We start from the raw sequence: 56,106 nt of genomic DNA on the forward strand, positions 1-56,106 counted from the left end.
CGTCATGCAGATCCCCGGTCTGACCAAGATCGTGGTCAACATGGGTGTGGGCGACGCCGCCCGCGACTCCAAGCTGATCGAGGGCGCCATCCGCGACCTCACCACGATCACCGGCCAGAAGCCGGCCGTGACCAAGGCCCGCAAGTCCATCGCGCAGTTCAAGCTGCGTGAGGGCCAGCCGATCGGTGCCCACGTCACCCTCCGCGGTGACCGCATGTGGGAGTTCCTGGACCGCCTGCTGTCGCTCGCGCTGCCGCGCATCCGCGACTTCCGTGGTCTGTCGCCGAAGCAGTTCGACGGCCGGGGCAACTACACCTTCGGTCTCACGGAGCAGGTCATGTTCCACGAGATCGACCAGGACAAGATCGACCGTACCCGGGGTATGGACATCACCGTGGTCACCACGGCGACCAACGACGACGAGGGCCGTGCCCTCCTCCGTCACCTCGGCTTCCCGTTCAAGGAGGCGTGAGCGAGATGGCGAAGAAGGCTCTCATCGCGAAGGCTGCTCGCAAGCCCAAGTTCGGCGTGCGCGCGTACACCCGCTGCCAGCGCTGCGGTCGTCCGCACTCCGTCTACCGCAAGTTCGGCCTGTGCCGCGTGTGCCTTCGTGAGATGGCTCACCGTGGCGAGCTGCCGGGCGTGACCAAGAGCTCCTGGTAAGTCCCCACTTGGGATTTACCGGAGGCTCTCGGTAAGCATTCGGATGGCGTGGTGCCCCACCCATATCACCTAGAGTGGAAGGGTTGGGCGCCTCGCCGCCCGAGACCGACCGCGGGCCACCGTGCCCGCTCAAAGTCGCTTACTACGCCGTAGGTCCCCGTGCCGCACCCGTCCCGCCCATGAGTGGGGAGAGGGATGGCGCATATAGGAAACCCCGGCGAGAGAGGCCGAAGGCCAATTCATGACCATGACTGACCCCATCGCAGACATGCTGACTCGTCTGCGTAACGCGAACTCGGCATACCACGACACCGTGTCGATGCCGCACAGCAAGATCAAGTCGCACATCGCGGAAATCCTCCAGCAGGAGGGTTACATCACCGGCTGGAAGGTCGAGGACGCCGAGGTCGGCAAGAACCTCGTCCTCGAGCTGAAGTTCGGCCCGAACCGCGAGCGCTCGATCGCCGGCATCAAGCGGATTTCGAAGCCGGGCCTGCGGGTCTACGCAAAGTCCACCAACCTGCCGAAGGTCCTCGGCGGCCTGGGCGTGGCGATCATCTCCACGTCCCACGGTCTCCTGACCGGTCAGCAGGCCAGCAAGAAGGGTGTAGGCGGAGAAGTTCTCGCCTACGTCTGGTAACCAGGGAACGGAGGAATAGCTAATGTCGCGTATTGGCAAGCTGCCCATCCAGGTTCCCGCTGGTGTGGACGTCACCATCGATGGCCGGACGGTCTCCGTGAAGGGCCCCAAGGGTTCCCTTCAGCACACGGTCGCCGCGCCCATCGAGGTCGCCAAGGGTGAGGACGGCGCCATTGCCGTCACCCGCCCGAACGACGAGCGTCAGAACAAGGCCCTGCACGGCCTGTCCCGCACGCTGGTGGCGAACATGATCACCGGCGTGACCCAGGGCTACAGCAAGGCGCTCGAGATCAGCGGTGTGGGTTACCGCGTCCAGGCGAAGGGCTCCAACCTGGAGTTCTCGCTGGGCTACAGCCACCCGATCCTGATCGAGGCGCCCGAGGGCATCTCGTTCAAGGTCGAGTCCCCGACCAAGCTCAGCGTCGAGGGCATCGACAAGCAGAAGGTCGGCGAGGTCGCCGCGAACATCCGCAAGCTGCGTAAGCCCGACCCGTACAAGGCCAAGGGCGTCAAGTACGCCGGCGAGGTCATCCGCCGCAAGGTCGGAAAGGCTGGTAAGTAAGCCATGGCATACGGTGTGAAGATCGCTAAGGGCGACGCCTACAAGCGCGCCGCTGCGAAGCGTCGCCACATCCGCATCCGTAAGCGGATTTCGGGTACTTCGGAGCGTCCTCGTCTGGTCGTGACGCGGTCCAACCGTGGCATCACCGCCCAGGTCATCGACGACATCAAGGGCCACACCCTGGCCTCTGCGTCGACGCTGGACGCGTCGATCCGCGGTGGCGAGGGCGACAAGAGCGCGCAGGCGAAGCAGGTCGGCGCCCTGGTCGCCGAGCGTGCCAAGGCTGCCGGTGTCGAGGCCGTCGTGTTCGACCGTGGTGGCAAGCAGTACGCCGGGCGGATTGCCGCTCTGGCCGACGCCGCCCGCGAAGCCGGGCTGAAGTTCTGAGCCCCGGTTCCGTAGCTAGCGGACGTAACAGAGAGAGGTAATTCCAATGGCTGGACCCCAGCGCCGCGGTGGCGGCGCCGGTGGCGGCGAGCGGCGGGACCGTAAGGACCGGCGGGACGGCGGCGCAGCTGCCGAAAAGACCGCCTACGTCGAGCGTGTTGTCGCCATCAACCGTGTCGCCAAGGTTGTGAAGGGTGGTCGTCGCTTCAGCTTCACCGCGCTGGTCGTGGTGGGCGACGGTGACGGCACCGTGGGTGTCGGTTACGGCAAGGCCAAGGAGGTGCCGGCCGCCATCGCCAAGGGTGTTGAGGAGGCCAAGAAGCACTTCTTCAAGGTCCCCCGTATCGCCGGCACCATCCCGCACCCCATCCAGGGCGAGAAGGCCGCGGGCGTCGTCCTGCTCAAGCCTGCTTCCCCCGGTACCGGTGTGATCGCCGGTGGCCCGGTGCGCGCCGTGCTCGAGTGCGCCGGCATCCACGACGTGCTGAGCAAGTCGCTCGGTTCGTCGAACCCGATCAACATCGTGCACGCCACGGTGACCGCGCTTCAGGGCCTTCAGCGCCCCGAGGAGATCGCGGCCCGTCGTGGCCTGCCGCTGGAGGACGTTGCTCCCGCCGCTCTGCTGCGGGCGCGTGCCGGGGTGAACGCGTGATGCGCATCAAGATCACCCAGACGAAGTCCTACATCGGTAGCAAGCAGAACCACCGTGACACGCTGCGTTCGCTCGGCCTCAAGCGCCTGAACGACAGCGTCGTCCGGGAGGCCCGTCCCGAGGTCGTCGGCATGGTGCACACCGTGCGTCACCTGGTGACGGTCGAGGAGGTCGACTGACATGGCGGAGAACAACCCGCTGAAGGTCCACAACCTCCGTCCTGCCCCGGGCGCCAAGACCGCCAAGACCCGTGTGGGTCGTGGTGAGGCGTCCAAGGGTAAGACCGCTGGTCGTGGTACCAAGGGCACGAAGGCCCGTTACCAGGTTCCGGAGCGCTTCGAGGGTGGCCAGATGCCCCTCCACATGCGTCTCCCGAAGCTGAAGGGCTTCAAGAACCCCGCCCACAAGCAGTTCCAGGTGGTGAACCTGGAGAAGCTGGCCGCGCTGTACCCCGAGGGTGGCGAGGTCACGGTGGCCGACCTGGTCGCCAAGGGCGCGGTGCGCAACAACGAGCTCGTCAAGGTCCTGGGCCAGGGCGAGATCTCCGTGGCGCTGACGGTGACGGTTGACGCCGTTTCCGGCTCCGCCAAGGAGAAGATCGCCGCCGCCGGCGGCAGCGTCACCGAGCTGCTCTGACACCTCTCTGACGCCGCTCCGACGCGAGTGAATCAACTGACCGGGGATGCCCACGAATTGGGGCATCCCCGGTTGGTCGTTCCAAGGGGGGCATGGTCGCCGGTAAGGTGGCGTGCACTATTGCTGTACTTTCGCCGGGGGCTGCCGCATCAGGTGACTGATGTGGCGGACCGCGGAGAATACGCCGCGTGGCCGGGGGCCACGCGGTTTTCGGCCGCTCAGTATTCGTAGATCCTCAAGACCGTCACCTCTCGCCCACGAGGCGGGGGGCGCAGGAGGCACCGTGCTCACCGCGTTCGCCCGAGCGTTCAAGACGCCCGACCTGCGCAAGAAGCTGCTGTTCACGCTGGGCATCGTGCTGGTCTATCGGCTCGGGGCGCACGTACCGGTTCCAGGAGTGAACTACTCCAACGTCGAAACCTGCATGAAGCAGGCCGGCTCCGGTAGTGGGCTTTTCGGCCTGGTGAACATGTTCAGCGGCGGTGCGCTGCTCAAGATCACACTCTTCGCGCTCGGGATCATGCCGTACATCACGGCGAGCATCATCCTTCAGCTGCTCACCGTGGTGATCCCACGGCTGGAGGCCCTGAAGAAGGAGGGGCAGTCCGGGCAGGCGAAGATCACGCAGTACACCCGGTACCTCACCGTGGCGCTCGCGATCCTGCAGGGCACCGGCCTGGTGGCCACGGCCCGCAGTGGTTCGCTGTTCAGCACCTGCACCCTGCGCAACGAAATCATTCCCGACCCGGCCATCTTCACGACCATCACGATGGTCATCTGCATGACCGCCGGCACCGGCGTCGTCATGTGGCTGGGTGAGCTCATCACGGACCGCGGCATCGGCAACGGCATGTCGATCCTGATGTTCATCTCGATCGCCTCCGGCTTCCCGGCCGCGCTGTGGCAGATCAAGGTCTCCGGCAAGCTCGCCGACGGCTGGATCGAATTCGGCTCCGTGATCGCCATCGGACTCGTGATGATCGCGCTGGTGGTCTTCGTCGAGCAGGCCCAGCGCCGTATCCCCGTGCAGTACGCCAAGCGGATGATCGGGCGTCGTTCGTACGGCGGAACGTCCACCTATATCCCGCTCAAGGTGAATCAGGCAGGTGTGATTCCTGTCATTTTCGCGTCGTCGCTGCTCTACATCCCTGCGCTCATCGCGCAGTTCAGCGGCTCGAAGGCAGGCTGGGCCACGTGGCTTCAGACACACTTCCAGCGTGGAGATGGGCCGGTTTACATCGTTACGTACTTCCTGCTGATCGTGTTCTTCGCCTTCTTCTACGTCGCCATCTCCTTCAACCCCGAAGAAGTTGCCGACAACATGAAGAAGTATGGTGGCTTCATCCCGGGTATCCGGGCTGGTCGCCCGACGGCCGAGTACCTCAGCTACGTGCTCAACCGGATCACGTGGCCGGGCTCGCTGTATCTGGGTCTCATCGCGCTGGTGCCGACGGTGGCGCTGGTGCTGTTCAACGCGGACCAGAACTTCCCGTTCGGCGGGACGAGCATCCTGATCATCGTGGGTGTGGGTCTGGAGACCGTTAAGCAGATCGAGAGCCAGCTTCAGCAGCGTAACTACGAAGGGTTCCTCCGCTGATGCGAATCGTCCTCGTCGGTCCTCCTGGGGCAGGCAAGGGTACGCAGGCTGCGTACCTCGCCGAGAACCTCGCCATCCCGCACATCTCCACGGGTGACCTGTTCCGCGCCAACATCAGCCAGGGCACCGAGCTCGGCAAGCAGGCCAAGGCGTACATGGACGCGGGCAACCTGGTGCCGGACGAGGTCACGATCGGCATGGCCAAGGACCGCATGGAGCAGCCCGACGCCGCGAACGGCTTCCTGCTGGACGGCTTCCCGCGCAACCTCGCGCAGGCCGAGGCGCTGGACGGCATCCTCCAGGACGCCGACCAGAAGCTGGACGCGGTGCTGGACCTGGAGGTCCCGGAGGAAGAGGTCGTCAAGCGCATCTCCGGCCGCCGGATGTGCCGCAAGGACGGCAAGCACATCTTCCACGTCGAGTACAGCCCCTCGAAGACGGACGGCGTCTGCGACATCTGCGGCGGCGAGCTGTACCAGCGCGAGGACGACCGTGAGGACACGGTGCGCAAGCGGCTGGAGGTCTACCACACGGAGACCGAGCCGATCATCGACTACTACAAGGCGCAGGACCTCGTGGTGACCATCCCGGCGCTCGGGAAGGTCGACGAGGTCACGCAGCGCGCGATGGCGGCCCTGGAGCGCGAGGCCGCGTAACAGCGGGAGCACTCTCCGATACGGCCGCGGCGCCCCTGACGGGCACCGCGGCCGTATTGCGTACGGGTACCGTGGTAGCGGCAACCATTAATTGATGAACCACGACGGCGATCGGCCACCTCCGCGAGAGCGGCGGCGGTTTAGCCGCAAAGGAAGGCCCCTGATGGTGGAGATCAAGACCCCGGAGCAGATCGCGAAGATGCGCGAAGCGGGGCTGGTCGTCGCCGCGATTCACGCCGCAACGCGCGAGGCGGCGGTGCCCGGGGCCACCACCAAGGACCTGGACGACGCCGCGCGCAAGGTGCTGGCCGAGCACGGCGCCAAGTCGAACTTCCTCGGGTACGGCGGTTTCCCCGCGACGATCTGCACGTCGGTGAACGACGTGGTCGTGCACGGCATCCCCTCCGCGGACACCGTCCTGCAGGACGGCGACATCATCTCCATCGACTGCGGCGCGATCGTGGACGGCTGGCACGGTGACGCCGCGTACACGGCCTTCGTGGGCTCCGGTCACTCCGCGGAGCTGATCGAGCTGAGCCGGGTGACCGAGGAGTCGATGTGGGCCGGCATCGCCGCGGTCCGCAAGGGCAACCGCCTGGTCGACATCTCCAAGGCCATCGAGGGCTACATCAAGCGCCAGCCGCGTCCGTCCTCCGGCAAGTACGGCATCGTCGAGGACTACGGCGGCCACGGCATCGGATCGCAGATGCACATGGATCCGCACCTGCTGAACTACGTCGACCGCAAGCGCGGCCGCGGCCCGAAGCTGGTCCCCGGCTTCTGCATCGCCATCGAGCCGATGGTCAACCTCGGTACGGCCAAGACCCACGTCCTCGAGGACGACTGGACCGTGAAGTCCAACGACGGCGGCTGGTCCTCGCACTGGGAGCACTCGGTCGCGCTGACCGAGCAGGGGCCCCTGGTCCTGACGGCCTCCGACGGCGGCAAGGCCAAGCTCGCCGAATACGGTATCGAGACTGCTCCCGATCCCCTGGCGTAACGATCTCCGTGGCTGGGCAATAATCGTGGATTCGTCTTTTCGTGTGCACTGACGTAGACTGACGCGTCGGATCTCGTGCATCCGTATGCCTGCGTCCCCGGACGCAAGGATCGGGTGAATTGTACGAGAGCTGATCAAGGTAGCCGATTCGAAGGGCGAAGCGTGGCCAAGAAGCAAGGTGCCATCGAGATCGAGGGCACCGTGATCGAGTCCCTCCCGAACGCGATGTTCAAGGTGGAGCTTCAGAACGGTCACCAGGTCCTCGCGCACATCAGTGGCAAGATGCGGATGCACTACATCCGCATCCTCCCGGATGACCGGGTCGTGGTGGAGCTCTCTCCGTACGACCTGACGCGTGGACGGATCGTCTACCGCTACAAGTAGATCTTGCCGCTGCCCCTCCCGTGGGGCGTACGGCACTGACCCGGAGAACCTCACCCCATGAAGGTCAAGCCGAGCGTCAAGAAGATCTGCGACAAGTGCAAGGTGATCCGCCGCCACGGCCGGGTCATGGTCATCTGCGACAACCTGCGCCACAAGCAGCGCCAGGGCTGACGCACGACCTGCACTTCCGCAGTTCTTCGCGCGACGCAAGCACATACGTACATACGCAGAGCCCGTCGGGCCGTAATGGCTGACGACACCTCCGGCGGGGGCCGGGGACCCAGGACGTACCACTGCTTCTCACACAAGAGCGGTCGGCGACTGGGAGCGGCTCTGTGGCAGACCCCCGAATCAACACAGGAGCCATTCGATGGCACGCGTTTCAGGTGTTGACATCCCGCGCGAAAAGCGCGTGGAGGTCGCCCTCACCTACGTCTTCGGCATCGGCCGCACGCTGGCGAAGCAGACCCTCGCCGCTGCCGGTGTCGACCCGAACACCCGCGTTCGTGACCTTCCCGAAGAGGACCTGGTCAAGATCCGCGAGTACGTGGACGCCAATCTCCAGACCGAGGGTGACCTCCGTCGCGAGATCCAGGCCGACATCCGCCGCAAGGTCGAGATCGGCTGCTACCAGGGCCTGCGCCACCGTCGTGGCCTGCCCGTCCACGGCCAGCGCACCAGCACGAACGCTCGTACCCGCAAGGGCCCGCGTCGCGCGATCGCCGGCAAGAAGAAGCCGGGCAAGAAGTAGTCCTCAGCGGACGCTTATCAGCGGTCTTCGCTGTAGGACCGACCACCTCCACGGGAGTAATGAATGCCTCCGAAGGGCCGTACGGCCGGCGCCAAGAAGGTGCGCCGCAAGGAGAAGAAGAACGTCGCCCACGGGCACGCTCACATCAAGAGCACGTTCAACAACACGATCGTTTCGATCACCGACCCCACCGGCAACGTGATTTCCTGGGCTTCGGCCGGTCACGTGGGCTTCAAGGGTTCGCGCAAGTCGACTCCGTTCGCCGCGCAGATGGCTGCCGAGTCGGCCGCCCGCCGCGCGCAGGAGCACGGCATGCGCAAGGTCGACGTCTTCGTCAAGGGTCCCGGCTCCGGCCGTGAGACCGCGATCCGCTCGCTCCAGGCCACCGGCCTCGAGGTCGGCTCGATCCAGGACGTCACCCCGACCCCGCACAACGGCTGCCGCCCGCCCAAGCGCCGCCGCGTCTGACCAGCTGAAGTAGGAGACACAAGAATATGGCGCGTTACACCGGGGCCGACTGCAAGCGTTGCCGTCGGGAGAAGCAGAAGCTCTTCCTCAAGGGGAGCAAGTGCGAGAGCGCGAAGTGCCCGATCGAGATCCGTCCTTACCCCCCGGGTGAGCACGGTCGCGGGCGCACCAAGGACAGCGAGTACCTGCTGCAGCTTCGTGAGAAGCAGAAGTGCAGCCGTATCTACGGTGTCCTTGAGAAGCAGTTCCTCGGGTACTACAAGGAAGCGAACCAGAAGTCCGGCAAGACCGGTGAGAACCTGCTTCGCATCCTCGAGTCCCGTCTGGACAACGTGGTCTACCGTGCGGGCTTCGCGAAGTCCCGCGACCACGCCCGTCAGCTGGTCCGTCACGGCCACATCAACGTGAACGGCCGCAAGACCGACATCCCGTCGGCCCGCGTGTCCGTGAACGACATCATCGAGGTCCGCGAGAAGTCTCGGAACATGACCCCCTTCCAGGTGGCTCAGGCCGAGGCCGGCGAGAAGACCGTTCCCGCGTGGCTCGAGGCCATCCCCTCGAAGCTGCGGGTCCTCGTGCACTCGCTGCCCGAGCGCCAGGTGATCGACACCCAGGTGCAGGAGCAGCTGATCGTCGAGCTCTACTCCAAGTAAGAGCTTGCGGTCGCGGGCGGTACGGCACTTTTGGGCCGTACCGCCCGTACCCTTGTAGTACAGCGGGCGTCAAATAGCGGGCGTCCTCGACTGAAGGATCAAAAACATGCTGATCGCTCAGCGTCCCTCGTTGACCGAAGAGGTCGTCGACGAGTACCGCTCCCGGTTCGTGATCGAGCCGCTGGAGCCGGGCTTCGGTTACACCCTCGGCAACTCCCTGCGTCGTACGCTCCTCTCCTCGATCCCGGGTGCGGCGGTCACGTCCATCCGCATCGACGGTGTCCTGCACGAGTTCACCACCGTGCCGGGCGTCAAGGAGGACGTCACCGACCTCATCCTGAACATCAAGCAGCTGGTCGTCTCCTCGGAGCACGACGAGCCGGTCGTGATGTACCTGCGCAAGCAGGGCCCGGGTCTGGTCACCGCTGCCGACATCGCGCCCCCGGCCGGTGTCGAGGTGCACAACCCCGACCTGGTCCTCGCCACGCTGAACGGCAAGGGCAAGCTGGAGATGGAGCTGACCGTCGAGCGCGGTCGCGGCTACGTCTCCGCGGTGCAGAACAAGCAGGTGGGCCAGGAGATCGGCCGTATCCCGGTCGACTCGATCTACAGCCCCGTGCTCAAGGTCACCTACAAGGTCGAGGCGACCCGAGTCGAGCAGCGCACCGACTTCGACAAGCTGATCGTCGACGTCGAGACCAAGCAGGCCATGCGCCCGCGTGACGCCATGGCGTCCGCCGGTAAGACCCTGGTCGAGCTGTTCGGTCTGGCGCGCGAGCTCAACATCGACGCCGAGGGCATCGACATGGGCCCGTCCCCCACGGACGCCGCCCTGGCCGCCGACCTGGCGCTGCCGATCGAGGAGCTGGAGCTCACCGTTCGGTCGTACAACTGCCTCAAGCGCGAGGGCATCCACTCCGTTGGTGAGCTCGTCGCCCGCTCCGAGGCCGACCTGCTCGACATCCGCAACTTCGGTGCGAAGTCGATCGACGAGGTCAAGGCGAAGCTGGCCGGCATGGGCCTGGCGCTCAAGGACAGCCCGCCCGGATTCGACCCGACCGCCGCCGCGGACGCCTTTGGCGCCGACGACGACGCGGACGCGGGCTTCGTCGAGACCGAGCAGTACTAAGAGCTCGGGCCTAACGGCCTGATTTTGACTGCCGGCCCGCTGTGGCTGGTCGCGCAGTTCCCCGCGCCCCTTCGGGGGCGCGGGTCTCCGACGGGCGACCGCCCGCTCGGATACTGACCCCGGTACCTGATACGGCTGGGGCAGACACAGAGGAGAAACACCATGCCGCGTCCCGCCAAGGGTGCCCGTCTGGGCGGCAGCGCCGCGCACGAGCGTCTGCTGCTCGCGAACCTCGCGAAGTCGCTGTTCGAGCACGGCCGCATCACCACGACCGAGGCCAAGGCCCGCCGCCTGCGCCCCGTCGCGGAGAAGCTGATCACCAAGGCGAAGAAGGGCGACATCCACAACCGTCGTCTGGTGCTGGCCACGATCACGGACAAGAGCATCGTGCACACGCTGTTCACCGAGATCGCCCCGCGCTACGCCGAGCGTCCGGGTGGCTACACCCGTATCACCAAGATCGGCAACCGCCGTGGCGACAACGCCCCGATGGCCGTCATCGAGCTGGTCGAGGGCGAGATCGCCAAGAAGGCCACCGTCGACGAGGCCGAGGCCGCGACGAAGCGCGCGGTGAAGGAGGCCGACGAGGCCGCCGCCGCCGAGTCGGCCGAGGAGTCCAAGGACGCCTGAGCCTGATCGAGGCTGTTGAACGGGCCCGTTCCCCTCTGGGGGAGCGGGCCCGTTCCGCTTGAGAGGATGGTCCCGTGAGCGAGGACAACGACGGGCCGGCGCCCGGGCATGTACGGGTGCGGCTGGATCTTTCCTATGACGGGAAGGACTTCTCGGGGTGGGCCAAGCAGCGGGAGCGGCGGACGGTCCAGCAGGAGATCGAGGACGCGCTGCGGACCGTGACGCGGTCGCAGCGGACGTACGAGCTGACCGTGGCGGGGCGCACGGACGCGGGCGTGCACGCGCGCGGCCAGGTGGCCCATGTCGACCTGCCGCAGGAGCTGTGGGCCGAGCACGGTGACAAGCTGCGGCGGCGGCTCGCCGGGCGGCTGCCGAAGGACGTACGGATCTGGCGGGTGGCCGAGGCCCCGGCCGGGTTCAACGCGCGGTTCTCGGCGATCTGGCGCCGGTACGCGTACCGGGTCACCGACCACCCCGGCGGCGTCGACCCGCTGCTGCGCGGGCACGTGCTGTGGCACGACTGGGACCTGGACGTCGCGGCGATGAACGAGGCGTCGCAGCCGCTGCTGGGCGAGCACGACTTCGCGGCGTACTGCAAGCGGCGCGAGGGCGCGACGACCATTCGTACGCTCCAGGAGCTGAGCTGGGAGCGGGACACGGACGGGATCATCACGGCGACCGTGCGGGCGGACGCGTTCTGCCACAACATGGTGCGGTCGCTGGTGGGCGCGCTGCTGTTCGTCGGCGACGGGCACCGGCCCGTGGAGTGGCCGGGCAAGGTGCTCGCGGCGGGCGTGCGGGACTCGGCGGTGCACGTCGTACGGCCGCACGGGCTGACCCTGGAGGAGGTCGGCTACCCGGCCGACGAGCTGCTCGCGGCCCGCAACAAGGAAGCGCGGAACAAGCGGACCCTGCCGGGCGCGGGCTGCTGCTGAGCGCGGCGCGGGGCGCGGGCGGGGTGCGCGTGGGGTGCGCGCCCCGCCCGCGGCGGCTCAGTTCTTCTGCTGCTGCTGTTGCTTCTTCGCCACCGCGTCGGCCTGGTCGCGGCCGTGCTGCATGATCCGGTTCCAGGCGTACGCGGCGCCGTCCCGGCTCGCCTGCAGGGCCTGGGTCTCGCTGGTGGTGACGGCCTTGCCGTTGAGGTAGCCGGCGATCGTGAAGTACGCGTACCGGCCGGCCGCGTTCGCCGAGGTACGGCAGGCGGTGGCCTGGCAGAACGGGGCGACCTTGCCGCCGGCGAGCGCGGCGAGGTTGGGCTTGTACTCGTTCTTGACCGCGGTGGCCGCCGCCTTCGTGTCGAAGCGGGCGATGCCGACCGTGACCGCGATGCCGTCGCGGGAGAAGGTGGCGCGCAGCAGCTTCTCGCAGCCGTGCTTGTTCAGGACCGCGCCGAGGCCGCCCTGCGCGACGCTCGCGCAGCTTCCGGTGGCGCTGGTGGTGGCCTTCGGGTAGGCGCGGCCGCCGGCCGTCAACTGCTTCTCGGGGAAGAGCGAGGCGGTGGTGAGCGGCGCGGTGTCCTTCTTGGCGTCGGTGATGTAGTCCACCGGGTCCGGCGGCGGGGGGACATTGACGTCGGAGAAGGTCGGCTTGGGCTCGGCCTTCTCGCCGGGGAGCTTCTCGGGCGAGGGCAGCGCCGAGGGTTTGTTGCTGCCGCCATTGCTGCTGATCACGGCGGTGGCGACGATGCCGGCCACCGCGAGGGTGGCCAGGACGCCGCCGCCGATCATCAGCAGCCGCTTGCGCTTTCCGCTCGCCTCGCTCTGCTCCGCCAGCGCGTTCCAGTCCGGTGTGGACGGAGCGGACGGACCCGATCCCCCGGGGCCGTACGGCCCCCCTTGCCCAAAGCTCATGGCGCGCATCCTAGTGCTCACCCGTGACATGGCGGGGGCCGGTGCCGGGCGGCCCGGTAAACCCGTTTGGCCCATGAGCGGTACGGGCCCGACAATTCCCCGCATGGGACATGTGGAAGCCGGACACCTGGAGTACTACCTGCCCGATGGGCGGGTCCTGCTGGGGGACGTGTCCTTCCGCGTGGGGGAAGGCGCCACCGTCGCGCTGGTCGGGGCGAACGGCGCGGGCAAGACGACGCTGCTGAAGCTGATCGCGGGGGAGCTGCAGCCGCACGGCGGCGCGGTGACGGTCAGCGGCGGGCTCGGGGTGATGCCGCAGTTCGTGGGCTCGGTGCGGGACGACCGGACGGTGCGGGACCTGCTGGTGTCGGTGTCCCAGCCGCGGCTGCGGGCGGCGGCGAAGGCCGTGGACGAGGCCGAGCACGCAGTCATGACGGTCGACGACGAGGCCGCGCAGATGGCGTACGCGCAGGCGCTGAGCGACTGGGCCGAGGCGCGCGGCTACGAGGCCGAGACGGTCTGGGACATGTGCACGATGGCCGCGCTGGGCGTCCCGTACGAGAAGGCGCAGTGGCGGCAGGTGCGCACGCTCTCCGGCGGCGAGCAGAAGCGGCTGGTCCTGGAGTCGCTGCTGCGCGGCACGGACGAGGTGCTGCTGCTGGACGAGCCGGACAACTATCTGGACGTGCCGGGGAAGCGGTGGCTGGAGGAGCGGCTGCGCGAGACCAAGAAGACGGTCCTGTTCGTCAGCCACGACCGGGAGCTGCTGGCCCGCTCCGCGGAGAAGATCGTCAGCGTCGAGCCGGGCCCGGCGGGCAGCGACGTGTGGGTGCACGGCGGCGGCTTCGGCACGTACCACGAGGCGCGCAAGGAGCGGTTCGCGCGCTTCGAGGAGCTGCGACGGCGCTGGGACGAGAAGCACGAGCAGCTCAAGAAGCTGGTCCGCAATCTCCGGCAGGCCGCGGAGAACAGCCACGAGATGGCCTCGCGCTATCACGCGGCCCAGACGCGGCTGAAGAAGTTCGAGGAGGCCGGGCCGCCGCCGGAGCCGCCGCGCGAGCAGGACATCACGATGCGGCTGCACGGCGGCCGGACCGGTGTCCGGGCGGTGACCTGCGAGAACCTTGAGCTGACGGGCCTGATGAAGCCCTTCTCGCTGGAGATCTTCTACGGCGAGCGGGTCGCGGTCCTCGGCTCGAACGGCTCCGGCAAGTCGCACTTCTTGCGGCTGCTGGCCGGCGAGGACGTCTCGCATACGGGTGCCTGGAAGCTCGGCGCCCGCGTCGTTCCCGGGCACTTCGCCCAGACCCACGCCCACCCGGAGCTGGAGGGCCGCACCCTCCTCGACATCCTGTGGGAGGAGCACGCCAGGGACCGCGGCAAGGCGATGAGCGCCCTGCGCCGGTACGAACTGAGCCGCCAGGCCGAGCAGCGCTTCGACCGCCTCTCCGGCGGCCAGCAGGCCCGCTTCCAGATTCTTCTTTTGGAGCTGGGAGGCACCACCGCCCTCCTCCTGGACGAGCCGACCGACAACCTCGACCTGGAGTCGGCGGAGGCGTTGCAGGAGGGGTTGGAGGCGTACGAGGGGACGGTGCTGGCCGTGACGCACGACCGGTGGTTCGCGCGGTCCTTCGACCGGTACCTGGTCTTCGGGTCGGACGGGCGGGTGCGGGAGACGTCCGAGCCGGTGTGGGACGAGATGGGGGTCCCCCCTGCTCCTTAAGAGCTTGGGGGAGTGTCGAGCGGGAGCGGTAGCGCGGCGGGCTTCTAGCCTGGCCGCATGGTGGCGGACGTAGCGGATGTAACGGGTGAAGCGGGGCGATCGCCGCATGCGGCGTGGCTGCTGCGGCCCGCTTCCTGGCCGCTGCGGGCCGTGGCCGCCGGGCTGATGGCCGTCGTGGTCTGGGCGACCGTACGGCGCGGTGGCCACCTCGGGATGGACAACGCCTTCGCCGTGCGCGCGGCGCGTGCCCTGCTGGACGGCGGGGCGCCCTACGCCGACAAGCGGTTCCTGTATCTGCCGGGGGCGGTCCTCGCGGCCGTCCCCGAGGCGCTGCTGCCGCAGGGCTGGATGGCCTGGCTCGTACCGGCCGCCGGCGTCGGACTCGTCCTGCTGGGCTGGTGGCTGAGTCTGCGGATCTTCGGGGTCGCGGCGGGCAGCAGGCTCGCCGTGCTGGCGGTGGCCGCGCTGCCGTTCTTCCAGCCGTTCCGCAATCTCGTCACGCTCGGGAACTGGACGCTGGCCTCCGTGGTGGCGCTGCCCCTCGTGTTGCTGCTGGCCCGCCGGGAGCGGTGGACGGCGGCCGGCGCGGTCCTCGGCCTGGCGCTGGCGGTCAAGCCGATGCTCGTGCCCGTCCTGCTGCTCTTCGTCTTCGCACGGCGGTGGCGGGCGCTGGCCGTGGCGATCGGCGTGCCGCTCCTGGTGTCCCTGCTCGCCGCGCTCGTGATGCCGCGGCCCGGGATGTTCCTCACCCGCACGCTGCCCTTCCTGCTGCGCGGGCAGGACGTCTTCGCGCGGCCGTACGACGCCTCGCTCGGCGCGGTCCTGGCCCGGCTCGGCCTGCCGGACCCGGTGGCCTTCGGGGTGGCCGTGCTCGCGGCCGCTGCCGGGGTGGCCTGTGCGTATCTGCGCTGGCGGCGCGGGGACGCGGGGCCGCTGCGGCTCGTCGAGACGGCCGCGATGCTGCTGCTCGCCGCCTTCCTCGTCTCCCGCCCGTCCTTCGACCACTACCTGCTGGTCGTGCTCGGTCCGCTGCTGGCGTCCGCCGCCGTACCGGGCGCCGCGCCCCGTACCGTGTGGTTCTGGATCGCCCTCGTACCGCAGGTCGCCGGCCTCGACTGGCCGTACCTGGAGGACATCAGGCGGCGGGCCTTCAAGGACGCGGCGATGCTGTGGACGCTGACCGCCGTGCTGGCGTGCGTTTGCCTGGGCCGCGGGGGCGGCCGGCCGGACCGCCGGGGGAGCGATGGCGGGGATCGCACCCCCGTACGGGGCGCGTTTTGACCCGCCTGGGGGAGGCCCGGTATTCTGCCAGTTCGTTATGCGTATTGGCTTGCTCTATCTCACGTGAGGGGCCCTTACGCCGGTCCACCGGGCCGATGGCCGACGGCAGGCAATGGGTTGCGTCACCCGGAGCCGCCCGTGTCGGCGTATCGACCGAGGTGACCCTGTACAGGTCCCATCACTTAGAAGCGAAGGCTAAAACGTGCGTACGTTCAGCCCCAAGCCCGGCGATGTCCAGCGCCAGTGGCACATCATTGACGCGCAGGACGTTGTCCTGGGCCGTCTGGCGACTCAGGCTGCTTCCCTCCTGCGGGGCAAGCACAAGCCGGTCTACGCCCCTCACGTCGACACCGGTGACTTCGTCATCATCATCAACGCCGACAAGGTGCACCTGTCCGGCAACAAGCGGTCGCAGAAGATGGCGTACCGCCACTCCGGCTTCCCGGGTGGTCTGCGCTCCGTCCGCTACGACGAGCTGCTCGACAAGAACCCCGAGAAGGCTGTCGAGAAGGCCATCAAGGGCATGCTCCCGAAGAACACCCTGGGCCGCCAGATGCTCTCGAAGCTGAAGGTCTACGCGGGCGCCGAGCACCCGCACGCTGCTCAGCAGCCGGTCCCGTTCGAGATCACCCAGGTCGCGCAGTAAGTCCGGCCACACCCCCTAAGACGAAGAGAATCTGAGGAGCATCGTGGCTGAGACCACCGCCGAGACCCCGCTCGAGGTCGAGGAGTACACCACCGAGACCGAGGCGCCGCTGGAGGGTGAGTACACCTCCGAGTCCCTCGCCTCCCGCTTCGGTGACCCGCAGCCGGCCGCCGGCCTGGGCCGCCGCAAGAACGCCATCGCCCGCGTCCGGATCATCCCGGGCACCGGCCAGTGGAAGATCAACGGCCGCACCCTCGAGGGCTACTTCCCGAACAAGGTGCACCAGCAGGAAGTCAACGAGCCCTTCAAGGTGCTCGAGCTCGACAACCGCTACGACGTGGTCGCCCGCATCTCCGGTGGCGGCATCTCCGGCCAGGCCGGCGCGCTGCGCCTGGGCGTGGCCCGTGCGCTGAACGAGGCGGACGTCGAGAACAACCGCGGCCCGCTGAAGAAGGCCGGCTTCCTGAAGCGCGACGACCGTGCGGTCGAGCGCAAGAAGTCCGGTCTGAAGAAGGCCCGTAAGGCGCCGCAGTACAGCAAGCGCTAATCACGCTCGCTGCCTCGTGTGCAGCTTTCGCGCTTCGTGCGCAGCTTGGCGAACGCCCCGGGGGCACTTTCCGTGCCGCCGGGGCGTTCGGCTATCCGGGACCAGATAGGCGTATACCTGGACATAAGTATCTGGTCCAAGCTCATGAACTCGGAGGACACCAGTGGGACGACTCTTCGGCACGGACGGGGTGCGCGGCGTCGCCAATGCGGATCTGACGGCAGAGCTCGCGCTCGGGCTGTCGGTCGCGGCGGCGCATGTGCTGATGGAGGAGCCGGGGCGAAGCCCCGTCCAGCTGGGGCGGCGGTCGGGTGGCGGGCGGGACGGCACCTTTGAAGACCACCGGCCGGTGGCCGTGGTCGGGCGCGATCCGCGGGCCTCGGGGGAGTTCCTGGAGTCCGCCGTGGTGGCGGGGCTGGCCAGCGCGGGCGTGGACGTGCTGCGGGTGGGCGTGCTGCCGACCCCGGCGGTGGCGTACCTCACCGGCGCGCTCGGCGCGGACCTGGGCGTGATGCTCTCCGCGAGCCACAACCCGATGCCCGACAACGGCATCAAGTTCTTCGCGCGCGGCGGGCACAAGCTCGCCGACGAGCTGGAGGACCGGATCGAGAGCATGTACCGCGGGCACGCCGCCGGTGAGCCGTGGGAGCGGCCGACCGGCTCGGGCGTGGGCCGGGTCAAGGACTACGCCGAGGGCTTCGACAACTACGTCGCGCATCTGGTCGGCGTGCTGCCGAACCGCCTGGACGGCCTCAAGGTCGTCATCGACGGCGCGCACGGCGCGGCCGCGCGGGTCTCCCCGGAGGCGTTCGCGCGGGCCGGCGCCGAGGTCGTCACGATCGGCACCGACCCCGACGGCCTGAACATCAACGACGGCTGCGGCTCCACGCACCTGGAGAAGCTGCGCGCCGCGGTCGTCGAGCACGGCGCCGATCTGGGTGTCGCGCACGACGGCGACGCGGACCGCTGCCTGGCCGTGGACGCGGCGGGCAACGAGGTCGACGGCGACCAGATCCTCGCCGTCCTCGCGCTGGGCATGCGCGACGCGGGCACGCTGCGGCAGAACACCGTCGTCGCCACGGTCATGTCCAACCTGGGCTTCAAGCTGGCGCTGGAGCGCGAGGGCATCGAGCTGGTGCGCACCGCGGTCGGCGACCGGTACGTCCTGGAGGAGATGAAGGCCCAGGGCTTCGCGCTGGGCGGCGAGCAGTCCGGGCACGTCATCGTGCTGGACCACGCCACGACCGGCGACGGCACGCTGACCGGCCTGATGCTGGCGGCGCGGGTCGCCGCGACGGGCCGCTCGCTGGCCGAGCTGGCGGGCGTCATGGAGCGGCTGCCGCAGGTCCTCATCAACGTCCCCGACGTGGACAAGTCCCGCGTGGCCACCTCCGCCGAGCTGTCGGCCGCGGTGACCGACGCGGAGCGCGAGCTCGGCGCGACCGGCCGGGTACTGCTGCGCTCCTCCGGTACGGAGCCGCTGGTCCGCGTCATGGTGGAGGCGGCCGACCTGGAGCAGGCGAAGGCCGTGGCCGGCCGGCTGGCCGATGTGGTGAAGTCCGCGCTGGGCTGAGGTCAGCCCTCGCGTACGGCGGCACGCTCGCGCCCGCGCTGGCGCGCCCAGAGGGACTTCTGGGCGACCAGCGTGAGCGTGCCCGCCAGGACGATCCCCGCAAGGTTGACCAGGAGCTGGCTGCTGGAGCCCCACGTCTGGTCGTAGTCGCCGTAGATGAAGGCGACCGCCGCGTTGGACGCGGCGGGGACCGTCGTCACCGAGATCGCGACGCCGACCAGCGCGCCGGACTTGGACGAGGTCAGCGAGAGCGTGCCGGCGATGCCGGCGAGGAACGCGACCACGAAGGACATCAGGTCCGGCTGCCAGATGAAGGACGTGTTCGGGCGCGCGCCCTCCGCCTGCTTCGAGGTGAACAGGCCCACCGCGTCCATGAAGTACGAGAAGCCGACGGTCAGCACCATCGCGACCGCGAACCCGCCGATCAGCGCCACCAGTGAGCGCCAGGCGAGCCGCGGCGCGCGCTGGACCACCGCCGTGCAGATCCCGGCCAGCGGCCCGAACTCCGGGCCGACCGCCATCGCGCCCACGATGAGGATCGCGTTGTCCAGTACGACACCGCACGCCGCGATCATCGTCGCCAGCGTCAGGAACGCGATGTAGGTGATGGTGAGCGTCGACTCCTCGTGCGTGGCGTCGCTGAGCTGCTCCCACAGGACCGCGTCCGCGCCCTCGCCCGGCGCGTCCTCCTCGGCCTTCACCGCGCGCTTGGACAGCGAGAGGTCGATGTGCTCGACGGCGATCGACCCGCAGTCATCGATGCCGCGCTCGCGCAGTTCGCGCAGCACCCCGTCGCCGGCCTCGCGCGCCACATCGCAGGTGATCACGTCCCCGGCGGGGCTGCGGGCCGCGCCGGCCAGTACCACCAGATGGGCGGTGCCGACCGTCTTCTCCAGCAGCGCCACCACCTCGTCCGTACGGTCCGCCGGGACGATGAGTCGCAGATGCAGCACAGCAGAGTCCTCGAAGTTCTCGTTCAGAGTTTGCGCAGCGACAGGCGCTGCACCTTGTGGTCGGGTCCCTTGCGGAGCACGAGGTTCGCGCGGCCGCGGGTGGGGGCCACATTCTGCTGCAGATTGGGCTTGTTGATGGTGCGCCAGTTCATGCGTGCGTACTCCAGCGCCTCTTCCTCCGAGACCTGCGCGTACTTGCGGAAGTACGAGAACGGGTTCTGGAACGCGGTCTCGCGCAGCTTGCGGAACCGGCCGAGGTACCACTGCTCGATGTCCTCGGTGCGGGCGTCCACGTACACCGAGAAGTCGAAGAAGTCGGCGAGGCCGAGCCGGGTGCGGCCGTCCTTGCCGGGCAGCGCGGGCTGCAGCACGTTCAGGCCCTCGACGATGAGGATGTCGGGGCGGTGCACGGTCAGCCGCTCGCCGGGCACGATGTCGTAGATCAGGTGGGAGTAGACCGGCGCGCTGACCTCGGCCTTGCCCGACTTCACGTCCGCGACGAAGCGGGTCAGGGCGCGCCGGTCGTAGGACTCGGGGAAGCCCTTGCGGGACATCAGGCCGCGCCGGTGCAGCTCGGCGTTGGGCAGCAGGAAGCCGTCGGTGGTCACCAGCTCGACGCGCGGGTGGTCGGGCCAGCGGGCCAGCAGTGCCTGCAGGAGGCGGGCCGTGGTGGACTTGCCGACCGCGACGCTGCCCGCCACGCCGATCACGAACGGCGTGCCCTCCTGGGCGCCGTGCCCCTTCTGGTCGCCCAGGAAGGTGTTCAGCGCGCCGCGGAGGTTGCTGGTGGCACCGAAGTAGAGGTTCAGGAGCCGGGAGAGCGGCAGGTAGACGTCGCGTACCTCGTCCAGGTCGATGACGTCGCCCAGGCCGCGCAGCCGCTCGACCTCTTCGGCGCTCAGCGGGAGCGGGGTCTTCTCGCGCAGGGCGCTCCACTCCGCGCGGGTCATGTCGACGTACGGCGTGGCGTCGGCGCGGCGTCGTTGCTGCGGCTGCTCTGTCGTCATGGGCACGTCGCCCATTGTCCGCAGCCGGCCGCCGCCGCTCATCCCGGGGTGGCGTTGCGGGGCAACCCGAACGGCCTCGAAGACATCCTCTTGGGTGGCGGAATACCGCATGTCTATACCAATCAGGTTTTCCTCGGTAGCGTCCGGCGGTGGGGGAGCGCGTCAATTTCTGCGTCGCGAGAAATGGGGGGTGGGCACGGTGACACGCCTGCTCGATTACGTACGGCAGCGGCAGAAGAGAGCCGGTGCGGGGGAGACCAGAGTTCCGGAACAGGGCGGGCACGCCGGCCTCGTCCAGAGCGAACTGGCCGCCGAACTGCCCGACGAGGACCTGGGGGAGGAGCTGGACGACTGTCTGGTCCTCTATGAGATGGGCAGCAAGCCTCGCTGTGAGGAGGTGGAATTCCTCGAACTGGTCCAGGAGGCCATCGACCGGATCGAGGGCGGGCATTGACCCGTATGGGACCCGGGTATTGATCTCCGCGCGCCGTAGGCTGCCTTCATGTGCGGAATCGTGGGATACGTGGGCGGGCAGTCGGCCCTTGACGTCGTACTGGCCGGACTGAAGCGGCTGGAGTACCGCGGCTACGACTCGGCGGGGGTCGCGGTGCTGGCCGACGGCGGTCTGGCGGCGGCGAAGAAGGCCGGCAAGCTCGCCAACCTGGACAAGGAACTGGCGGCGCGCCCGCTCCCGGCCGGCAGCACGGGCATCGGGCACACCCGGTGGGCCACCCACGGCGGACCCACCGACGCCAACGCCCATCCCCACCTGGACAACGCCGGGCGGGTCTCGGTCGTGCACAACGGCATCATCGAGAACTTCGCCGCGCTGCGCGCCGAACTGACCGACCGCGGCCACGAGCTGGCCTCCGAGACGGACACCGAGGTGGTCGCGCACCTCCTGGCCGAGTCCTTCTCCTCCTGTGGCGACCTCGCCGAATCGATGCGGCAGGTCTGCCGCCGGCTGGAGGGCGCCTTCACCCTCGTCGCGGTGCACGCCGACGCGCCGGACGTGGTGGTCGGCGCGCGCCGGAACTCCCCGCTGGTCGTCGGCCTCGGCGACGACGAGGCGTTCCTCGCCTCCGACGTGGCCGCCTTCATCGCGCACACCCGGGAGGCCGTCGAGCTGGGCCAGGACCAGGTCGTCGAGGTGCGCCGGAACGGCGTCCAGGTCACCGACTTCGAGGGCCGCCCGGCCGAGGTGCGCCCGTACCACGTCGACTGGGACGCCTCGGCCGCCGAGAAGGGCGGTTACGACTACTTCATGCTCAAGGAGATCGCCGAGCAGCCGAAGGCGGTCGCGGACACCCTGCTGGGCCGGATCGGCACGGACGGGCGGCTGTCGCTGGACGAGGTGCGCATCCCGGACGCGGTGCTGCGGGAGGCGCAGAAGGTCGTCATCGTGGCGTGCGGTACGGCGTTCCACGCCGGGCTGATCGCCAAGTACGCCATCGAGCACTGGACGCGCATCCCGTGCGAGGTGGAGCTGGCGAGCGAGTTCCGCTACCGCGACCCGATCCTGGACCACCGCACGCTGGTCATCGCCATCTCCCAGTCCGGCGAGACCATGGACACCCTGATGGCGCTGCGGCACGCCCGCGAGCAGGGCGCGAAGGTGCTCGCCATCTGCAACACCAACGGCTCGACGATTCCGCGCGAGTCCGACGCGGTGCTCTACACGCACGCCGGGCCCGAGGTCGCCGTCGCCTCCACGAAGGCGTTCCTCACCCAGCTCGTCGCCTGCTACCTGGTCGCGCTGTACCTGGGGCAGGTGCGCGGTACGAAGTGGGGCGACGAGATCCAGGCCGTGGTGAAGGAGCTGGCCGAGATCGGCACCCAGGTGGAGGAAGTACTGGGCACGATGGAGCCGGTACGGGAGCTGGCCCGCGGCCTCGCCGGCAAGAACACCGTGCTCTTCCTCGGGCGCCATGTGGGCCACCCGGTGGCCCTGGAGGGCGCGCTGAAGCTCAAGGAGCTGGCGTACATGCACGCCGAGGGCTTCGCGGCGGGCGAGCTGAAGCACGGGCCGATCGCGCTGATCGAGGAGGATCTGCCGGTGGTGGTGATCGTGCCGTCGCCGCGCGGGCGCTCCGTCCTGCACGACAAGATCGTCTCCAACATCCAGGAGATCCGGGCCCGCGGCGCCCGCACCATCGTCATCGCCGAGGAGGGCGACGAGACGGTCGTGCCGTACGCCGACCACCTCGTGCGCATTCCGGTGACGCCGACGCTGCTGCAGCCGCTGGTGGCCACCGTGCCGCTGCAGGTCTTCGCCTGCGAGCTGGCCACGGCCCGCGGCAACGAGGTCGACCAGCCGCGCAACCTCGCCAAGTCGGTGACCGTCGAATGATCATCGGAGTCGGCATTGACGTCGCCGAGATCGACCGGTTCGCCGCGGCGCTGGAGCGCACGCCCCAGATGCTGGACCGGCTCTTCGTCGACAGCGAGCGGTATCTGCCCGGCGGCGAGCCGCGCGGCGTCGCCTCCCTCGCGGCCCGGTTCGCCGCGAAGGAGGCGCTGGCCAAGGCGCTGGGCGCGCCGCGCGGCCTGCACTGGACGGACGCCGAGGTGTACGTCGAGGAGAGCGGGCAGCCCCGGCTGCGGGTGTGGGGCACGGTGGCCGCGGCCGCGCAGGAGCGGGGCGTCCGCTCCTGGCACGTCTCGCTCAGCCATGACGCGGGGGTGGCTTCGGCGGTGGTGATCGCGGAAGGGTAGCCGAAAAATCAAGCCCGTCCGGCGATTGAGGACACGCCCGGAGGGCGTCTGGGGGCAGCCCTCCGGTAGCTCAGTCCGCCAGCGAGTGCCACGTTCCAGGCAACGCCGCCGCCACGTCGCAGGCGGTCAGCGGGACGGCTTTTTCCGCGGCTCGCCGGGCCGCCAGGCCATGCAGATACGCGCCCGCCGACGCCGCGTCCAGCGGCGCGAGCCCGGTGGCCAGCAGTGAACCGGCCAGGCCCGAGAGCACGTCGCCGCTGCCGGCCGTGGCCAGCCAGCCGGTGCCGGTGGGATTGACGCGGACGGCGGCCCCCTCGGGATCGGCGATCAGCGTCGAGGAGCCCTTGAGCAGCACCGTCGCGCCGTACCGGGAGGCAAGTTCCCGTACGGCGTGCAGCCGGGCCGACTCCACCTCCTCGCGTGCCGCGCCCAGCAGGGCCGCGGCCTCGCCGGCGTGCGGGGTGAGCAGCGTCGGCGCCGTACGGGCCCGCAGCCGCGCCGGGTCCAGGTAGCGCAGCCCGTCGGCGTCCACGAGTACCGGCACGTCGGAGGCCAGCACGTCCGCCATCGCCGCCTCGTTGTCGCCCAGCCCGGGGCCGATCACCCACGCCTGTACGCGGCCCGCCTTCGAGGGCGGCCCGGCGTGCACCAGCGTCTCCGGGTGCGCGGCGATCACCGCGTCGCCGCCGGGACCCACGTACCGGACCGCGCCCGCGCCACCGCGCAGCGCGCCCGACACCGAGAGCACCGCGGCTCCGGGATAGCGCGCCGAGCCCGCCACCACGCCGACCACACCGCGCCGGTACTTGTCGCTGTCCGCCGCCGGGACGGGCAGCAGCGCCGCCACGTCGGCGTGCTGCAGTGCCGTCACGTCCGCCTCGTCCGGCAGGTCCAGGCCGATGTCCACCAGCCGCAGCGCGCCCACGTACTCGCGCGCCGGATCGATGAGCAGCCCCGGCTTGTACGCGCCGAACGTCACCGTCGCGTCCGCCCGTACGGCCGTCCCGTCCACCTCACCGGTGTCCGCGTTCACCCCGCTCGGGAGGTCCACCGCCAGGACGGTGCGGGCGCGCGCCGCCTCGGCCAGCTCCGCCGCCTCCGGGCGCAGGCCGCCCTTGCCGCCGATGCCCACGATGCCGTCCACGACGAGGTCCGCGCGGCCGATGTCGGCCCGCGGGTCCGCCGACACCCGGCCGCCCGCCGCCCGGAGGGCCGCCAGACCGCCCTGGTGCGCCCGCTCCGGGGTCAGCAGCACCGCGCGCACCCCGGCGCCCCGGCGGGCCAGCCGGGCGCCCGCGTACAGCGCGTCACCGCCGTTGTCGCCGCTGCCCACCAGCAGCACCACCCGCGACCCGTACACCCGCCCCAGAAGGTCCGCGCAGGCCACCGCGAGGCCCGCGGCGGCCCGCTGCATCAGGGCGCCGTCCGGCAGCCGCGCCATCAGGTCCCGCTCCGCCGCCCGCACTTTCTCCACGCTGTAAGCAGTCCTCATGCCCCCAGTCTCACCCGGTGGGGCGCGGCGCCGCCCGCCCGGTGCGGCGCGCCCCGCAGGCGGCCGTGCGCACCCCGGCGCCGTGCGCACGGCCCGCACCTCCGCCCGGCCGAAAATCCCGCCCGCCAGGGCGAACCTGCCCGCCGGCGCGGGGCGTACGGCCCCGGCCACGGCACACGTACTTCATGAACCGTTACTTCTCCGCCCTGCTGGCCACGGCCACCGGCACCGTCACCCTGCTGGGCGTCGCGGTTGCCCCCGGGACCGCCGCCGATGACCCCGGGCCGCAGCAGTCGCACGTCTACACCGTGTCCGAGCTCGTCCCCGGCATGCCCAATGACGGGCAGCCGAAGGACACGCCCGACCAGACGTACGAGTCGAAGCCGCCGGTCACCGGCGCCGCGGGCAGGCCGGCGCCCGCGCCGCCCGGCATTCCGGAGGCCGACGACCCCCGCGCCGACACCGGTGACGCGGCCGTGGAGTACGTGCCGCCCGCCGAGGTCACGCGCGCCCCGGAGAGCGCCCAGGCCAAGCCGGCGGCCCCGGCCTGCACCACCTCCACCGGCCCCTTCCAGAAGCAGGTGGAGCGGTACCTGAAGCGGCCGGTGGACGGCAAGCAGTCGCCCGCTGACTGCAAGGCCGTCGCCGCCTTCCAGAAGAAGGAGAACATCAGCCCGGCCAACGGCTTCACCGGCCCGGCCACCTGGGGCACCATCCGGCTCCTGGACGCCAAGGCCGACCCGAACAAGGAGGGCCGCTGCCCGGTGCCCCGCATGCGCAAGCAGGGCGAGCACTGGGCGCCCCGGGTGGCCTGCGTCGACCTGCCGCGCCAGATCATGTGGGTACAGAACCACGACGAGGTGATCTTCGGCCCCGTGGCGATCCGCAGCGGCCGGGCCGGCTACCCGACCCGCACCGGCACGCACAAGGTCTACTGGCGGAACCGCCACCACCACTCCACGATCTACAACTCCCCGATGCCGTACTCCCAGTTCTTCGACGGCGGCCAGGCGTTCCACGGGATCTCCGGCAACATCTACAGCCCGCCCGGATCGTACGGCTGCGTGAACATGCGGCAGCCGCACGCCGCGAAGCTGTGGAACACCCTCAGAAACGGCGACAGCGTCTTCGTCTGGGGCCGCAAACCGGCCGAGTGAGCTGTCTCCAGGCGGCCGCGAAACCCCTCGGTGCGGCGGTCGGAGGGGCCCCGCCCGCCGCACCTGAGACACTGATGACGATGAACGAGAGAGCACTGCGCGCCCGCGCCACCATCGACCTCGACGCACTGAGGTCGAACGTGCGTGCCCTGAAGGCGCACGCTCCCGGTGCCCGGCTGATGGCCGTGGTGAAGTCCGACGGCTACGGCCACGGCGCGCTGCAGTGCGCCGCAGCGGCCCGCGAGGCCGGCGCCGAGTGGCTGGGCACCGCGCTCCCCGAGGAGGCGTTCCAGCTCCGCGAGGCGGGCGACACCGGCCGCCTCATGGCGTGGCTGTGGACGCCGGGCGGCCCGTGGCGGAAGGCCGTCATGCTGGACATCGACGTGTCCGTGAGCGGCATGTGGGCGCTGCACGAGGTCTCCCACGCCGCGCACGCCACCGGCCGCACCGCCCGGGTCCAGCTCAAGATCGACACGGGTCTGGGGCGCAACGGCTGCCAGCCGGCCGAATGGGCCGAGCTCACCGCGGCCGCCCGGGACGCCGAGCGGGACGGCCTGATCAAGGTCACCGGCGTCTGGTCGCACTTCGCGTGCGCCGACGAGCCCGGCCACCCCTCGATCGCCGCCCAGCTCGCCGTCTTCCGCGACGCGCTCGCGACGGCGGAGGCGGCGGGGCTGACGCCCGAGGTCCGGCACATCTGCAACACCCCGGGCCTGCTCACCCTCCCCGACGCACACTTCGACCTGGTACGCGCCGGTATCGGCAGCTACGGCATCTCGCCCAGCCCCGAGGTCGGCACGCCCGCCGACTTCGGGCTGCGGCCGGTCATGACGCTCTCCGCCTCGCTGGCCTCGGTCAAGCACGTACCGGGCGGCCACGGCGTCTCGTACGGACACCACTACACGACGCCCGGCGACACCACCCTCGCGCTGGTCCCGCTGGGCTACGCCGACGGCGTCCCGCGGCACGCCTCCGGCGTCGGCCCGGTGCTGGTCGCCGGCAAATGGCGGACGATCGCCGGCCGGGTCGCGATGGACCAGTTCGTGGTGGACCTGGGCGGGGAATCAGCCACAGTGGGAGACGAGGCGGTGCTCTTCGGGCCGGGCGACCGGGGCGAGCCGACGGCCGAGGACTGGGCGCAGGCCACGGGAACCATCGCGTACGAGATCGTCACGCGGATCGGGAGCCGGGTACCACGCGTCTATGTCTCCGAGCACGGAAATGTCCCTGAGCACGACAGAACGGGGGACGGGACATGAGTGAGGGAACACAGGGGGTACCGGACGTGGCCGTGGCCGCGGCCGGAGCGGCGGAGACCGTGAGCAGCTGGGCCCGCGCGGGCCGGCACGCGAGCATCGCGGGCGCCGCGATCGGCGTGGTCGCCGCGGGCGCGGCCGCCGGGGTGGCGCTGGAGCGGCTGACGGTCGGCCGGAGCGTGCGCCGCAGGGCGCGGATGGCGCTGGACTCGTCCGGTCCGTACGGGTCGCTGCGCGGCACACCGGGCACGGCGTACGCGGCGGACGGCACCGCGCTGTACTACGAGGTCGACGAGGTCGACGACCGGCCGGACGGCGAGCCCCAGGGGGCCCGCCGCAAGCGCCTGCTGGGGGCCCTGGGGCGACGCTCCGCGGCCCCCACGGTCGTCTTCTGCCACGGATACTGCCTGACCCAGGACGCCTGGCACTTCCAGCGGGCCGCGCTGCGCGGCAGAGTCCGTACGGTCCACTGGGACCAGCGCAGCCACGGCCGCTCGGCCCGCGGCCACGCACAGATCGAGGGCACCGATCCGGTCACCATCGACATGCTCGGCCGGGACCTGAAGGCGGTACTGGACGCCGCGGTCCCGGAGGGGCCGATCGTGCTGGTCGGGCACTCCATGGGCGGCATGACGGTGATGGCGCTCGCGGACCAGTTCCCGGAGTACGTCGCCGAGCGCGTGGTGGGCGTCGGCCTGATCGGCACGTCGGCCGGCCGGCTGAGCGAGGTCGCCTTCGGGCTGCCGTCGCTGGGCGTGAAGGCGTTCCACCGCTTCGCGCCCGGCGTGCTGAAGGCACTGGGCGCGCAGAGCGAGCTGGTCGAGAAGGGCCGCCGGGCCACCGCCGACCTCTTCGCGGGCCTGGTGAAGCGGTACTCCTTCGGTGCGCCGAAGGACGTCGACCCCGGCGTCGCCCGCTTCGCCGAACGCCTCATCGAAGCGACGCCCATCGACGTCGTCGCGGAGTTCTTCCCGGCGTTCGCGGTGCACGACAAGACGGGGGCGCTGGCGGCGTACAACGGCGTACCGGCGCTCGTCCTGGCCGGCGACTGCGACCTGATCACGCCGCCCGAGCACAGCCGCACGATCGGCGAACTGCTCCCGGCCGCGGAGTTGATCTGCGTGCCGGACGGTGGCCACCTGGTCATGCTGGAATACCCGGAACTGGTCAACGACCACCTGACATCCCTGGTGGAACGCGCAGCAACAGAGGCGCGTAGCTGGCGACCGGCCCGGGCCTGAGGGCCGAGCCGCACGGCTGACGCTGCGCTTACGGGGGCGGCCCGCGCGGCGCTTACGGGGGCGGCGGGGGCGGCCCGCGCGGCGCTTATGGGAACGGCGGGGGCGGCCCGCGCTGCGCTTCCCGGAGGCGGCCCACGCTGCGCTTACTGGTGCAGCCCCGTATCCCCCCACCTCGGGGGTTACCCAAGGGTGGGGGCGCGTGCACGCGGCCGTGGGGCGGTGCACCCGAAAGAGGGCCCCGGCCACCGTGGCGCGTGTGGGGGGCGGGGGCTCGTACCATCGGCGGCATGAGCACCGTCGATGCCCTTACACAGGTAACCGTCAAGACTCCGGACCGGATGCAGGAGCTGGGCCGCCGGCTCGCGGGTCTCTTGCGCCCGGGTGACCTGGTGCTGCTGAGCGGTGAGCTCGGCGCGGGCAAGACGACGCTGACCCGGGGCCTGGGCGAGGGCCTGGGCGTGCGGGGCGCCGTCACCTCGCCGACCTTCGTCATCGCCCGGGTGCACCCCTCCCTGCATGTCGGCCCGCCGCTGGTGCACGTCGACGCGTACCGGCTCGGCGGCGGCCTGGACGAGATGGAGGACCTCGACCTCGACGTTTCGCTGCCGGAGTCGGTGGTGGTCGTGGAGTGGGGCGAGGGCAAGGTCGAGGAGCTGTCCGAGGACCGGCTGCACGTGGTCATCGCGCGCACCGTGGGCGCGGATGCGGCCGCGAGCGACGCCGAGGACGACGTCCGCGAGGTCACCGTCACCGGCGTGGGCGAGCGCTGGGCGGGCTGCGACCTGAGCCTGCTGCAGGAGGTCTGACAGGAGAGCGGGGCAGGAGGTCGGACAGGAGCTCCGGGAGGCGCCGGGGCGCGGCCGGGCGGGTCCTGCCCGGTCCGCGGCGTCCGTAGTTTCCGACAAGCCGTCGGGAAGATGTTGCGCCGGCGGTGCCGGGCGTGGTCACATGGAAGGAGAGAGCCGGTTAGGTCTACCTAACCATGCCCGCTCGCCCCAGGATTCCCGGGAGGCATCCATGTCGGCCCACCAGTCCCTCGCCGCGGCGGCCCGTCGCGACGACAGCGAACCGTCTCCGTTCCGGCGCGAGGACGGCCCCGGGCCGACCATGAACGAGCTCCTGGCGTCCTGTGCCGCCGCCACCGCGGTCTCCACGCCGCCGGACGCCCCGGAGGCACCGGCCACCGCCGAGGACCGCACCGAGCCCGCGACCGAGGACACCCACCTGCCGAGCAGCGGCCGCGACGCCGCGTAGGACGGCACAGGGGGCACCCCGGTCACCGCACAGGGACTCCCCGGTCGCCGCGCAGGGGCACACCGGTCACACAACGGCACCCCAGAGGCCCGCGTCCACGCGCGCTCCAGGAGCCGTCCACCGGCGGCCACGACGACCCGTAGTCCGTACGAGTGATTCGTCAGCCCGCGTCCGTCCGCTGCGCCGTACGGGTGCGGGCGATCCGCGTGCGCGCTACGGAACGACGACGACCTTCTTGCCGATCGTCGCGAACTTCCACATCGCCGCGCCGTCGGCCCGCTTCTCGCGGATGCCGCCCGTCTTCTGCTTCTGCTGCTTCTGCTGCGTGCCCGGCTGCGGCATCGAGCCGTCGACGGCCGCGCTGAAGCCGACCACGACGTTGTCGACCGTCGCGAACCGCACGACATTCTCGATCGGAATGCCGTCGGAACCGGTCACGCTCGCGGAGCGCGTGGTCACCGTGTACGCCCCCGGCGCCGGGCTGACCGTGCTCGGCACGACCTCGTACGTCCGCAGGACCTGGTCCTTCGGGCCGACCAGCCACACCCGCCGGGCGTCCAGCGCGTACACCACCCGCTGGCCCGAGCCGGAGTGCGCCGGTACCGCGGTCTCCCGCCGCTGCTTCTCCTTCGCCGACTCCTTGGGCGCGGGGTGCCCCGACGGCGCGGGCGAGACCGCCGCGCCGCCCTTGGCCGCGCGGACCGGCTCCAGCGGGCCGGTGGCGTCCGCCGACGCCTGGAAGGCCAGGAAGCCGACCGCGGCCAGCGCGGCCACAGTGAGAGCCGTCACGATCGAGCTGCTCCTAGCGGCCACCGCCGTGCCACCTTTCCGTACGGTCCGTACGCGTCAGAAGTCCGAAGTCCCCGCACGCAGCGTACCGGCGAGCGCGGTACCCGGCAGGGCGGTGTCCGCCGCGCCGTAGTCTTGAGGGCGTGCTGCTGCTTGCCCTTGACACCGCGACCCCCGCCGTTTCCGCCGCCCTGCTGAGCTGCGACCCCGCCCCGGAGGGCGGCGCGGCCGCTCCCCGCGTGCTCGCCGAGGCGCGCGAGGTGGACGCGCGCCGCCACGGCGAACTGCTGCTGCCCGCCGTCGACCGGGTGCTCGGCGAGGCCGGCGTGAAGCTCGACGCGGTCACCGACATCGTCGTCGGCGTCGGCCCCGGCCCGTACACGGGCCTGCGCGTCGGCCTGGTCACCGCCGCCACCTTCGGCGCCGCCCTGGACGTGCCCGTGCACGGCCTGTGCACGCTGGACGGCATCGCGTACGCCTCCGGGATCGAGGAGCCGTTCGTGGTCGCCACGGACGCGCGCCGCAAGGAGGTCTACTGGGCCCGGTACGGGGACTTCCGTACCCGGCTGACCGACCCGGCCGTCGACCGCCCGGCCGACATCGCCGAGCAGGTCGCCGGGGTACCGGCCGTGGGCGCGGGCGCGATCCTGTACGCCGACACGTTCGACGGCGTACGGACGGACGGGCCCGAGTACCAGTCGGCGGCCGCCCTCGGCACCCTCGCCGCCGAGAAGCTGGCCCGCGGCGAGGAGCTGCTGCCGCCGCGGCCGCTGTACCTGCGCCGCCCCGACGCCCAGGTGCCCGCCAACTACAAGGTGGTCACCCCCAAGTGACCGCCCACGCCGACCAGTCCGCCGACCGGTCCGGAGCCGCGCCCCCGGGCGCGCCGGCCGCCACACTGCGCGAGATGCGCTGGTGGGACATCGAGCCGGTGCTGGCGCTGGAGGAGGAACTGTTCCCCGAGGACGCCTGGTCCCGGGGCATGTTCTGGTCCGAGCTGGCACATGCGCGCGGGCCCGGCGCCAACCGGCACTACACCGTCGCCGAACGGGACGGCCGGCTCGTCGGCTACGGCGGCCTCGCCGCCGTGGACGGCACCGGCGACGTCCAGACCATCGCCACCGCGCGCGACCAGTGGGGCTCCGGGCTCGGCGGCCGGCTGCTGACCGACCTGCTCACCGCCGCCCACACCTTCGAGTGCCACGAAGTGCTCCTCGAAGTACGCGTCGACAACCACCGGGCCCAGCGGCTGTACGAACGCTTCGGCTTCGAGCCGATCGGCTTCCGCCGCGGCTACTACCAGCCGGGCAACGTCGACGCCCTGGTCATGCGCTACACCACCGAATCCCTCGTACAAGGAACACCGATCAATGGCTGACGAACCGCTCGTCCTCGGCATCGAGACCTCCTGCGACGAAACCGGTGTCGGCATCGTCCGCGGCCACACCCTCCTGGCCGACTCGATCGCCTCCAGCGTCGACGAACACGCCCGCTTCGGCGGCGTCGTCCCCGAGGTCGCCTCCCGCGCCCACCTGGAGGCCATGGTCCCCACGATCCAGCGCGCCCTGAAGGAGGCCGGCGTCGCCGCCTCCGACCTGGACGGCATCGCGGTCACGGCCGGTCCCGGCCTCGCCGGCGCCCTCCTCGTCGGCACCTCGGCGGCCAAGGCGTACGCGTACGCCCTCGGCAAGCCGCTCTACGGCGTGAACCACCTCGCCTCGCACATCTGCGTCGACCAGCTCGAACACGGCGCGCTGCCCGAGCCGACGATGGCGCTGCTGGTCTCCGGCGGCCACTCCTCGCTGCTCCTCGCGCCGGACATCACCTCCGACGTGCGGCCGCTGGGCTCGACGATCGACGACGCGGCGGGCGAGGCGTTCGACAAGGTCGCCCGGGTGCTGAACCTCGGCTTCCCCGGCGGCCCGGTCATCGACCGCATGGCCCGCGAGGGCGACCCGGAGGCCATCGCGTTCCCGCGCGGCCTGACCGGCTCCCGCGACCCGAAGTACGACTTCTCCTTCTCCGGCCTGAAGACCGCCGTGGCCCGCTGGATCGAGGCCAAGCGCGCGGCCGGCGAGGAGGTGCCGGTCGCCGACGTCTCCGCGTCCTTCCAGGAGGCCGTCGTGGACGTGCTGACGCGGAAGGCCGTCCGGGCCTGCAAGGACCACGGCGTGGACCACCTGATGATCGGCGGCGGCGTCGCGGCCAACTCGCGGCTGCGCGCGATGGCCGAGCGGCGCTGCGAGGACGCGGGCATCACGCTGCGCGTGCCGCGCCCGAAGCTGTGCACGGACAACGGCGCGATGGTCGCGGCCCTGGGCGCCGAGATGGTCGCCCGGAACCGCCCGCACTCCGCCTGGGAGCTGTCCGCCGACTCCTCCCTCCCGGTCACCGAGCCGCACGTCCCGGCCCCGGGCCACGAGCACCGCCACGGCGTCCCGCACTCCCACCAGCACGGCCACGATCACGTGCACGAGGTCAGCAAGGACAACCTGTACTCGTGATCAGCCGTCGGCAGGCTTCGCGGGCCGCCCGATGAGCATCGTCGGGGCGCCCGCGACGCGGGTGAGGAGGACCGTGGCCGCGTTCGGGCCGCGGAGCTTCACCTTGCGGCGGATCTCCTCCGGTTCGACGGCGGAACCGCGCTTCTTGACCGTCAACACGCCGATCTCGCGTTCCCGAAGGAGTGCCTTGAGCTTCTTCAGGTTGAAGGGCAGCTCGTCGGTGATCTCGTAGGCGGCGGCGTACGGGGTGGGGCGCAGCTCGTCGGCGGTGACGTACGCGATGGTCTCGTCGATCAGCCCGCCGTCCAGCTCGGCCGCGACCTCAGCGACCAGGTGGGCGCGGATGACGGCGCCGTCCGGCTCGTAGAGGTAGCGGCCCACGGGGCGCACGGGCGGGTCGGGAAGCGGCGCCGTGGTGCTGAGCGAGGCACCGGAAGGCAGCAGGGTCGCCCGCATCGCGCCGGGTTCCGTGCCGAACCAGAGCACGGCCTCCTTCACGTCGCCGCCGTCCGAGATCCACTCCGCGGCGGCGTCCTCGGGGATCGCCTCGTGCGGGATGCCGGGGGCGATCTTGAGCGCGGCGTGCGGGGCCTTGCGGGCCGCCTCGATCGCCCAGGAGAGGGGCGGGGAGTATGCCTCGGGGTCAAAAATGCGGCCGCGGCCCCCTCTGCGGGCCGGGTCCACGAACACCGCGTCGTACGAGGTCGTGTCGGTCTCCGTGACGTCCTCGCAGCGCACCTCGATGAGGTCCGCGAGCCCCAGCGCCTCGGCGTTGGCGCGGGCCACCTCCGCGGTCAGCGGGTCGCGGTCCACCGCCAGGACGCGGATGCCCGCCCGGGCGTACGCGATGGCGTCGCCGCCGATGCCGCAGCACAGGTCGGCGACGCTGCGTACGCCCAGCTCCGCGAGGCGGGCGGCGCGGTGGACGGCGACGGTGCGGCGGGTGGACTGCTCGACGCCGTTCGGGGTGAAGAACATCCGGTACGCGTCCTCGGCACCGAACTTCGCGACCGCCCGCTGCCGCAGCCGGGCCTGCCCGAGGGCCGCGGAGACCAGCTCGGCCGGGTGCTCGCGGCGCAGCCGGGTGGCGGTGGCGAGTTCCTGGGCGGGGTCGTGGTCGCGGAGGCCGGCCAGCAGCGCCCGGCCCTCGTCGGTGAGCAGCGCGGAGAAGGAGTCGAGAGGGTTCACCCGGCCCATTCTGGGGCAGGTCACGGAACCGCTGAGCGGACAGGTCGTGGATCTCTTTCGAAGCCACGTTGGCACTCCGCTTGACCGAGTGCTAACCGCGTCATAGTCTCGCTGCTGGCACTCCCCGTTGGAGAGTGCCAACACAGCGACGGGCAGGTCCGGCACCCGCGACGACGGATCGACCTGGTCGCCACCTCAGACAGTTAACCCCGTGAGATCTCCGAAGGGGGAGGTCGGATCGTGACGACCGCCAGCTCCAAGGTTGCCATCAAGCCGCTCGAGGACCGCATTGTGGTCCAGCCGCTCGACGCCGAGCAGACCACGGCTTCGGGCCTGGTCATTCCGGACACCGCCAAGGAGAAGCCCCAGGAGGGCGTCGTCCTGGCCGTGGGCCCGGGCCGCTTCGAGGACGGTAACCGTCTTCCGCTCGACGTTTCCGTCGGCGACGTCGTGCTCTACAGCAAGTACGGCGGCACCGAGGTGAAGTACAACGGCGAGGAGTACCTCGTCCTCTCGGCCCGCGACGTTCTCGCGATCGTCGAGAAGTAAGCCGGGACCTGGGATTTCCCAGGCCGCTTCACCCCAGCTGTTCTGATCTGCGCCCCTGGTTCCCGCGTCTCACCACCCGGGGCAGGGGCGCATTTCGTTGAGAGTACGACTAAGGACACGTAACTCATGGCGAAGATTCTGAAGTTCGACGAGGACGCCCGTCGCGCCCTCGAGCGCGGCGTCAACAAGCTTGCCGACACGGTCAAGGTGACGATCGGCCCCAAGGGCCGCAACGTCGTCATCGACAAGAAGTTCGGCGCCCCGACCATCACCAACGACGGTGTCACCATCGCCCGCGAGGTCGAGGTCGACGACCCGTACGAGAACCTCGGTGCCCAGCTGGTGAAGGAGGTGGCGACCAAGACCAACGACATCGCGGGTGACGGCACCACCACCGCCACCGTCCTGGCCCAGGCGCTGGTCCGCGAGGGCCTGCGCAACGTCGCCGCGGGTGCCTCCCCGGCCGCCCTGAAGAAGGGCATCGACGCCGCCGTCAAGGCCGTGTCCGACGACCTCCTCGCGAGCGCCAGCCCGATCGACTCCAAGGAGGACATCGCCGCCGTGGCCGGCCTGTCCGCCCAGGACAAGCAGGTCGGCGAGCTCATCGCCGAGGCGATGGACAAGGTCGGCAAGGACGGTGTCATCACCGTCGAGGAGTCCAACACCTTCGGCCTGGAGCTCGACTTCACCGAGGGCATGGCCTTCGACAAGGGCTACCTCTCCCCGTACATGGTCACCGACCAGGAGCGGATGGAGGCCGTCCTCGAGGACCCGTACATCCTGATCCACCAGGGCAAGATCGGCTCGATCCAGGACCTGCTCCCGCTGCTGGAGAAGGTCATCCAGGCCGGTGGCTCCAAGCCGCTGCTGATCATCGCCGAGGACGTCGAGGGCGAGGCCCTGTCGACCCTGGTCGTGAACAAGATCCGCGGCACCTTCAACGCCGTCGCCGTGAAGGCCCCCGGCTTCGGCGACCGCCGCAAGGCGATGCTCGGCGACATGGCCACCCTCACCGGTGCGACCGTCATCGCCGAGGAGGTCGGCCTCAAGCTCGACCAGGCCGGTCTGGACGTGCTGGGCACCGCCCGCCGCGTGACCGTCACCAAGGACGACACCACCATCGTCGACGGTGGCGGTAACTCCGAGGACGTGCAGGGCCGCGTCAACCAGATCAAGGCCGAGATCGAGTCCACCGACTCGGACTGGGACCGCGAGAAGCTCCAGGAGCGCCTCGCCAAGCTCGCCGGTGGCGTCTGCGTCATCCGCGTGGGTGCGGCCACCGAGGTCGAGCTCAAGGAGAAGAAGCACCGTCTGGAGGACGCCATCTCCGCGACCCGCGCCGCGGTCGAGGAGGGCATCGTCTCCGGTGGTGGCTCCGCTCTGGTCCACGCCGTCAAGGTGCTCGAGGGCAACCTCGGCAAGGAGGGCGACGAGGCCACCGGTGTCGCCGTCGTCCGCCGCGCCGCCGTCGAGCCGCTGCGCTGGATCGCCGAGAACGCGGGCCTCGAGGGCTACGTCATCACCTCGAAGGTCGCCGAGCTGGAGAAGGGCAACGGCTTCAACGCCGCCACCGGCGAGTACGGCGACCTGGTGAAGGCCGGCGTCATCGACCCGGTCAAGGTCACCCGCTCCGCCCTGGAGAACGCCGCCTCCATCGCCTCCCTGCTCCTCACGACCGAGACCCTGGTCGTCGAGAAGCCGGCCGAGGAGGACGAGGCCGCCGGCGGTCACAGCCACGGCCACGCGCACTGAGTGAGCTGAACCAGCACCGAGGCCCGGCACCCCGATGGGGGGCCGGGCCTCGGGCTTTTCCCGTACGTACGGGCTACTGCGGCCCGTACTTCCGCCCCGTGCGGGACGTGACGCCGCCCAGGAGGTTGCGCGGGGCGAGCTTCACGACGCCCATCAGGGCCTTGTAGCGCGGGTCGGGGATGGAGAGGGAACGGCCGCGGGCCAGGTCCTTCATCGCGGCGTCCACCAGATTGTCCGCGTCCAGCCACATCCAGCCGGGGATGTTGTCCGTGCCCATGCCCGCGCGCTCGTGGAATTCGGTACGGACGAAGCCCGGGCACAGGGCCATCAGGCGGACCCCGCTGCCGGCCAGGTCGCGCGCCGCGCCCTGGGTGAACTGCACGACCCACGCCTTGCTCGCGCCGTACGTGCCGCGCGGCACGAAGGCCGCGACCGAGGCGACGTTGACCACGCCGCCGCGCCGCCGCTCGCGCATCCCCTTCACCGCCGCCGAGGTCAGCCGCAGCACCGCCTCGCAGTGCACCTTCAGCATCGTCAGCTCGTCGGCCATCGGCACTTCGAGGAACTCGCCCTTGTTGCCGAAGCCCGCATTGTTGACCAGCAGGTCCACCGGGTGCCGGCGGTCCGAGAGCCGTTCCTCGACGGCCGCGATGCCCTCCTCCGTCGCCAGATCGGCGACCAGCACACCGGCCTCGATGCCGTGCCGGTCGTGCAGCTCGGCCGCGTGCTCGCGCAGCTTCTTCTCGTTACGGGCCACCAGCACCAGGTTGTGTCCATCGGACGCCAGCCGGCGCGCGAACGCCGCCCCGATGCCCGCCGTCGCTCCCGTGACCAATGCAGTCGTCATAAGAGAACGCTATCGGCACGGTGCTTCGCCGCCCGCCCGGGCACCCGCCGTACGGGCGACCGACCCGCCGTCAGCTTCCCGGCCGCGTCCGGTACTTCAGCGCTCGCACATCGCGCGTTTCCGGCCCACTGGCGGTGGGATTCGCGCCGAATGCTCCGGCGGTTTCCGCTGCCGTGCGGCCGTACGGCGCGGCGCGGTTCCCGCTGTCGTGCGGCGGACAGCGCAGCAAAGCGGTGAGTGAATTATCCGAGCTCGCCCCAAGTGGTGCTTATGCTGAAGACATGATCGAGGCCCGTCATCTCCGCGTGCTGCGCGCCGTCGCCCGGACCGGTTCCTTCTCCGCCGCCGCGCGTGAGCTCGGCTGCACCCAGCCCGCCGTATCCCAGCAGATGAAGGCGCTCGAACAGTCGGCGGGCACGCCGCTGATCATCCGTGCCGGCCGCGAGATGCGGCTCACCGAAGCGGGCCAGGCCCTCGTGCGGCACGCCGCCGGCATCCTCGCCGGGCTCACCGCCGCCGAGGAGGAGGTCGCGGCGATCGCCGGGCTGCGCGCCGGACGGGTGCGGCTGGTGTCCTTCCCCTCGGGCAGCTCCACGCTGGTGCCGACCGCGCTGGCCGCGATGCGCGCCGCGCACCCCGGTACGGCGGTCTCGCTGGACGAGGCGGAGCCGCCGCGCTCCATCGAGATGCTGCGCGGCGGGGACTGCGAGATCGCGCTGGCCTTCCGGTACCCGGAGGTGCCGGGCGCCGACCCGGCGGCCGAGTCCGAATGGGACGACCTGGTCGTACGCCCGGTACTGAGCGACCGGCTGGTGGGGCTGGTGCCCGAGGAGCACCGGCTCGCCGACGAAGAGCGCGCGGGCTTCGCCGAGCTGGCGAAGGAGCCGTGGATCGCGGGCTGCCCGCGCTGCCGCCGCCACCTGGTCACGGTGTGCGAGCGCGCCGGTTTCACGCCGCGCATCGACTTCGCCACCGACGACTATCCGGCGGTGATCGGGCTGGTGGGCGCGGGTCTGGGCGTCGCCGCGCTCCCGGAGCTGGCGCTCGCCTCGGTACGGCCCAAGGGGGCGCGCACGATCCAACTGGAGCCGGTCGTGCAGCGCGAGATCGTGGCGCTCACGCTGCCGGACCTGGCACAGGTCCCGGCGGTGGCGGCCATGCTCGACCAGCTTGCGGCCGCGGGCCGCCGCTGACACTTCACCGGTACCGCTCTCCCGGGGCGGTACCGGCCGTCGTACCGACGGGCGCGGCAGCGGCGCTGTAGCGGCGAAGAAACGTTACGCCTATTCGGGTGTACGGCATCAGCCTCTGGACAGCGTCGCCGGATTCGAGCCGCCGGCCGGTACCAGGCGGTGCCGGGCCCGGCCCATCAGCTCTTCGCGCTCGTCCTCGGTCAGTCCGCCCCACACGCCGTAGGGCTCGCGGACGGCCAGGGCGTGGGCTGCGCATTCGGCGCGTACGGGACAGCGCATGCAGACCTCTTTTGCGGACGTCTCACGCGCGCTGCGAGCCGCGCCGCGTTCGCCCTCGGGGTGGAAAAAGAGCGAACTGTCCACGCCGCGGCAGGCGGCGAGCAGCTGCCAGTCCCAGAGGTCCGCGTTCGGGCCCGGAAGGCGGGAGAAATCTGCCATTGCTAGTCCCCTCGAAGCGTGGCGGTACGGGCTCCTGTTCAAGACCGTACATCTACCGTCTAAGCAGATGTAAATATGACTCATCTCGAATCTTGCCCCAGATAACTAGCAAACGGAAGAAAAGCCACCAAACAGGGCATAGTGCCCTCGCGAGAGGAAGTGGAGCGGCAGGGGGCGCGGGTCCTGCTGCTGCGTGTCCGGCCCCTCACATAGAGTGTCGAAAACGGCTCCTCAGCCCGTAACTCTTTCGGGTGACCGTCGTTGAGAGTGCGGAAGCGGTTGACAGAGGGACCCTCCGGGCAGGTGTCCGAGGCCGTCAATCGCACAGGTGACGATACGTACCAGCCTGGAGGCACAACGTGACGCGCATCAGCTGCGGAGGACGGCCATGACTTCCGTCCTCGTCTGCGACGACTCCCCGCTTGCCCGAGAGGCGCTCCGTCGGGCGGTTGCGACCGTCCCCGGTGTCGAGCGCGTGACGACCGCGGCCAACGGCGAGGAAGTCCTCCGCCGCTGGGGTGCCGATCGCTCGGACCTGATTCTGATGGACGTACGGATGCCCGGCCTCGGCGGCGTCGAGACCGTGCGCCGGCTGCTGTCCGCCGACCCGGGCGCCCGGATCATCATGCTCACCGTCGCCGAGGACCTCGACGGCGTGGCGCTGGCCGTCGCCGCCGGCGCCCGCGGCTATCTGCACAAGGACGCCTCGCGCGCCGAGCTGCGCGCGACGGTGACCCAGGCGCTCGCCGACCCGACCTGGCGCCTCGCCCCGCGCCGGCTGCGGTCCGCCGAGATGGGTGCCGCGCCGACGCTCACCGCGCGTGAGATCCAGGTGCTGGAAGGCATGAGCCACGGCCGGTCGAACGCCGAAATCGGGCGCGAGCTCTTCCTCTCCGAGGACACGGTCAAGACGCACGCCCGGCGTCTCTTCAAGAAGCTCGGCGCCTCCGACCGCGCACACGCGGTGGCACTCGGCTTCCGCTGGGGCCTGGTGCGCTGAGCGGTTGGCCGCGAGGGCACAGCGGGGCCGCGGCGTGCGTCCTCCCGTCGGGGTGGCGCGTGCCACGGCCCCGTTGTGCAGCCGTCCGGCGCCGAAACCTCACGCGATGCCGCATGCTTGAGGTGTGACTCCTCCCCGGCTCCAGGGCCGGGGCTTCTCACTCGGCCAGAAGAGACCTCATGACGGACATGCCCTGCCCGGTGCCCCACGGCGCCGAAGAACTCCATGGGCGACGTCTCGGGTCCGGCATGGGCAACACCCGAAAGGGGGAGGCGTGGGACGTGAGTGCTGGCACACCGACGCATAACACTTCGGTGCACAACTACGGGGGCGATGCCGCGAACCGCGCGGCACCAAGGCACCATGGACCGATGCGCGAGGACGGGACCCAGGAGATCGGCGGGCTCGTCGCACGTGCCGTCGAGGGGGACCGGCAGGCCACGCACGACCTCCTCGCGCACGTGCACCCGCTCGCACTGCGCTACTGCCGTACGCGGCTCTCCAGGCTGCCGGGTGACGCTCGCCACTTCGTCGAGGACCTCGCGCAGGAGGTCTGCGTGGCGGTGCTCTGCGCGCTGCCGCGTTACCGGGACACCGGCAAGCCGTTCGAGGCGTTCGTCTTCGCGATCGCCGGCCACAAGGTCGCCGACCTGCAGCGGGCCGCCATGCGCGGCCCCGGCAGTACGGCCGTGCCCTCGGACGAGATGCCGGAGCAGCCGGACGATTCGCTCGGGCCCGAGGAGCGTGCGCTGCTCAGCAGTGATGCGGAGTGGGCCAAGAAGCTGCTGGCCAGCCTGCCGGAGAACCAACGGGAGCTGGTGCTGCTGCGGGTCGCGGTCGGGCTGACGGCGGAGGAGACCGGGCAGATGCTGGGGATGTCGCCGGGGGCCGTGCGGGTCGCGCAGCACCGCGCGCTCAGCCGGCTGCGGGCGCTCGCCGAGCAGTAGGCGCCGCCTCCTCCTGCAGCGGAGGGGGCGGGCTGGCCGTACGGGGCGGCGCCGTCCGTGTGAACGTCCGTGTGAACGCACAAAGAATGCGGGTGATCTTGCTCGTGGAATGAGCCACCGGCCATTCCCGTTAGCATGGACATCCGCACTGATCAAGGCCATTGGGAAGGTGTCATGACCAACGTCGACGGAGTGCCCGGAAAATTCGCGACACTCGGGCTGACCTACGACGATGTGCTGCTGCTGCCGGGCGCCTCGGACATGGCGCCCGACCAGATCGACACCTCCTCGTACATCTCGAAGAACGTCCGGGTGAACGTGCCGCTGCTGTCCGCGGCGATGGACAAGGTCACCGAGGCCCGGATGGCCATCGCCATGGCCCGTCAGGGCGGCGTCGGCGTGCTGCACCGCAACCTCTCCATCGAGGACCAGGCCAACCAGGTCGACCTCGTCAAGCGCTCCGAGTCCGGCATGGTCACGGACCCGATCACGGTGCACCCGGACGCGACCCTGGCCGAGGCCGACGACCTGTGCGCGCGCTTCCGTATCAGCGGCGTGCCGGTGACCGACGCGGCGGGCAAGCTGCTCGGCATCGTCACCAACCGCGACATGGCCTTCGAGACCGATCGCAGCCGTCAGGTGCGTGCCGTCATGACGCCGATGCCGCTGGTCACGGGCAAGGTCGGCATCTCCGGCGTGGACGCCATGGAGCTGCTGCGCCGCCACAAGATCGAGAAGCTGCCGCTGGTCGACGACTCGGGCGTCCTCAAGGGCCTGATCACGGTCAAGGACTTCGTCAAGGCCGAGCAGTACCCGAACGCCGCCAAGGACTCCGAGGGCCGGCTGCTGGTCGGCGCGGCCGTGGGTGTCGCGGGCGACGCGTACGAGCGGGCCCAGGCGCTGATCGAGTCCGGCGTGGACTTCATCGTCGTGGACACCGCGCACGGCCACTCCCGGCTGGTCGGCGAGATGGTCGCCAAGATCAAGTCGAACTCCTCCGTCGACGTCGTCGGCGGCAACGTCGCCACCCGCGACGGCGCCCAGGCGCTGATCGACGCCGGCGTGGACGGCATCAAGGTCGGCGTCGGCCCCGGCTCCATCTGCACCACCCGCGTCGTCGCCGGCATCGGCGTCCCGCAGGTCACCGCGATCTACGAGGCGTCGCTGGCCGCGAAGGCGGCGGGCGTCCCGGTCATCGGCGACGGTGGCCTCCAGTACTCCGGTGACATCGCGAAGGCCCTGGTCGCGGGCGCCGACACGGTCATGCTCGGCTCCCTCCTCGCCGGCTGCGAGGAGTCCCCGGGTGAGCTGATGTTCATCAACGGCAAGCAGTTCAAGTCGTACCGCGGCATGGGTTCGCTCGGCGCGATGCAGACCCGCGGCGACCGGAAGTCCTTCTCCAAGGACCGGTACTTCCAGGAGGGCGTCGCCTCCGACGAGAAGCTGGTGCCCGAGGGCATCGAGGGCCAGGTCCCGTACCGCGGCCCGCTCTCCTCGGTCGTTCACCAGCTCGCCGGCGGCCTGCGCCAGTCGATGTTCTACGTCGGCGGCCGGACGGTCCCGGAGCTGCAGGAGAGGGGCCGGTTCGTCCGGATCACCTCGGCGGGCCTGAAGGAGAGCCACCCGCACGACATCCAGATGACGGTCGAGGCGCCGAACTACAACGCCCGCTGAGCGGGTAGCCACGGCTCCAGGACCACGGTTCGGCGGGTGCCCGCGGACGTCCGTCCGCGGGCACCCGCATGTCGGGGATACTGGAACGGCAGACAAAGAGGAAAGGCCACACAGTGACTGAGATCGAGATCGGGCGCGGCAAGCGCGGCCGCCGGGCGTACGCCTTCGACGACATCGCCGTCGTACCGAGTCGGCGGACCCGCGACCCGAAGGAGGTCTCGATCGCCTGGCAGATCGACGCCTACCGTTTCGAGCTGCCGTTCCTGGCCGCCCCGATGGACTCCGTCGTCTCGCCGCAGACCGCCATCCGCATCGGCGAGCTGGGCGGCCTGGGCGTGCTCAACCTCGAGGGCCTGTGGACCCGGTACGAGGACCCGGAGCCGCTGCTCGCGGAGATCGCCGAGCTGGACGAGGCCACCGCGACCCGCCGCCTGCAGGAGATCTACGCGGCCCCGATCAAGGAAGAGCTGATCGGCCAGCGCATCAAGGAGGTGCGCGACTCCGGCGTGGTCACCGCCGCCGCGCTCTCCCCGCAGCGCACCGCCCAGTTCTCCAAGGCCGTCGTGGACGCGGGCGTGGACATCTTCGTGATCCGCGGCACCACCGTCTCCGCCGAGCACGTCTCCTCCGCCGCCGAGCCGCTGAACCTCAAGCAGTTCATCTACGAGCTCGACGTCCCGGTCATCGTCGGCGGCTGCGCGACCTACACCGCGGCCCTGCACCTGATGCGTACCGGCGCGGCCGGCGTGCTGGTGGGCTTCGGCGGCGGCGCCGCGCACACCACCCGTAACGTCCTGGGCATCCAGGTCCCGATGGCCACCGCCGTCGCGGACGTCGCGGCCGCGCGCCGTGACTACATGGACGAGTCCGGCGGCCGGTACGTCCACGTCATCGCCGACGGCGGCGTGGGCTGGTCCGGCGACCTGCCCAAGGCCATCGCCTGCGGCGCCGACGCCGTGATGATGGGCTCCCCGCTGGCCCGCGCCACCGACGCGCCCGGCCGCGGCCACCACTGGGGCATGGAGGCCGTCCACGAGGACGTGCCGCGCGGGAAGCGCATGGACCTTGGCACGGTCGGCTCGACCGAGGAGGTCCTGCACGGCCCGTCGCACACCACGGACGGTTCGATGAACTTCTTCGGCGCGCTGCGCCGCGCGATGGCCACGACCGGCTACTCCGACCTGAAGGAGTTCCAGCGGGTCGAGGTGACCGTCCGCGCGTAATCCGCCGTACTTCGTAAGGGGCCCTGCCGGCGCGGCGGGGCCCCTTCGCGTTACAGCCGGTGGGCTGCGCCCGTCGGCGTCGCCCCGCGGGTGTCCAGCAGGAGCTGGGCCTTCACGGCCAGGCCCTGGAGGTCGTACGTACGGTGGTGCTGCAGGAGCAGCGTGAGGTCGGCGGCGGAGGCGGCCTCGTACAGCGAGTCCGCGCGCGGGACCGGGCGGCCCATGACCTGCCACTGGGGGACGTACGGGTCGTGGTAGGTCAGATGGGCGCCCAGCTCCAGGAGGCGGGAGGCGATCTCGCGGGCCGGTGAGCCCTCCTCGTCGCCGATGTCCGGCTTGTACGTCACCCCCAGCAGCAGCACGCGCGCGCCGCGCGCCGATTTGCCGTGCTCGTTCAGGAGGGTGGCGCAGCGCTGGATGACGTACCGGGGCATCCGGCCGTTGACCTCCTGGGCGAGTTCGACCATGCGGAGCGGGTAGCCGGGGGAGCGGCCCTTGTGGGCCAGGCCGTTGGGGTCGATGGGGACGGCGTGGCCGCCGACACCGGGGCCGGGGCGGAACGCCTGGAAGCCGAAGGGCTTGGTCTCGGCGCAGCGGATGACGTCCCAGAGGTCCACGCCGATGTCGTGGCAGAGGACGGCCATCTCGTTCATCAGGGCGATGTTGACGTGCCGGTAGTTGGTCTCCAGGAGCCCGGCGGTCTCCGCCTCCTTGGGGCCGCGGGCGCGGACGACCTTGTCGGTGAGCCGGCCGTAGAAGGCGGCGGCCGCTTCGGTGCAGGCCGGGGTGAGGCCGCCGATGACCTTCGGGGTGTTGGAGTGGCCGTAGCGGCGGTTGCCGGGGTCGTACCGGGCGGGGGAACAGGCGAGGTGGAAGTCGCGTCCCGCGGTGAGACCGGAGCCCGCTTCCAGGAGCGGCCGGAGGAATTCCTCGGTGGTCCCGGGGTACCCCGTGGACTCCAGGATCACCGTGGTGTGGGGGCGCAGATGTGCGGCGAGGGTGCGGGCGGCCTCGGCCACTGCGCGGAGGTCCAGCGCGCGGTCCTCGCCGAGCGGGGTGGGGGCGCAGATGACGGCCGTACGGACCCGGCCGAGCACTGCCGGGTCGGTGGTGGTGCGGAAGCCGGCGGTGAGCAGCCGGCGTACTTCGGTGGAGGAGAGCGGGCCGTCGGCTCCGAGGCCGGCGGCGGTGTGCGGTGCGGGGGCGTAGCCAAGGGTGCCGAGGCCGGCGGCGACGGCGGCCTGGGCGAGGGGGAGGCCGATGTGGCCGAGTCCGATGACGGCGAGGTCTGCGGGCATTCTGGCCGTCCTTCCCGAGCGATTCCAGGTAGCGCATAAGTAGACTAAGCCGACATTTGACCCAGAATGGGGATTGGTGGATCAAGGGTGCGGAGTGGCGTCTTCCCGGCCGGTAAGTGTGCGGAGGGTGGCTGGCCCGGCCGCCTGCGGACAGAATCAACAACGGGGTGTGGCACCGATCACAGCACCGACCGAAGCGGGAGGCAGTGGTGAGGACAGCGACACTGGGACCGGCGGAGCGCGCCGGAGCACTGGCACGGATGGCGGAACGCGAGCTGGACGTGCTGGTCATCGGCGGCGGCGTCGTCGGCGCCGGCACCGCACTGGACGCGGTGACGCGCGGACTGTCCACCGGCCTGGTCGAGGCGCGGGACTGGGCATCGGGCACGTCGTCGCGCTCCAGCAAGCTGATCCACGGAGGGCTGCGCTATCTGGAGATGCTGGACTTCGCGCTCGTACGGGAAGCGCTGAAGGAACGCGGGCTGCTGCTGGAGCGGATCGCGCCGCATCTGGTGAAGCCGGTGCCCTTCCTCTATCCCCTTCAGCACAAGGGCTGGGAGCGCTGGTACGCCGGCACGGGCGTGGCGATGTACGACGCGATGTCGCTCTCCTCGGGGCACGGCCGCGGGCTGCCGGCCCACCGGCATCTCACCCGTTCGCGCGCGCTGCGTGTCGCGCCCTGCCTGAAGAAGGACGCGCTGGTCGGCGCGTTGCAGTACTACGACGCCCAGATGGATGACGCGCGTTATGTCGCCACCATCGTGCGCACCGCCGCCGCCTACGGGGCGCTCACGGCCAACCGGGCCCGGGTCGTCGGCTTCCTGCGCGAGGGCGAGCGGGTGGTCGGCGCGCGGGTGCAGGACGTGGAGGCCGGCGGCGAGTACGAGGTGCGCGCCCGGCAGATCGTCAACGCCACGGGCGTGTGGACGGACGACACCCAGGGCTTGATCAATGAGCGCGGCCAGTTCCACGTCCGCGCCTCCAAGGGCATCCACCTGGTCGTACCGAAGGACCGCATCCACTCCACCACCGGGCTGATCCTGCGCACGGAGAAGAGCGTGCTCTTCGTCATCCCGTGGGGACGGCACTGGATCATCGGCACCACCGACACCGACTGGGACCTGGACAAGGCGCACCCCGCCGCCTCCAGCGCCGACATCGACTACCTCCTCGAACACGTCAACTCCGTGCTCTCCACCCCGCTGACCAGGGACGACGTGGAAGGTGTCTACGCGGGTCTGCGGCCGCTGCTGGCGGGTGAGTCGGACGCGACGAGCAAGCTCTCGCGCGAGCACACCGTCGCGCACCCGGTGCCGGGCCTGGTCGTGGTCGCGGGCGGCAAGTACACGACGTACCGGGTCATGGCCAAGGACGCGGTGGACGAGGCGGTGCACGGGCTGGACCAGAGGGTCGCGGACTGTGTGACCGAGGACGTGCCGCTGGTGGGCGCGGAGGGCTACAAGGCGCTGTGGAACGCGCGGGCGCACATCGCGGCACGCACCGGCCTGCACGTCGCCCGGATAGAGCATCTGCTGAACCGCTACGGCTCGATGGCGGAGGAAGTACTGGAGCTGATCACCGACGATCCGTCACTCGGCGCCCCGCTGGCGGCCGCCGACGACTACCTCCGCGCCGAGGTCGTCTACGCCTGCACCCACGAGGGCGCCCGCCACCTGGACGACGTGCTGACCCGGCGCACCCGGATCTCCATCGAGACCTTCGACCGGGGCACCCGCAGCGCCCGCGAGGTCGCCGAGCTGATGGCGCCCGCGCTGGGCTGGGACCAGGACCAGATCGACCGGGAGATCGAGCACTACGAGAAGCGGGTCGAGGCCGAGCGGGAGTCCCAGCGGCAGCCGGACGACCTGACGGCGGACGCGGCGCGGCTGGGGGCGCCGGACATCGTGTCGCGGTAGGGGCGCGAGGCGCCCTGGGGCGTGGCGCCCTCGCGTGTCGCGCCTGCCCGTCCCGGCAGCCGGTCGTCCCGGCCGGTCCGGCCGGGACGGCGTCACGCCTGCGGGTCCCGCGGGGTCTGCGGGGCTTGCGGGCAGAATTCCGCCGTCAGCAGGGCGTGTATCCGCTGGGGCGCGTCCGGCTGGTCCGTGTTCAGTCGCAGCGTCAGCACGTGCCGGCCGTCCTCGGTGGCCGCGGTCTGCGCGTACGAGCCGTTGATGTCGCCGTCGTGGCCCCATACCGTCACGCCGCACGACAGCCGGGTGCCGTAGAGGCCCAGCCCGTACACCCCGTTCGTGTCCTTTTCGTCCCGCATCTGGGCGAGCTGACGGGGCGGCAGCAGCCGGCCGCCGAGCAGCGCCGCGAAGAAACGATTCAGGTCGCCGAGCGTCGTGACCAGCTCGCCCGCCGCGCCCGCCCGGCTGGGATCGAGCGTCGTACTGTCCACGCGCTCCGCGCCCACCTGCGAGTACCCGCGCCCGTACGGCCGCGGCAGCCGCGGGTCGGTGCCGGGGAAGGACGTGCCCGAGAGCCCCAGCGGCGCGATGATCCGGCGCCCGGCCTCCTCGGCGTACGAGTGCCCGGTCACCGCCTCGATGATCTGCCCCAGTACGAGGTAGTTGGTGTTGGAGTACGCGTACCGGGCGCCGGGAGCCGACTCCGGCGGATGGGCCAGCGCCGTCCGCACCAGCGCGGCCGGGGTGTAGGTGTCGTAGCGGTGTGCGGTGAAGCCGGCGCCGTGCAGCTCCTGCGACAGCACCGGGTCGGCGGTGTAGTTGTACAGGCCGCTGGTGTGGTCCAGCAGTTCGCGGACGGTGACCGCGCGGGGGTCCGTACTGCCGGGGGCGAGGTCCGGCAGCAGCCGGCCGACGGTGTCGTCCAGGGAGAGCCGGTGCTCGGCGGTGAGCTGCAGCACGACCGTGGCGATGAAGGTCTTGGTGAGGCTGCCCGCGCGGAAGTGGTCGGCGGGCGTGATGGGCCGGTCGGTCCGCAGGTCGGCCACGCCCGCCGCGGCGAATCGCGAGGCGTACGACCGGCCGTCACGGGTCGTCAGTGCCGCGGCGCCCGGCGCGTCCCCGTCCGCCAGCGCGCGGACCGCCCGGGCGGTCGCGGGCTTCGGCGCGTGCGCCGTGCCCTTCGACGCGCCGGGCTTGCGCGGCGTACTCGGGGTGCGGGACGGCGCGTGCCGACCGGACGGGGAGGGCCGCGCATCGGGGCGCGGCGCACGGGCCGTGGGCGGCGGCGTGCCCGTATCGGGGGTCGGCGCACCTGTGGCGGGGCGGCGCGCGCCGGGCGCATCCGCCGCCGCGGAGTGCGCCGGAGCGCGGTCACGGGCGGCGCATCCGGCGGTGAGCAGCACGCCGAACACCGCCGCCAGCGCCGCCGCACGGCTAAAATTCACGGATCGCAAGGTCAATCGGGACTCCCGGTCGTCGGGCCCATCATGACGGGTGCCCAGCGCGTACTCCTCCTGGCCCCGGGCCTTCCCCACCGCCGCGGATGAGGGAGAATGAAGGCTCTGCCAGGGTGGGTTGTCCGAGTTGGGGCAGTTTGGTGTTGCGGTTGCCAACTCGGCTGGATTGCAGAGGGGATTCAGTGGGCGACGAGGACGCCAAGGACGGCGAGACGGGCAGGCTGCTCGCGGGCCGTTACCGGCTGGGCGATGTCCTCGGCCGGGGCGGGATGGGCACGGTCTGGCGGGCACGGGACGAGGTCCTGGGCCGCACGGTCGCGGTCAAGGAGCTGCGCTTCCCGGGCGGGGTCGAGGAGGACGAGAAGCGCCGCCTGATCACCCGTACGCTGCGCGAGGCGAAGGCGATCGCCAGGATCCGCAACCACGGCGCGGTCACGGTCTACGACGTGGTCGACGAGGACGACCGCCCGTGGATCGTCATGGAGCTGGTCGAGGGCCGCTCGCTCGCCGAGGTCATCCGCGACGACGGCGCGCTCACCCCGCGCCGCGCCGCCGAGGTCGGCCTCGCCGTCCTGGACGTCCTGTGCGCCGCGCACCGCGAGGGCATCCTGCACCGCGACGTGAAGCCGTCCAACGTCCTGATCGCCGACGACGGCCGGGTGGTGCTCACGGACTTCGGCATCGCCCAGGTCGAGGGCGACCCCTCGGTCACCTCCACCGGCATGCTCGTCGGCGCGCCCTCGTACATCTCGCCCGAGCGCGCCCGCGGCCAGAAGCCCGGCCCGCCGTCCGACCTGTGGTCGCTGGGCGGCCTGCTGTACGCCTGCGTCGAGGGCGTGCCCCCGTACGACAAGGGCTCCGCGATCGCCACCCTGACCGCGGTGATGACCGAGCCGGTGGACCCGCCCAAGAGCGCCGGCGGCCTCGAAGAGGTCATCTACGGGCTGCTGGTGAAGGACCCCGCGGGGCGGCTGAGTGACGAGGCCGCCCGCGCGCTGCTGACGGCCGCGGTCAACGCGCCCGAGGACACGGGTACCAAGCCGCCCGAGAAGCCCGCAGAGGCCACCCGCATGATGGCGCTGCCGGCCCTGCCGGCCCTGCCGTCGAAGCCCGCGGCGCCGCCAAGACCCTCCGCCGCCACCGCGGGCGCGGCCGCCGAGCCGGCCAGGGAGCGGATGCGCGGCGCCCTGAAGTCCGTACGCAGCGCTGCGGCGGCCGCCTCGTCCGCCCGCTCCGAGCCGAAGCCGGACGACACGCCGGCGTCCAGCCAGCCGGCGTCGGGCACGACCCGGGCCTCGCTGACCGACGTCGTACCGAAGCGCACGCTCATCATCGTCGCGGTGGTCGCCGTTCTCGCGGTCCTCGGCACGGTGCTGGCCTTCGCGCTGAACGCCGGGGACGACACCCCGGGCAAGGGCACGGCCCAGGAGGCCGGGCCGAGCGCCGACGCGGCCCCCGCGTCCGACGAGCCGCAGGGGGAGCGCAACGCGAGCCCGAAAGCCGGCAACGGGGCGGCCGAGAAGCCGAGCGCGACGCCCGAGGACGACGCGAGCGACGACAAGGGCGACGACGACAAGGGCGACGACGGGAAGGGCGACGACAAGGGCGGCGACGCCGTCCCGGACGGCTTCAAGAAGATTTCCAGCGGCCGGTTCCACTTCACGATGGCCATGCCCAAGGACTGGAAGCAGACCGGCACGGCGGGGCAGAACTCGGGCGGCATCTTCAGCGCCTCCGGTGGCTTCCCGCGCATTCAGGTCGACTTCAACTCCAAGCCGTCCGACGACGCCGCCGCGGCCTGGCGCAGCCTGGAGCCCGCGGTGCGCGGCAGCAGCGCCGGCTACCACCTCCTCGGCATCAAGAAGGCCGACTGGCGGGACTACCCGACGGTCGCCGACTGGTCGTTCACCCGTGAGCAGCGCGGTCAGAAGGTGCGCGTACTGAACCGTGGCTTCAAGGTCGACGGCGGCCACGGCTACGCGATAATGATCACCTGCAAGGCCGGGACCTGGTCGGACAAGGAGTGTCGGGAACTGCGGGAGACGGCGTTCCGGACGTTTGAGGTGAAGGGCTGAGGAGCCTTCGGGGGGCGGGGTGACGGCCTTCGGGGCGAGGGCCTGTCTACGGGGGCGGGTGGCCGGCCTACGGGTGACGGTGGCCGGCCTACGGGGGCGGCGGGCTCGTTGCCTACGGGGCGGACGGCTTGTGGCCCGTGCGTCAGTGGGCTGATTCCGGCACCCGAGTAACTGCTGTCCCCCGCGTCCGTATGAGGGACTGATCATTCCGCCCGCTCCGGTGGCAGAAAGCCGCCGGGGCGGGTGATTGCTGTTGCGTCGAGCGGTCCCCAGGCGGACCCGGGACACGTATCGTGGCCCCACATAGACCGTACGCGGCCGCATTTCGGCAGTATTGCGACTGGAACCGACCACGGACCGCTGTGCCGGGGGGTATGAACGGTCCAGCGGTTGGCCGCGGGCATCGCGCGCACTGGGGAGGCGTCGTGGACGAGTACGCGGGGCGAGTGCTCGCCGAGCGCTACCGCCTTCCTGCGCCGCTGCCGGACGCGCCCGATCCGGTCCTGACCCGCGCGCTGGACACGTACAGCGGGCAGGACGTGCTGGTCCGTCAGGTGCCGCTCCCGGAGGTCGTGGACGCGGAGCTGGTCGACGAGTACGACACGGGGGGCGGGGCCGGCCGGGGGTACGGCGGCGAGGGGAGCGGCCGTGGGCGGCGTACGGGTGCCGGTGCTGGTTCCGGCTCCGGTGGGGGCTCGCGGGCCGACCGCGATCCGTCCGATCCCGTGGTGCGGCGCGCGCTGGAGGCCGCGACGGCCGCCGCGCGCGTCCCGGACCATCCTCGGCTCGACCAGGTTTTCGACGTCTTCGCGCAGGACGGCAGCCTGTGGATCGTCAGCGAACTGATCCCGGCCCGGCCGCTGTCGGCGCTCCTCTCCGACCGCACGCTCTCCCCGCACCGAGCGGCGGAGATCGCCGCCGACATCCTCACCGCGCTGCGCGCGCTGCACGCGCACGGCTGGACGCACCGCAACATCACCCCGCGCACGGTCCTGGTCTGCGACGACGGCCGCGTGGTCCTGACCGGCCTGGCCGCCGGCGCCGCGGAGGAGGCACTGTGCGGCTACGACCCGGTACCCCGTGAGTCGGACCCGCCACCGGGGGCGGTACGGGCGGGGGTTGTACGGGAGTGGCGTGCGGGGGGCGGGGGTGCGCCGGGTGGGGCTGTTCCTCGGGGCGCTGATCCTGGTGGGGCTGTGTCCGGGTCGGCTGCGTCCGGTGGGGCTGCGCGTGGTTCGGCTGCGCCGGGTGGGCCTGTGCGTGGTTCGGCTGCGCCTGGTGGGGCCGCGCCCGGTTTGGCTGCGCCTGGTGGGGCTGCGTCCGGATCGGCTGCGTCCGGTGGGGCCGTGCGTGGTGGCTCTTCTGGGGTGCCCGGGGCGCGTACGTCTTCGGAGGCGGGGCCGCGGGTGTCCGCTGCGTCCGGTGGGGGACGCGGTGGGGTGACGCAGGCGGTGCCGGGGCCTCCCGGGGGGCCTGAGCGCGGTGACTCGGAGCGTGGCGCCCAGGGGACCGGGGCGGCCGAGGACGATCCGCGGCGGGCGCGTGCCGGGGCGATCGCCGCGTACCGGGCGGGTGCCAGGGCCGCGGCGGCGCGTACGGCCGGTCCGGGGAACCGTTCCGCCTTGCCGCCGGGGCCTCCGGGCGTACCGGGCCGCCCCGGCCCGCAACAGGGGCAGCCCGCCGCTCCACAGGGCCGTCCCGCCGTCCCGCCGGGGCCTCCGGGCGTACCGCCGGGGCCTGCGGGCGGACCGTCGGGTCGTCCGGGTGTGCAGCCGGGGCCTGCGGGCGCGCTACCGGGGCAGCCCGGTGCCGTGCCGCAGTACGGGCCCGCCGTGCCGCCCGCTCCGCGGCAGCCGGCCGCGCCGGGCAGTGCCGCGTACGGAGGCGGGCTGCCGGGCCCCGTGCGCAGGCCGCAGGGCGGCACGAACGCGCTGCCGACCGGCCCGCAGAATCGCCCCATGGGCTCGGCCGAGCCGCAGAGCCGCCCTGTTGGTCCGGCCGTCCCGCAGAGCCGTCCCGGGCCGGGTAACAGGCCCGCCGGTGCCGCGGCCGGCGTGCAGGGAGGGCCGGGCACCGGCGTGTACCCCGGTGTGGCGCCGGGGAACGCGCTGGCGGCCGAGCGGGCGCGCCAGGCGCGGATCACCGTGGTCGGCGCGGTCACCGAGCGCTGGGCGCCCGAACAGGCCGGCCCCGTCCACGCGAACTGGCAGCTCGCGCCGCCCGTCGGCCCGGCCGCCGACCTCTGGGCGCTCGGCGCCCTGCTCTTCCGCAGCGTGCAGGGCCACGCCCCGTACGCCGAGGAGAGCGCCGCCGAACTGGTCCAACTGGTCTGCGCCCGCCCGCCCGCGCACGCGGAGGAGTGCGGCGCGCTGCGCCCGGTCGTGGAGTCGCTGCTGCGCCAGGACCCCACCGAGCGACCCGACTTCGAGGAGCTGCGCGGCTGGCTGCGCTCCCTGGTACGCGCGGCACCGGAGCCGGAGGCCGGCCGCGCGGTCGTGACCGTACCGGCCCTGGAGCGGGGCGGCGACCCGCGCCGGCTGCCGATCGTGCGCCGCCGCGGCGAGCTCGTACGGCGCGGCCGGCACAAGAAGTCGCGCCCTCGCCGGGAGCGCCCGCACGGAACTGCGGCACCTACTGCCCACTCGGCGCCGCCGCCCCCTGTGCGCCCCGCACCGCCCCCACGCGCCCATGAAGGCGTCCGGGACCACGACGGCGGTGACCGCGACCGCGCGCGGCAGCGGAAGCCGCGGCCGAACCGCGACCGGACGCCCCGCGGCGGCCCGCGCCGCCTCGGCATGCTGCTGCTCGGCCTCGTGCTCCTGCTGGTCGTCGGCGCGGTGCTGGTCGCCGTGGCCTTCCTGCCCAGAAGCGGCACGGACCCGGACGGCTCGGGGAACACCCGGAGCAGCGTGCCCAGCGGTACCGAAACCGGCGCGCCCGCGCCCGACCCGGCGCAGTCGCAGCCGGACGGCGCGGACCCGACCAGTACCCACCCGCGGACCACCGCACCGGACGGCCTGGCCGACGGCTTCGAGATGCGCGACGACCCGGAGGGCTTCCGGATCGCGGTGCACAAGGGCTGGCAGCGGCACGCCAAGAATGCCGAGGGCCAGGTGCGCTACACCAAGGGCGCCTTCACGCTGCTGGTGGTGCCGGGCCGGGACACCGCGAAGCGGTTCGGCTCCGACCCGATGGCGTACCAGCAGGACAAGGAGGCCGAGCTGGCGCCGTTCCGCGACGCGAACTGGACCTCGTCCTCGGGGCTGCGGCGCACCGATGTCGGCCGGACGGCCATGGCGGAGGGCACCTTCACCTGGGGCGAGGACAGCGGCTCCGCGACGTACGCGCGCAACATGGCGCTCCTGGAGGGCGGCCGCTACCACCTCGTCCTGGTCATCGGCCCGGACCGCGACCGGGCCGAGGTCGACCGCTTCTACGAACAGGCGTCGACGTCCTTCCGCCCCTGACCACCGGAACCGGGGCAGGCGCAGTGCTGTGAGGCCGCTGACGGCTCTTCGCCTCCGGGCGCGCCGCACGCGCTGGGGGCATCGCACACGCCAGAGGCACCGCACATGCCAGGGACACCGCGCGCGCCCAGCGCGAACCGGGCGCGCAGCTCGCCCTTGAGCACCTTGCGCAGCGTCGCGCCCCGAGGAAGCGCGTCCACCACCTCCATCCGTTCGGGCACCTTGTGCGGCGCCAGCCCGCGCTCTCGTAGCCACGCGCCCAGCGCTTCCGCCGTCACCGGGGGCGCGCCGTCCCGCTGTTCCACCACCGCGCACACCAGTTCCCCGCGCTCGGCGTCCGGGAGCCCGATGACCGCGGCATCCCGGACGTCCGGATGCCCATGGAGCAGGTCCTCGATCTCCTGCGCCGAGACGTTCTCGCCCTTACGGATGATGATGTCCTTCAGCCGCCCGGTGACGACGAGGCGCCCCTCGGGGGTGAGGCGCCCGAGGTCTCCCGTGGGCAGGAACCCGTCGGCGTCGAACGGGTCCGGCTCGCCGAGGTACCCCTGGCACACGGCGGGGCCGCGCAGCCGTATCTCGCCGTCCGCGCCGATGCGGATCTCCATGCCGGCCGGCGGGCGCCCGTCGGCCGCGGCCAGGTCCGCGTCGTCGTCGAGCGGGTCGCCCATGGTCACCATCGGGGCCTCGGTCAGCGCGTACCCGTGGGTGAGGGCGCAGCCCAGCTCGCGGACCACCTCGTAGTACAGCCCGGGAGGTTTGGGCGCCCCGCCGCCCGCCAACAGACGCAGGTCGGGGAGGAGCGGCCCGGAGCCGGCCTGTCGCCGCTGTTCGGCAAGGAAGAGCTGGTAGAAGGCGGTGGAGCCGCCCGCGATGGTGACGCCGTGTCTCCGGTACGCGCCCAGCGCTTCGGGCAGCGCGAAGTGTTCGAACAGGACGGCCGGGATGCCGTGCCGCAGCAGCATGACGGTGTAATCGGGGCCCGCGACGTGCGCGTACGGGAACGCCATCGAGCCCACGTCGCGCGCCTGTACGCGCAGCGCGCGCCCGAGGTCGGTGCCGGCGGCGAGCAGCGCCCGGTCGCAGTGCAGGACGCCCTTGGGGCCCGCGGTGGTGCCCGAGGTCCAGTAGATCCAGCGGGTCTCCCCGGGGCCGGCGGGCGGTGGCGGCAGGCTGCCGGGGTCGCCGTCGGGCAGTGTGGCGTACGCGTCGGCGACCGTGAGCGGGCCGGGGAGCCGGGCGGCGATCCGGTGGCCCATGGCGGTGTGGTCGAAGCCGCGCCAGGTGCCGGGCGTGAGGAAGAACTCCGCTTCGGTACGGCGCAGTACGTGCGCCACCTCGTGGTCGCGGTAGAGCGGGACGACCGGGCTCTGGACCGCGCCGAGCCGGGCCAGGGCGAGGCAGAGCAGGACCGTTTCGATGCGGGTCGGCAGTTGCCAGACGACCCGGGTGCCGGCGCGCACGCCCCGCGCGTGCAGTCCGGCCGCGACCCGTTCCGCGCGGGCGCGCAGCGCGCCGAAGCCGATGCGTACCTCGTCTTCCGGTGTGGCCCCCGCCTGTATGAGCGCGGTGGCATCCGGGGTGCGGCCGGCACGGTCCACGACCAGTCCCCACAGGGTCTCGCCCGTCATACGCCCTCCGCGTGCGCCAAAGAACTGACGAACCATCAGGTACGCACCGGAGCGTAGAGGTGTGTGCCTTGTCGGTCCAGGGGTCGGGGGCTAGCCTGCGTCCAGTAACTGACGATCCGTCAGCTCACGAGGCGACAGGGGACTCCCATGGAGCTACCGCGCATCATCAGCGTCGACGACCACGTGATCGAGCCCGCGCACCTCTTCGAGACCTGGCTGCCGGCGAAGTACCGGGACCGCGGGCCGAGGCCGCTGACCGCCGGGATCGGCGAGCTGGCGTACGTGGGCGGCAAGTACGTCATCACCATGGACCCGGACGGCCCGCCCACCGACTGGTGGATCTACGAGGACCTGAAGTTCCCGTACAAGCGCAACATCGCCGCCGTCGGCTTCGACCGCGACGAGATGACGCTGGAGGGCATCACCCGCGCGCAGATGCGCCCCGGCTGCTGGGACCCGGCCGAGCGCCTGAAGGACATGGACCTCAACCACGTCGAGGCGTCCCTCTGCTTCCCGACCTTCCCCCGTTTCTGCGGCCAGACCTTTGCGGAGGCGCATGACAAGGAGGTCGCGCTGGCGTGCGTGCGGGCGTACAACGACTGGATGGTCGAGGAGTGGTGCGGCGACAGCGGCGGCCGGCTGATCCCGCTGTGCCTCGTGC

Annotated in this window: 57 protein-coding genes (2 of these 57 running past the window's edge); 46 read left to right on the forward strand and 11 right to left on the reverse strand. The window is 71.3% G+C overall.

From position 1 onward, the window contains the following. From rplE to truA, 19 genes are all read left to right on the forward strand, one after another. A protein-coding gene (rplE, locus tag IG84_RS0102945; protein ID WP_030262823.1) for a 50S ribosomal protein L5 crosses the window boundary here: on the forward strand, positions 1-472 show its 3' portion. It extends 89 nt beyond the left edge of the window; the window shows 472 of its 561 coding nt (coding positions 90-561); the start codon falls outside the window, past its left edge; the stop codon is at positions 470-472. Between the two features lie 5 nt (positions 473-477). Next, positions 478-663, forward strand: coding sequence for a type Z 30S ribosomal protein S14 (locus IG84_RS0102950; protein WP_003956452.1), 186 nt, complete (start codon positions 478-480; stop codon positions 661-663). Positions 664-904: 241 nt separating this feature from the next. Next, on the forward strand, positions 905-1,303 hold the full coding sequence (gene rpsH / locus IG84_RS0102955; RefSeq protein WP_030262826.1) for a 30S ribosomal protein S8: 399 nt from the start codon (positions 905-907) through the stop codon (positions 1,301-1,303). Positions 1,304-1,325: 22 nt separating this feature from the next. Then, a complete protein-coding gene (gene rplF / locus IG84_RS0102960) occupies positions 1,326-1,865 on the forward strand; it encodes a 50S ribosomal protein L6 (protein ID WP_031050954.1) in 540 nt (179 codons plus the stop codon). 3 nt (positions 1,866-1,868) lie between these two features. Further along, positions 1,869-2,252, forward strand: a complete 384-nt coding sequence (gene rplR / locus IG84_RS0102965; protein ID WP_031050955.1) for a 50S ribosomal protein L18 — start codon at positions 1,869-1,871, stop codon at positions 2,250-2,252. A 46-nt stretch (positions 2,253-2,298) separates the two neighbouring features. Continuing rightward, positions 2,299-2,904 (forward strand): 30S ribosomal protein S5, encoded by a 606-nt coding sequence (rpsE, locus tag IG84_RS0102970; RefSeq protein ID WP_030262835.1) that lies wholly within the window; start codon positions 2,299-2,301, stop codon positions 2,902-2,904. Further along, positions 2,901-3,083: a 50S ribosomal protein L30 gene (gene rpmD, locus IG84_RS0102975; RefSeq protein WP_031050958.1), complete on the forward strand. Its 183-nt coding sequence runs from the start codon at positions 2,901-2,903 to the stop codon at positions 3,081-3,083. The genes rpsE and rpmD overlap by 4 nt, the downstream gene beginning before the upstream one ends. A gap of 1 nt (position 3,084) precedes the next feature. Then, a complete protein-coding gene (gene rplO / locus IG84_RS0102980; protein WP_030262840.1) occupies positions 3,085-3,540 on the forward strand; it encodes a 50S ribosomal protein L15 in 456 nt (151 codons plus the stop codon). Positions 3,541-3,823: 283 nt separating this feature from the next. After that, positions 3,824-5,137 carry a preprotein translocase subunit SecY gene (gene secY, locus IG84_RS0102985; protein WP_030262844.1) on the forward strand — a complete coding sequence of 438 codons (1,314 nt, stop codon included), beginning with the start codon at positions 3,824-3,826 and terminating at the stop codon, positions 5,135-5,137. Continuing rightward, positions 5,137-5,793, forward strand: coding sequence for an adenylate kinase (locus tag IG84_RS0102990; RefSeq protein ID WP_031050959.1), 657 nt, complete (start codon positions 5,137-5,139; stop codon positions 5,791-5,793). Before secY ends, IG84_RS0102990 begins: the two co-directional genes overlap by 1 nt. A gap of 163 nt (positions 5,794-5,956) precedes the next feature. Next, entirely contained in the window at positions 5,957-6,793 is an 837-nt protein-coding gene (map, locus tag IG84_RS0102995) for a type I methionyl aminopeptidase (RefSeq protein WP_031050963.1), read from the forward strand. A 162-nt stretch (positions 6,794-6,955) separates the two neighbouring features. After that, complete coding sequence (infA, locus tag IG84_RS0103000; protein ID WP_030262853.1) at positions 6,956-7,177, forward strand: translation initiation factor IF-1; 222 nt, start codon at positions 6,956-6,958, stop codon at positions 7,175-7,177. Positions 7,178-7,234: 57 nt separating this feature from the next. Continuing rightward, a complete protein-coding gene (gene rpmJ / locus IG84_RS0103005; protein ID WP_003956441.1) occupies positions 7,235-7,348 on the forward strand; it encodes a 50S ribosomal protein L36 in 114 nt (37 codons plus the stop codon). A gap of 199 nt (positions 7,349-7,547) precedes the next feature. Beyond that, positions 7,548-7,928 (forward strand): 30S ribosomal protein S13, encoded by a 381-nt coding sequence (gene rpsM, locus IG84_RS0103010; protein WP_030262856.1) that lies wholly within the window; start codon positions 7,548-7,550, stop codon positions 7,926-7,928. Between the two features lie 63 nt (positions 7,929-7,991). Then, on the forward strand, positions 7,992-8,396 hold the full coding sequence (rpsK, locus tag IG84_RS0103015; RefSeq protein ID WP_004571845.1) for a 30S ribosomal protein S11: 405 nt from the start codon (positions 7,992-7,994) through the stop codon (positions 8,394-8,396). Between the two features lie 26 nt (positions 8,397-8,422). Next, on the forward strand, positions 8,423-9,049 hold the full coding sequence (gene rpsD / locus IG84_RS0103020; protein WP_031050966.1) for a 30S ribosomal protein S4: 627 nt from the start codon (positions 8,423-8,425) through the stop codon (positions 9,047-9,049). 106 nt (positions 9,050-9,155) lie between these two features. Then, positions 9,156-10,178 (forward strand): DNA-directed RNA polymerase subunit alpha, encoded by a 1,023-nt coding sequence (locus IG84_RS0103025; RefSeq protein ID WP_003956430.1) that lies wholly within the window; start codon positions 9,156-9,158, stop codon positions 10,176-10,178. A 162-nt stretch (positions 10,179-10,340) separates the two neighbouring features. Then, complete coding sequence (gene rplQ, locus IG84_RS0103030) at positions 10,341-10,808, forward strand: 50S ribosomal protein L17 (protein ID WP_031050968.1); 468 nt, start codon at positions 10,341-10,343, stop codon at positions 10,806-10,808. Between the two features lie 74 nt (positions 10,809-10,882). Next, entirely contained in the window at positions 10,883-11,743 is an 861-nt protein-coding gene (gene truA, locus IG84_RS0103035; protein WP_031050973.1) for a tRNA pseudouridine(38-40) synthase TruA, read from the forward strand. Between the two features lie 57 nt (positions 11,744-11,800). Here the strand turns inward: truA and IG84_RS0103040 are convergent, their stop codons facing one another. Then, positions 11,801-12,658 carry a hypothetical protein gene (locus IG84_RS0103040; protein ID WP_031050977.1) on the reverse strand — a complete coding sequence of 286 codons (858 nt, stop codon included), beginning with the start codon at positions 12,656-12,658 and terminating at the stop codon, positions 11,801-11,803. A 103-nt stretch (positions 12,659-12,761) separates the two neighbouring features. Here IG84_RS0103040 and IG84_RS0103045 point away from each other — a divergent pair, with 103 nt between their 5' ends. The 5 genes from IG84_RS0103045 to glmM all read left to right on the forward strand — a co-directional run bounded on the left by IG84_RS0103045 (position 12,762) and on the right by glmM (position 18,428). Further along, positions 12,762-14,381, forward strand: coding sequence for an ABC-F family ATP-binding cassette domain-containing protein (locus IG84_RS0103045; RefSeq protein WP_031050979.1), 1,620 nt, complete (start codon positions 12,762-12,764; stop codon positions 14,379-14,381). Between the two features lie 57 nt (positions 14,382-14,438). After that, positions 14,439-15,662 carry a glycosyltransferase family 87 protein gene (locus IG84_RS0103050; RefSeq protein ID WP_051861317.1) on the forward strand — a complete coding sequence of 408 codons (1,224 nt, stop codon included), beginning with the start codon at positions 14,439-14,441 and terminating at the stop codon, positions 15,660-15,662. A gap of 202 nt (positions 15,663-15,864) precedes the next feature. Next, positions 15,865-16,308, forward strand: coding sequence for a 50S ribosomal protein L13 (gene rplM / locus IG84_RS0103055; protein ID WP_030262884.1), 444 nt, complete (start codon positions 15,865-15,867; stop codon positions 16,306-16,308). 43 nt (positions 16,309-16,351) lie between these two features. Further along, positions 16,352-16,855, forward strand: a complete 504-nt coding sequence (gene rpsI, locus IG84_RS0103060; RefSeq protein ID WP_030262889.1) for a 30S ribosomal protein S9 — start codon at positions 16,352-16,354, stop codon at positions 16,853-16,855. A 163-nt stretch (positions 16,856-17,018) separates the two neighbouring features. Then, complete coding sequence (gene glmM / locus IG84_RS0103065; protein ID WP_031050983.1) at positions 17,019-18,428, forward strand: phosphoglucosamine mutase; 1,410 nt, start codon at positions 17,019-17,021, stop codon at positions 18,426-18,428. Between the two features lie 2 nt (positions 18,429-18,430). Here glmM and IG84_RS0103070 read toward each other — a convergent pair whose 3' ends face one another. After that, a complete protein-coding gene (locus IG84_RS0103070) occupies positions 18,431-19,381 on the reverse strand; it encodes a DUF389 domain-containing protein (RefSeq protein WP_031050984.1) in 951 nt (316 codons plus the stop codon). A 23-nt stretch (positions 19,382-19,404) separates the two neighbouring features. Next, entirely contained in the window at positions 19,405-20,394 is a 990-nt protein-coding gene (coaA, locus tag IG84_RS0103075; RefSeq protein ID WP_031050995.1) for a type I pantothenate kinase, read from the reverse strand. 193 nt (positions 20,395-20,587) lie between these two features. Here coaA and IG84_RS0103080 point away from each other — a divergent pair, with 193 nt between their 5' ends. Genes IG84_RS0103080 through IG84_RS0103090 form a run of 3 tightly spaced genes read left to right on the forward strand, consistent with a single transcriptional unit; the run spans position 20,588 to position 23,103 of the window. After that, positions 20,588-20,842, forward strand: a complete 255-nt coding sequence (locus IG84_RS0103080) for a hypothetical protein (RefSeq protein ID WP_031050997.1) — start codon at positions 20,588-20,590, stop codon at positions 20,840-20,842. Positions 20,843-20,890: 48 nt separating this feature from the next. After that, a complete protein-coding gene (glmS, locus tag IG84_RS0103085) occupies positions 20,891-22,738 on the forward strand; it encodes a glutamine--fructose-6-phosphate transaminase (isomerizing) (protein WP_031051000.1) in 1,848 nt (615 codons plus the stop codon). Continuing rightward, on the forward strand, positions 22,735-23,103 hold the full coding sequence (locus IG84_RS0103090) for a holo-ACP synthase (protein ID WP_031051003.1): 369 nt from the start codon (positions 22,735-22,737) through the stop codon (positions 23,101-23,103). Before glmS ends, IG84_RS0103090 begins: the two co-directional genes overlap by 4 nt. A 70-nt stretch (positions 23,104-23,173) precedes the next feature. Here IG84_RS0103090 and IG84_RS0103095 read toward each other — a convergent pair whose 3' ends face one another. After that, positions 23,174-24,595, reverse strand: a complete 1,422-nt coding sequence (locus IG84_RS0103095; RefSeq protein ID WP_031051006.1) for an NAD(P)H-hydrate dehydratase — start codon at positions 24,593-24,595, stop codon at positions 23,174-23,176. 185 nt (positions 24,596-24,780) lie between these two features. On the opposite strand from IG84_RS0103095, the gene IG84_RS0103100 reads away from it, so the two are divergent. The 5 genes from IG84_RS0103100 (at position 24,781) to IG84_RS37625 (ending at position 29,503) form a co-directional block, all read left to right on the forward strand. After that, positions 24,781-25,752 carry a L,D-transpeptidase family protein gene (locus tag IG84_RS0103100; RefSeq protein WP_051861319.1) on the forward strand — a complete coding sequence of 324 codons (972 nt, stop codon included), beginning with the start codon at positions 24,781-24,783 and terminating at the stop codon, positions 25,750-25,752. A gap of 80 nt (positions 25,753-25,832) precedes the next feature. Then, the gene (gene alr / locus IG84_RS0103105; protein WP_037799182.1) at positions 25,833-27,011 is read left to right on the forward strand and encodes an alanine racemase; all 1,179 of its coding nucleotides are present in this window, start codon (positions 25,833-25,835) and stop codon (positions 27,009-27,011) included. Then, positions 27,008-28,249, forward strand: coding sequence for an alpha/beta fold hydrolase (locus IG84_RS0103110; RefSeq protein WP_031051012.1), 1,242 nt, complete (start codon positions 27,008-27,010; stop codon positions 28,247-28,249). The genes alr and IG84_RS0103110 overlap by 4 nt, the downstream gene beginning before the upstream one ends. A 287-nt stretch (positions 28,250-28,536) precedes the next feature. Then, entirely contained in the window at positions 28,537-29,055 is a 519-nt protein-coding gene (gene tsaE, locus IG84_RS0103115) for a tRNA (adenosine(37)-N6)-threonylcarbamoyltransferase complex ATPase subunit type 1 TsaE (protein WP_031051014.1), read from the forward strand. Positions 29,056-29,266: 211 nt separating this feature from the next. Beyond that, positions 29,267-29,503 carry a hypothetical protein gene (locus tag IG84_RS37625; RefSeq protein ID WP_037799126.1) on the forward strand — a complete coding sequence of 79 codons (237 nt, stop codon included), beginning with the start codon at positions 29,267-29,269 and terminating at the stop codon, positions 29,501-29,503. 213 nt (positions 29,504-29,716) lie between these two features. Here the strand turns inward: IG84_RS37625 and IG84_RS0103125 are convergent, their stop codons facing one another. Next, complete coding sequence (locus IG84_RS0103125) at positions 29,717-30,316, reverse strand: hypothetical protein (protein ID WP_031051016.1); 600 nt, start codon at positions 30,314-30,316, stop codon at positions 29,717-29,719. A 119-nt stretch (positions 30,317-30,435) separates the two neighbouring features. Here IG84_RS0103125 and tsaB point away from each other — a divergent pair, with 119 nt between their 5' ends. The 3 genes from tsaB (at position 30,436) to tsaD (ending at position 32,796) form a co-directional block, all read left to right on the forward strand. After that, positions 30,436-31,125, forward strand: coding sequence for a tRNA (adenosine(37)-N6)-threonylcarbamoyltransferase complex dimerization subunit type 1 TsaB (tsaB, locus tag IG84_RS0103130; protein ID WP_031051020.1), 690 nt, complete (start codon positions 30,436-30,438; stop codon positions 31,123-31,125). Between the two features lie 74 nt (positions 31,126-31,199). Further along, the gene (rimI, locus tag IG84_RS0103135; protein ID WP_037799185.1) at positions 31,200-31,670 is read left to right on the forward strand and encodes a ribosomal protein S18-alanine N-acetyltransferase; all 471 of its coding nucleotides are present in this window, start codon (positions 31,200-31,202) and stop codon (positions 31,668-31,670) included. After that, positions 31,663-32,796, forward strand: coding sequence for a tRNA (adenosine(37)-N6)-threonylcarbamoyltransferase complex transferase subunit TsaD (gene tsaD / locus IG84_RS0103140; protein ID WP_031051028.1), 1,134 nt, complete (start codon positions 31,663-31,665; stop codon positions 32,794-32,796). The genes rimI and tsaD overlap by 8 nt, the downstream gene beginning before the upstream one ends. On the opposite strand, the gene IG84_RS0103145 is transcribed toward tsaD, so the two are convergent. After that, positions 32,797-33,984, reverse strand: a complete 1,188-nt coding sequence (locus IG84_RS0103145) for a THUMP-like domain-containing protein (protein WP_417829616.1) — start codon at positions 33,982-33,984, stop codon at positions 32,797-32,799. Between the two features lie 240 nt (positions 33,985-34,224). On the opposite strand from IG84_RS0103145, the gene groES reads away from it, so the two are divergent. Beyond that, complete coding sequence (gene groES / locus IG84_RS0103150) at positions 34,225-34,533, forward strand: co-chaperone GroES (RefSeq protein WP_019329594.1); 309 nt, start codon at positions 34,225-34,227, stop codon at positions 34,531-34,533. A 126-nt stretch (positions 34,534-34,659) separates the two neighbouring features. Then, positions 34,660-36,285: a chaperonin GroEL gene (gene groL / locus IG84_RS0103155; RefSeq protein ID WP_031051031.1), complete on the forward strand. Its 1,626-nt coding sequence runs from the start codon at positions 34,660-34,662 to the stop codon at positions 36,283-36,285. 73 nt (positions 36,286-36,358) lie between these two features. Here groL and IG84_RS0103160 read toward each other — a convergent pair whose 3' ends face one another. After that, on the reverse strand, positions 36,359-37,132 hold the full coding sequence (locus IG84_RS0103160) for an SDR family NAD(P)-dependent oxidoreductase (RefSeq protein ID WP_031051032.1): 774 nt from the start codon (positions 37,130-37,132) through the stop codon (positions 36,359-36,361). A 281-nt stretch (positions 37,133-37,413) separates the two neighbouring features. Here IG84_RS0103160 and IG84_RS0103165 point away from each other — a divergent pair, with 281 nt between their 5' ends. Then, entirely contained in the window at positions 37,414-38,325 is a 912-nt protein-coding gene (locus IG84_RS0103165; protein ID WP_031051035.1) for a LysR family transcriptional regulator, read from the forward strand. 108 nt (positions 38,326-38,433) lie between these two features. On the opposite strand, the gene IG84_RS0103170 is transcribed toward IG84_RS0103165, so the two are convergent. Continuing rightward, entirely contained in the window at positions 38,434-38,763 is a 330-nt protein-coding gene (locus tag IG84_RS0103170; protein ID WP_031051039.1) for a WhiB family transcriptional regulator, read from the reverse strand. Positions 38,764-39,151: 388 nt separating this feature from the next. Between IG84_RS0103170 and IG84_RS0103175 the strand changes: the two genes are divergently transcribed. The 4 genes from IG84_RS0103175 (at position 39,152) to IG84_RS0103190 (ending at position 43,607) form a co-directional block, all read left to right on the forward strand. Beyond that, entirely contained in the window at positions 39,152-39,763 is a 612-nt protein-coding gene (locus IG84_RS0103175; RefSeq protein WP_003948568.1) for a response regulator transcription factor, read from the forward strand. Positions 39,764-40,134: 371 nt separating this feature from the next. After that, the gene (locus IG84_RS0103180) at positions 40,135-40,710 is read left to right on the forward strand and encodes a sigma-70 family RNA polymerase sigma factor (RefSeq protein WP_030262963.1); all 576 of its coding nucleotides are present in this window, start codon (positions 40,135-40,137) and stop codon (positions 40,708-40,710) included. A 174-nt stretch (positions 40,711-40,884) separates the two neighbouring features. Continuing rightward, positions 40,885-42,384 (forward strand): IMP dehydrogenase, encoded by a 1,500-nt coding sequence (guaB, locus tag IG84_RS0103185; RefSeq protein WP_031051042.1) that lies wholly within the window; start codon positions 40,885-40,887, stop codon positions 42,382-42,384. A 113-nt stretch (positions 42,385-42,497) separates the two neighbouring features. Next, positions 42,498-43,607 (forward strand): GuaB3 family IMP dehydrogenase-related protein, encoded by a 1,110-nt coding sequence (locus IG84_RS0103190; RefSeq protein ID WP_031051044.1) that lies wholly within the window; start codon positions 42,498-42,500, stop codon positions 43,605-43,607. A 50-nt stretch (positions 43,608-43,657) separates the two neighbouring features. Here the strand turns inward: IG84_RS0103190 and IG84_RS0103195 are convergent, their stop codons facing one another. After that, positions 43,658-44,905 carry a nucleotide sugar dehydrogenase gene (locus tag IG84_RS0103195; protein ID WP_031051047.1) on the reverse strand — a complete coding sequence of 416 codons (1,248 nt, stop codon included), beginning with the start codon at positions 44,903-44,905 and terminating at the stop codon, positions 43,658-43,660. Between the two features lie 209 nt (positions 44,906-45,114). Between IG84_RS0103195 and IG84_RS0103200 the strand changes: the two genes are divergently transcribed. Next, entirely contained in the window at positions 45,115-46,821 is a 1,707-nt protein-coding gene (locus IG84_RS0103200; protein ID WP_031051049.1) for a glycerol-3-phosphate dehydrogenase/oxidase, read from the forward strand. Between the two features lie 92 nt (positions 46,822-46,913). Here IG84_RS0103200 and IG84_RS0103205 read toward each other — a convergent pair whose 3' ends face one another. Next, entirely contained in the window at positions 46,914-48,260 is a 1,347-nt protein-coding gene (locus IG84_RS0103205; RefSeq protein ID WP_245659202.1) for a serine hydrolase domain-containing protein, read from the reverse strand. Positions 48,261-48,454: 194 nt separating this feature from the next. Between IG84_RS0103205 and IG84_RS0103210 the strand changes: the two genes are divergently transcribed. Together IG84_RS0103210 and IG84_RS39235 are read left to right on the forward strand one after the other, a co-directional pair. Beyond that, positions 48,455-50,347, forward strand: coding sequence for a serine/threonine-protein kinase (locus tag IG84_RS0103210; RefSeq protein WP_031051053.1), 1,893 nt, complete (start codon positions 48,455-48,457; stop codon positions 50,345-50,347). A 425-nt stretch (positions 50,348-50,772) separates the two neighbouring features. Then, positions 50,773-53,814, forward strand: coding sequence for a protein kinase domain-containing protein (locus IG84_RS39235; protein WP_031051055.1), 3,042 nt, complete (start codon positions 50,773-50,775; stop codon positions 53,812-53,814). Here IG84_RS39235 and IG84_RS0103220 read toward each other — a convergent pair. After that, entirely contained in the window at positions 53,781-55,445 is a 1,665-nt protein-coding gene (locus IG84_RS0103220) for a class I adenylate-forming enzyme family protein (RefSeq protein ID WP_078648571.1), read from the reverse strand. The genes IG84_RS39235 and IG84_RS0103220 overlap by 34 nt on opposite strands. 147 nt (positions 55,446-55,592) lie before the next feature. On the opposite strand from IG84_RS0103220, the gene IG84_RS0103225 reads away from it, so the two are divergent. Beyond that, a protein-coding gene (locus tag IG84_RS0103225; RefSeq protein ID WP_031051060.1) for an amidohydrolase family protein crosses the window boundary here: on the forward strand, positions 55,593-56,106 show its beginning. The gene runs 677 nt beyond the window's last position; 514 of the gene's 1,191 nt are visible here — the first part of the coding sequence; it begins with the start codon at positions 55,593-55,595; its stop codon lies off the right edge, out of view.

Origin of the sequence: Streptomyces ochraceiscleroticus, assembly GCF_000720485.1 — a bacterium.
GTDB classification, from domain to species: domain Bacteria; phylum Actinomycetota; class Actinomycetes; order Streptomycetales; family Streptomycetaceae; genus Streptomyces; species Streptomyces ochraceiscleroticus.

Excerpts from the sequence above, each read along its gene's own strand:
- IG84_RS0103025 (WP_003956430.1), top strand. The coding sequence starts at position 9,156 with ATGCTGATCGCTCAGCGTCCCTCGTTGACCGAAGAGGTCGTCGACGAG.
- IG84_RS0103050 (WP_051861317.1), top strand. The coding sequence starts at position 14,439 with ATGGTGGCGGACGTAGCGGATGTAACGGGTGAAGCGGGGCGATCGCCG.
- rpsH (WP_030262826.1), top strand. The coding sequence starts at position 905 with ATGACCATGACTGACCCCATCGCAGACATGCTGACTCGTCTGCGTAAC.
- rpsK (WP_004571845.1), top strand. The coding sequence starts at position 7,992 with ATGCCTCCGAAGGGCCGTACGGCCGGCGCCAAGAAGGTGCGCCGCAAG.
- IG84_RS0103220 (WP_078648571.1), bottom strand. The coding sequence starts at position 55,445 with ATGACGGGCGAGACCCTGTGGGGACTGGTCGTGGACCGTGCCGGCCGC.
- IG84_RS0103110 (WP_031051012.1), top strand. The coding sequence starts at position 27,008 with ATGAGTGAGGGAACACAGGGGGTACCGGACGTGGCCGTGGCCGCGGCC.
- groL (WP_031051031.1), top strand. The coding sequence starts at position 34,660 with ATGGCGAAGATTCTGAAGTTCGACGAGGACGCCCGTCGCGCCCTCGAG.
- rpmJ (WP_003956441.1), top strand. The coding sequence starts at position 7,235 with ATGAAGGTCAAGCCGAGCGTCAAGAAGATCTGCGACAAGTGCAAGGTG.
- IG84_RS0103095 (WP_031051006.1), bottom strand. The coding sequence starts at position 24,595 with ATGAGGACTGCTTACAGCGTGGAGAAAGTGCGGGCGGCGGAGCGGGAC.
- IG84_RS0102950 (WP_003956452.1), top strand. The coding sequence starts at position 478 with ATGGCGAAGAAGGCTCTCATCGCGAAGGCTGCTCGCAAGCCCAAGTTC.
- IG84_RS0103040 (WP_031050977.1), bottom strand. The coding sequence starts at position 12,658 with ATGAGCTTTGGGCAAGGGGGGCCGTACGGCCCCGGGGGATCGGGTCCG.
- IG84_RS0103195 (WP_031051047.1), bottom strand. The coding sequence starts at position 44,905 with ATGCCCGCAGACCTCGCCGTCATCGGACTCGGCCACATCGGCCTCCCC.
- rplR (WP_031050955.1), top strand. The coding sequence starts at position 1,869 with ATGGCATACGGTGTGAAGATCGCTAAGGGCGACGCCTACAAGCGCGCC.
- IG84_RS0103175 (WP_003948568.1), top strand. The coding sequence starts at position 39,152 with ATGACTTCCGTCCTCGTCTGCGACGACTCCCCGCTTGCCCGAGAGGCG.
- rplF (WP_031050954.1), top strand. The coding sequence starts at position 1,326 with ATGTCGCGTATTGGCAAGCTGCCCATCCAGGTTCCCGCTGGTGTGGAC.
- rpsE (WP_030262835.1), top strand. The coding sequence starts at position 2,299 with ATGGCTGGACCCCAGCGCCGCGGTGGCGGCGCCGGTGGCGGCGAGCGG.
- rpsM (WP_030262856.1), top strand. The coding sequence starts at position 7,548 with ATGGCACGCGTTTCAGGTGTTGACATCCCGCGCGAAAAGCGCGTGGAG.
- tsaE (WP_031051014.1), top strand. The coding sequence starts at position 28,537 with ATGAGCACCGTCGATGCCCTTACACAGGTAACCGTCAAGACTCCGGAC.
- rpsD (WP_031050966.1), top strand. The coding sequence starts at position 8,423 with ATGGCGCGTTACACCGGGGCCGACTGCAAGCGTTGCCGTCGGGAGAAG.
- tsaD (WP_031051028.1), top strand. The coding sequence starts at position 31,663 with ATGGCTGACGAACCGCTCGTCCTCGGCATCGAGACCTCCTGCGACGAA.
- IG84_RS37625 (WP_037799126.1), top strand. The coding sequence starts at position 29,267 with ATGTCGGCCCACCAGTCCCTCGCCGCGGCGGCCCGTCGCGACGACAGC.
- alr (WP_037799182.1), top strand. The coding sequence starts at position 25,833 with ATGAACGAGAGAGCACTGCGCGCCCGCGCCACCATCGACCTCGACGCA.
- IG84_RS0103100 (WP_051861319.1), top strand. The coding sequence starts at position 24,781 with ATGAACCGTTACTTCTCCGCCCTGCTGGCCACGGCCACCGGCACCGTC.
- map (WP_031050963.1), top strand. The coding sequence starts at position 5,957 with ATGGTGGAGATCAAGACCCCGGAGCAGATCGCGAAGATGCGCGAAGCG.
- IG84_RS0103165 (WP_031051035.1), top strand. The coding sequence starts at position 37,414 with ATGATCGAGGCCCGTCATCTCCGCGTGCTGCGCGCCGTCGCCCGGACC.
- rimI (WP_037799185.1), top strand. The coding sequence starts at position 31,200 with ATGCGCTGGTGGGACATCGAGCCGGTGCTGGCGCTGGAGGAGGAACTG.
- IG84_RS0103160 (WP_031051032.1), bottom strand. The coding sequence starts at position 37,132 with ATGACGACTGCATTGGTCACGGGAGCGACGGCGGGCATCGGGGCGGCG.
- IG84_RS0103180 (WP_030262963.1), top strand. The coding sequence starts at position 40,135 with ATGCGCGAGGACGGGACCCAGGAGATCGGCGGGCTCGTCGCACGTGCC.
- guaB (WP_031051042.1), top strand. The coding sequence starts at position 40,885 with ATGACCAACGTCGACGGAGTGCCCGGAAAATTCGCGACACTCGGGCTG.
- IG84_RS0103045 (WP_031050979.1), top strand. The coding sequence starts at position 12,762 with ATGGGACATGTGGAAGCCGGACACCTGGAGTACTACCTGCCCGATGGG.
- IG84_RS0103090 (WP_031051003.1), top strand. The coding sequence starts at position 22,735 with ATGATCATCGGAGTCGGCATTGACGTCGCCGAGATCGACCGGTTCGCC.
- rplO (WP_030262840.1), top strand. The coding sequence starts at position 3,085 with ATGGCGGAGAACAACCCGCTGAAGGTCCACAACCTCCGTCCTGCCCCG.
- glmS (WP_031051000.1), top strand. The coding sequence starts at position 20,891 with ATGTGCGGAATCGTGGGATACGTGGGCGGGCAGTCGGCCCTTGACGTC.
- rplQ (WP_031050968.1), top strand. The coding sequence starts at position 10,341 with ATGCCGCGTCCCGCCAAGGGTGCCCGTCTGGGCGGCAGCGCCGCGCAC.
- IG84_RS0103170 (WP_031051039.1), bottom strand. The coding sequence starts at position 38,763 with ATGGCAGATTTCTCCCGCCTTCCGGGCCCGAACGCGGACCTCTGGGAC.
- IG84_RS0102990 (WP_031050959.1), top strand. The coding sequence starts at position 5,137 with ATGCGAATCGTCCTCGTCGGTCCTCCTGGGGCAGGCAAGGGTACGCAG.